Annotated in this window: 55 protein-coding genes and 2 tRNA genes (2 of these 57 running past the window's edge); 32 read left to right on the top strand and 25 right to left on the bottom strand. The window is 47.5% G+C overall.

The annotated features are described in order from the left end of the window. From QZ209_RS04830 to QZ209_RS04810, 5 genes are all read left to right on the top strand, one after another. A protein-coding gene (locus QZ209_RS04830) for a YicC/YloC family endoribonuclease (RefSeq protein ID WP_294345158.1) crosses the window boundary here: on the top strand, positions 1 to 387 show its 3' portion. It extends 501 nt beyond the left edge of the window; the window shows 387 of its 888 coding nt (coding positions 502–888); its start codon lies off the left edge, out of view; the stop codon is at positions 385 to 387. A gap of 129 nt (positions 388 to 516) precedes the next feature. Further along, on the top strand, positions 517 to 1,092 hold the full coding sequence (gmk, locus tag QZ209_RS04825; protein WP_294345156.1) for a guanylate kinase: 576 nt from the start codon (positions 517 to 519) through the stop codon (positions 1,090 to 1,092). Between the two features lie 15 nt (positions 1,093 to 1,107). Beyond that, the gene (locus QZ209_RS04820) at positions 1,108 to 1,461 is read left to right on the top strand and encodes a DNA-directed RNA polymerase subunit omega (protein ID WP_294345154.1); all 354 of its coding nucleotides are present in this window, start codon (positions 1,108 to 1,110) and stop codon (positions 1,459 to 1,461) included. After that, positions 1,442 to 1,936: a VOC family protein gene (locus QZ209_RS04815; protein ID WP_294345211.1), complete on the top strand. Its 495-nt coding sequence runs from the start codon at positions 1,442 to 1,444 to the stop codon at positions 1,934 to 1,936. The genes QZ209_RS04820 and QZ209_RS04815 overlap by 20 nt, the downstream gene beginning before the upstream one ends. Positions 1,937 to 1,950: 14 nt before the next feature. Continuing rightward, positions 1,951 to 2,280, top strand: coding sequence for a hypothetical protein (locus tag QZ209_RS04810; RefSeq protein WP_294345152.1), 330 nt, complete (start codon positions 1,951 to 1,953; stop codon positions 2,278 to 2,280). An 11-nt stretch (positions 2,281 to 2,291) separates the two neighbouring features. Here the strand turns inward: QZ209_RS04810 and QZ209_RS04805 are convergent, their stop codons facing one another. From QZ209_RS04805 to fni, 7 genes are all read right to left on the bottom strand, one after another. Further along, positions 2,292 to 3,029: a sugar phosphate nucleotidyltransferase gene (locus tag QZ209_RS04805; RefSeq protein WP_294345150.1), complete on the bottom strand. Its 738-nt coding sequence runs from the start codon at positions 3,027 to 3,029 to the stop codon at positions 2,292 to 2,294. Between the two features lie 44 nt (positions 3,030 to 3,073). Beyond that, positions 3,074 to 3,457, bottom strand: a complete 384-nt coding sequence (gene panD / locus QZ209_RS04800) for an aspartate 1-decarboxylase (protein ID WP_294345148.1) — start codon at positions 3,455 to 3,457, stop codon at positions 3,074 to 3,076. A 12-nt stretch (positions 3,458 to 3,469) separates the two neighbouring features. Then, a complete protein-coding gene (gene lptC / locus QZ209_RS04795) occupies positions 3,470 to 4,018 on the bottom strand; it encodes an LPS export ABC transporter periplasmic protein LptC (RefSeq protein ID WP_294345147.1) in 549 nt (182 codons plus the stop codon). 51 nt (positions 4,019 to 4,069) lie between these two features. Continuing rightward, the gene (locus tag QZ209_RS04790) at positions 4,070 to 4,621 is read right to left on the bottom strand and encodes an OmpH family outer membrane protein (protein ID WP_294345145.1); all 552 of its coding nucleotides are present in this window, start codon (positions 4,619 to 4,621) and stop codon (positions 4,070 to 4,072) included. 283 nt (positions 4,622 to 4,904) lie between these two features. Next, positions 4,905 to 6,026, bottom strand: a complete 1,122-nt coding sequence (dprA, locus tag QZ209_RS04785; protein ID WP_366515746.1) for a DNA-processing protein DprA — start codon at positions 6,024 to 6,026, stop codon at positions 4,905 to 4,907. Beyond that, the gene (locus QZ209_RS04780) at positions 6,016 to 7,014 is read right to left on the bottom strand and encodes a polyprenyl synthetase family protein (protein ID WP_294345143.1); all 999 of its coding nucleotides are present in this window, start codon (positions 7,012 to 7,014) and stop codon (positions 6,016 to 6,018) included. The genes dprA and QZ209_RS04780 overlap by 11 nt, the downstream gene beginning before the upstream one ends. A 7-nt stretch (positions 7,015 to 7,021) precedes the next feature. Next, a complete protein-coding gene (fni, locus tag QZ209_RS04775) occupies positions 7,022 to 8,095 on the bottom strand; it encodes a type 2 isopentenyl-diphosphate Delta-isomerase (RefSeq protein WP_294345141.1) in 1,074 nt (357 codons plus the stop codon). 192 nt (positions 8,096 to 8,287) lie between these two features. Here fni and QZ209_RS04770 point away from each other — a divergent pair, with 192 nt between their 5' ends. Further along, positions 8,288 to 9,556 (top strand): FtsX-like permease family protein, encoded by a 1,269-nt coding sequence (locus QZ209_RS04770; protein WP_294345140.1) that lies wholly within the window; start codon positions 8,288 to 8,290, stop codon positions 9,554 to 9,556. A 130-nt stretch (positions 9,557 to 9,686) separates the two neighbouring features. Here the strand turns inward: QZ209_RS04770 and QZ209_RS04765 are convergent, their stop codons facing one another. Next, positions 9,687 to 11,513: an ABC transporter ATP-binding protein gene (locus QZ209_RS04765; RefSeq protein WP_294345209.1), complete on the bottom strand. Its 1,827-nt coding sequence runs from the start codon at positions 11,511 to 11,513 to the stop codon at positions 9,687 to 9,689. A 22-nt stretch (positions 11,514 to 11,535) separates the two neighbouring features. Continuing rightward, positions 11,536 to 12,957, bottom strand: coding sequence for a phosphoglucosamine mutase (gene glmM / locus QZ209_RS04760; RefSeq protein ID WP_294345138.1), 1,422 nt, complete (start codon positions 12,955 to 12,957; stop codon positions 11,536 to 11,538). A gap of 438 nt (positions 12,958 to 13,395) precedes the next feature. On the opposite strand from glmM, the gene rpsT reads away from it, so the two are divergent. The 8 genes from rpsT (at position 13,396) to QZ209_RS04720 (ending at position 19,721) form a co-directional block, all read left to right on the top strand. Next, positions 13,396 to 13,671 carry a 30S ribosomal protein S20 gene (rpsT, locus tag QZ209_RS04755; RefSeq protein WP_294345136.1) on the top strand — a complete coding sequence of 92 codons (276 nt, stop codon included), beginning with the start codon at positions 13,396 to 13,398 and terminating at the stop codon, positions 13,669 to 13,671. Positions 13,672 to 13,779: 108 nt separating this feature from the next. Beyond that, positions 13,780 to 14,382: a Holliday junction branch migration protein RuvA gene (gene ruvA / locus QZ209_RS04750; RefSeq protein ID WP_294345134.1), complete on the top strand. Its 603-nt coding sequence runs from the start codon at positions 13,780 to 13,782 to the stop codon at positions 14,380 to 14,382. A 35-nt stretch (positions 14,383 to 14,417) separates the two neighbouring features. After that, the gene (locus QZ209_RS04745; protein WP_294345133.1) at positions 14,418 to 15,689 is read left to right on the top strand and encodes a folylpolyglutamate synthase/dihydrofolate synthase family protein; all 1,272 of its coding nucleotides are present in this window, start codon (positions 14,418 to 14,420) and stop codon (positions 15,687 to 15,689) included. Positions 15,690 to 16,070: 381 nt separating this feature from the next. Further along, a complete protein-coding gene (gene rho / locus QZ209_RS04740) occupies positions 16,071 to 17,360 on the top strand; it encodes a transcription termination factor Rho (protein ID WP_366515745.1) in 1,290 nt (429 codons plus the stop codon). Positions 17,361 to 17,603: 243 nt separating this feature from the next. Continuing rightward, positions 17,604 to 17,676 (top strand) — tRNA-Lys (locus QZ209_RS04735). 42 nt (positions 17,677 to 17,718) lie between these two features. Further along, a tRNA-Leu gene (locus QZ209_RS04730) sits at positions 17,719 to 17,800 on the top strand. Between the two features lie 67 nt (positions 17,801 to 17,867). Next, entirely contained in the window at positions 17,868 to 18,395 is a 528-nt protein-coding gene (locus QZ209_RS04725; RefSeq protein WP_294345131.1) for a TRAP transporter small permease subunit, read from the top strand. Positions 18,396 to 18,401: 6 nt separating this feature from the next. After that, positions 18,402 to 19,721, top strand: a complete 1,320-nt coding sequence (locus QZ209_RS04720; RefSeq protein WP_294345206.1) for a TRAP transporter large permease subunit — start codon at positions 18,402 to 18,404, stop codon at positions 19,719 to 19,721. A 112-nt stretch (positions 19,722 to 19,833) separates the two neighbouring features. Here the strand turns inward: QZ209_RS04720 and QZ209_RS04715 are convergent, their stop codons facing one another. Continuing rightward, positions 19,834 to 20,967 (bottom strand): TRAP transporter substrate-binding protein, encoded by a 1,134-nt coding sequence (locus tag QZ209_RS04715; protein WP_294345130.1) that lies wholly within the window; start codon positions 20,965 to 20,967, stop codon positions 19,834 to 19,836. A gap of 100 nt (positions 20,968 to 21,067) precedes the next feature. Here QZ209_RS04715 and QZ209_RS04710 point away from each other — a divergent pair, with 100 nt between their 5' ends. The 3 genes from QZ209_RS04710 (at position 21,068) to QZ209_RS04700 (ending at position 23,481) form a co-directional block, all read left to right on the top strand. After that, positions 21,068 to 21,820 carry an electron transfer flavoprotein subunit beta/FixA family protein gene (locus QZ209_RS04710; protein WP_294345129.1) on the top strand — a complete coding sequence of 251 codons (753 nt, stop codon included), beginning with the start codon at positions 21,068 to 21,070 and terminating at the stop codon, positions 21,818 to 21,820. Between the two features lie 2 nt (positions 21,821 to 21,822). Further along, positions 21,823 to 22,797 carry an electron transfer flavoprotein subunit alpha/FixB family protein gene (locus QZ209_RS04705; protein ID WP_294345128.1) on the top strand — a complete coding sequence of 325 codons (975 nt, stop codon included), beginning with the start codon at positions 21,823 to 21,825 and terminating at the stop codon, positions 22,795 to 22,797. A gap of 90 nt (positions 22,798 to 22,887) precedes the next feature. Next, a complete protein-coding gene (locus QZ209_RS04700) occupies positions 22,888 to 23,481 on the top strand; it encodes a bifunctional nuclease domain-containing protein (protein WP_294345127.1) in 594 nt (197 codons plus the stop codon). 83 nt (positions 23,482 to 23,564) lie between these two features. On the opposite strand, the gene QZ209_RS04695 is transcribed toward QZ209_RS04700, so the two are convergent. The 5 genes from QZ209_RS04695 to QZ209_RS04675 all read right to left on the bottom strand — a co-directional run bounded on the left by QZ209_RS04695 (position 23,565) and on the right by QZ209_RS04675 (position 29,667). Then, positions 23,565 to 24,218, bottom strand: a complete 654-nt coding sequence (locus QZ209_RS04695; protein WP_294345125.1) for an outer membrane beta-barrel protein — start codon at positions 24,216 to 24,218, stop codon at positions 23,565 to 23,567. Between the two features lie 411 nt (positions 24,219 to 24,629). Beyond that, positions 24,630 to 25,352 carry an outer membrane beta-barrel protein gene (locus tag QZ209_RS04690; protein ID WP_294345123.1) on the bottom strand — a complete coding sequence of 241 codons (723 nt, stop codon included), beginning with the start codon at positions 25,350 to 25,352 and terminating at the stop codon, positions 24,630 to 24,632. 198 nt (positions 25,353 to 25,550) lie between these two features. Next, a complete protein-coding gene (locus QZ209_RS04685; RefSeq protein WP_294345121.1) occupies positions 25,551 to 26,201 on the bottom strand; it encodes an outer membrane beta-barrel protein in 651 nt (216 codons plus the stop codon). Positions 26,202 to 26,344: 143 nt separating this feature from the next. Beyond that, positions 26,345 to 28,801, bottom strand: coding sequence for an outer membrane protein assembly factor BamA (bamA, locus tag QZ209_RS04680; protein WP_294345120.1), 2,457 nt, complete (start codon positions 28,799 to 28,801; stop codon positions 26,345 to 26,347). Positions 28,802 to 28,818: 17 nt separating this feature from the next. Further along, positions 28,819 to 29,667: an isoprenyl transferase gene (locus QZ209_RS04675; RefSeq protein WP_294345119.1), complete on the bottom strand. Its 849-nt coding sequence runs from the start codon at positions 29,665 to 29,667 to the stop codon at positions 28,819 to 28,821. Between the two features lie 202 nt (positions 29,668 to 29,869). Here QZ209_RS04675 and gatA point away from each other — a divergent pair, with 202 nt between their 5' ends. The 4 genes from gatA (at position 29,870) to QZ209_RS04655 (ending at position 34,378) form a co-directional block, all read left to right on the top strand. Further along, positions 29,870 to 31,303, top strand: coding sequence for an Asp-tRNA(Asn)/Glu-tRNA(Gln) amidotransferase subunit GatA (gatA, locus tag QZ209_RS04670; RefSeq protein WP_294345117.1), 1,434 nt, complete (start codon positions 29,870 to 29,872; stop codon positions 31,301 to 31,303). 182 nt (positions 31,304 to 31,485) lie between these two features. Continuing rightward, positions 31,486 to 32,388 carry a succinate--CoA ligase subunit alpha gene (sucD, locus tag QZ209_RS04665; protein WP_294345115.1) on the top strand — a complete coding sequence of 301 codons (903 nt, stop codon included), beginning with the start codon at positions 31,486 to 31,488 and terminating at the stop codon, positions 32,386 to 32,388. Positions 32,389 to 33,041: 653 nt separating this feature from the next. Further along, entirely contained in the window at positions 33,042 to 33,470 is a 429-nt protein-coding gene (locus QZ209_RS04660; RefSeq protein ID WP_294345113.1) for a peptidylprolyl isomerase, read from the top strand. A 38-nt stretch (positions 33,471 to 33,508) separates the two neighbouring features. After that, complete coding sequence (locus tag QZ209_RS04655) at positions 33,509 to 34,378, top strand: DUF4349 domain-containing protein (RefSeq protein ID WP_294345112.1); 870 nt, start codon at positions 33,509 to 33,511, stop codon at positions 34,376 to 34,378. Between the two features lie 120 nt (positions 34,379 to 34,498). On the opposite strand, the gene QZ209_RS04650 is transcribed toward QZ209_RS04655, so the two are convergent. The 5 genes from QZ209_RS04650 to QZ209_RS04630 form a co-directional block, all read right to left on the bottom strand. After that, positions 34,499 to 35,776, bottom strand: coding sequence for a Ni/Fe hydrogenase subunit alpha (locus QZ209_RS04650; RefSeq protein WP_294345111.1), 1,278 nt, complete (start codon positions 35,774 to 35,776; stop codon positions 34,499 to 34,501). Next, a complete protein-coding gene (locus QZ209_RS04645) occupies positions 35,763 to 36,527 on the bottom strand; it encodes an NADH:ubiquinone oxidoreductase (RefSeq protein WP_294345110.1) in 765 nt (254 codons plus the stop codon). Before QZ209_RS04645 ends, QZ209_RS04650 begins: the two co-directional genes overlap by 14 nt. A 10-nt stretch (positions 36,528 to 36,537) precedes the next feature. Next, positions 36,538 to 37,362, bottom strand: coding sequence for an FAD/NAD(P)-binding protein (locus QZ209_RS04640; RefSeq protein ID WP_294345205.1), 825 nt, complete (start codon positions 37,360 to 37,362; stop codon positions 36,538 to 36,540). Positions 37,363 to 37,415: 53 nt separating this feature from the next. Beyond that, on the bottom strand, positions 37,416 to 38,495 hold the full coding sequence (locus tag QZ209_RS04635) for a 4Fe-4S dicluster domain-containing protein (protein WP_294345109.1): 1,080 nt from the start codon (positions 38,493 to 38,495) through the stop codon (positions 37,416 to 37,418). A gap of 188 nt (positions 38,496 to 38,683) precedes the next feature. Further along, entirely contained in the window at positions 38,684 to 39,931 is a 1,248-nt protein-coding gene (locus QZ209_RS04630; RefSeq protein ID WP_294345108.1) for a peptidase U32 family protein, read from the bottom strand. Between the two features lie 127 nt (positions 39,932 to 40,058). On the opposite strand from QZ209_RS04630, the gene QZ209_RS04625 reads away from it, so the two are divergent. The 4 genes from QZ209_RS04625 (at position 40,059) to QZ209_RS04610 (ending at position 42,766) form a co-directional block, all read left to right on the top strand. After that, positions 40,059 to 40,859 carry a hypothetical protein gene (locus QZ209_RS04625; protein WP_294345107.1) on the top strand — a complete coding sequence of 267 codons (801 nt, stop codon included), beginning with the start codon at positions 40,059 to 40,061 and terminating at the stop codon, positions 40,857 to 40,859. Next, positions 40,856 to 41,659 carry an RNA methyltransferase gene (locus QZ209_RS04620; protein WP_294345106.1) on the top strand — a complete coding sequence of 268 codons (804 nt, stop codon included), beginning with the start codon at positions 40,856 to 40,858 and terminating at the stop codon, positions 41,657 to 41,659. Before QZ209_RS04625 ends, QZ209_RS04620 begins: the two co-directional genes overlap by 4 nt. A 61-nt stretch (positions 41,660 to 41,720) precedes the next feature. Further along, positions 41,721 to 42,059, top strand: a complete 339-nt coding sequence (locus QZ209_RS04615; protein WP_294345105.1) for a hypothetical protein — start codon at positions 41,721 to 41,723, stop codon at positions 42,057 to 42,059. Between the two features lie 83 nt (positions 42,060 to 42,142). Next, positions 42,143 to 42,766 (top strand): MarC family protein, encoded by a 624-nt coding sequence (locus QZ209_RS04610; RefSeq protein ID WP_366515748.1) that lies wholly within the window; start codon positions 42,143 to 42,145, stop codon positions 42,764 to 42,766. 6 nt (positions 42,767 to 42,772) lie between these two features. On the opposite strand, the gene QZ209_RS04605 is transcribed toward QZ209_RS04610, so the two are convergent. The 3 genes from QZ209_RS04605 to QZ209_RS04595 form a co-directional block, all read right to left on the bottom strand. Then, positions 42,773 to 43,627: a universal stress protein gene (locus tag QZ209_RS04605; protein WP_294345103.1), complete on the bottom strand. Its 855-nt coding sequence runs from the start codon at positions 43,625 to 43,627 to the stop codon at positions 42,773 to 42,775. Beyond that, a complete protein-coding gene (locus QZ209_RS04600) occupies positions 43,624 to 46,053 on the bottom strand; it encodes an ATP-binding protein (protein ID WP_294345102.1) in 2,430 nt (809 codons plus the stop codon). Before QZ209_RS04600 ends, QZ209_RS04605 begins: the two co-directional genes overlap by 4 nt. 100 nt (positions 46,054 to 46,153) lie before the next feature. Next, positions 46,154 to 46,909, bottom strand: a complete 756-nt coding sequence (locus QZ209_RS04595) for a TerC family protein (RefSeq protein WP_294345101.1) — start codon at positions 46,907 to 46,909, stop codon at positions 46,154 to 46,156. Between the two features lie 173 nt (positions 46,910 to 47,082). Here QZ209_RS04595 and QZ209_RS04590 point away from each other — a divergent pair, with 173 nt between their 5' ends. The 5 genes from QZ209_RS04590 to QZ209_RS04570 all read left to right on the top strand — a co-directional run bounded on the left by QZ209_RS04590 (position 47,083) and on the right by QZ209_RS04570 (position 52,208). Further along, positions 47,083 to 48,492: an aldehyde dehydrogenase family protein gene (locus tag QZ209_RS04590; protein WP_294345100.1), complete on the top strand. Its 1,410-nt coding sequence runs from the start codon at positions 47,083 to 47,085 to the stop codon at positions 48,490 to 48,492. Positions 48,493 to 48,543: 51 nt separating this feature from the next. After that, positions 48,544 to 49,341: a patatin-like phospholipase family protein gene (locus tag QZ209_RS04585; RefSeq protein WP_294345204.1), complete on the top strand. Its 798-nt coding sequence runs from the start codon at positions 48,544 to 48,546 to the stop codon at positions 49,339 to 49,341. Positions 49,342 to 49,430: 89 nt separating this feature from the next. Beyond that, positions 49,431 to 50,027, top strand: coding sequence for an acyloxyacyl hydrolase (locus tag QZ209_RS04580; RefSeq protein ID WP_294345099.1), 597 nt, complete (start codon positions 49,431 to 49,433; stop codon positions 50,025 to 50,027). A 402-nt stretch (positions 50,028 to 50,429) separates the two neighbouring features. Next, positions 50,430 to 50,891, top strand: coding sequence for an aminoacyl-tRNA deacylase (locus tag QZ209_RS04575; RefSeq protein WP_294345098.1), 462 nt, complete (start codon positions 50,430 to 50,432; stop codon positions 50,889 to 50,891). Between the two features lie 180 nt (positions 50,892 to 51,071). Then, positions 51,072 to 52,208 carry a glycosyltransferase family 1 protein gene (locus QZ209_RS04570; RefSeq protein ID WP_294345097.1) on the top strand — a complete coding sequence of 379 codons (1,137 nt, stop codon included), beginning with the start codon at positions 51,072 to 51,074 and terminating at the stop codon, positions 52,206 to 52,208. A 196-nt stretch (positions 52,209 to 52,404) separates the two neighbouring features. On the opposite strand, the gene QZ209_RS04565 is transcribed toward QZ209_RS04570, so the two are convergent. Continuing rightward, positions 52,405 to 53,460, bottom strand: coding sequence for a M14 family metallopeptidase (locus QZ209_RS04565; protein ID WP_294345096.1), 1,056 nt, complete (start codon positions 53,458 to 53,460; stop codon positions 52,405 to 52,407). After that, the gene (locus QZ209_RS04560) at positions 53,448 to 54,887 is read right to left on the bottom strand and encodes a hypothetical protein (RefSeq protein WP_294345094.1); all 1,440 of its coding nucleotides are present in this window, start codon (positions 54,885 to 54,887) and stop codon (positions 53,448 to 53,450) included. The genes QZ209_RS04565 and QZ209_RS04560 overlap by 13 nt, the downstream gene beginning before the upstream one ends. A 299-nt stretch (positions 54,888 to 55,186) precedes the next feature. Here QZ209_RS04560 and QZ209_RS04555 point away from each other — a divergent pair, with 299 nt between their 5' ends. Next, complete coding sequence (locus QZ209_RS04555) at positions 55,187 to 55,906, top strand: SIMPL domain-containing protein (RefSeq protein ID WP_294345092.1); 720 nt, start codon at positions 55,187 to 55,189, stop codon at positions 55,904 to 55,906. Positions 55,907 to 55,977: 71 nt separating this feature from the next. After that, a protein-coding gene (locus QZ209_RS04550) for a transporter substrate-binding domain-containing protein (RefSeq protein WP_294345090.1) crosses the window boundary here: on the top strand, positions 55,978 to 56,810 show its 5' portion. The gene runs 313 nt beyond the window's last position; only the first 833 of its 1,146 coding nucleotides appear in the window; it begins with the start codon at positions 55,978 to 55,980; its stop codon lies beyond the right edge, outside the window.

The raw sequence follows: 56,810 nt of genomic DNA, 5'->3' as shown, positions 1-56,810 counted from the left end.
AACGATACGTTGGAAGACATTCAGGTTTTATCTCGAAATAACGTGTCTGCAGTACGGCAGAGGCTATCGGAAAAAATAGCTGTCATAGCGGGTGATCAAATTGCATACAGCAGAGAACGTCTTGAGATGGAACTTGTGCTGATGTCCGATAAACTGGACATTACCGAAGAGTGTACACGTTTTGCCAGTCATAACAAGTTTTTCATCGATGAGATGATGAACAGTGAGAGTGGTTCCGGAAGAAAGCTGAACTTCCTGTTACAGGAACAGTTAAGGGAAGCGAACACTATAGCATCAAAATCGCAGAATGCCGATATTTCTCAGAAAGTGGTACATATCAAGGAAGAACTGGAAAAAATTCGTGAACAGCTGCAGAATATCGAGTGATGAACTCGGTTTCAAAAGCTGAGTGTTCTGGTTTTTATGGTAATGGGGGTTTGTCGCTCGATAATCCTGGAAACTGTCAGTTTAAGATCGGCATGATTCCAATAAATACATAAAGATCTCAAAGATTTGATGAGTGTCAAACCGGGGAAATTGGTCGTGTTTTCAGCACCTTCAGGAACTGGAAAGTCGACGGTTGCAAAACTGGTAATGGAACGCATAAAGGGTCTCGACTTTTCGGTATCTGCCACGACTCGTAAAAGACGGAAAGGAGAAGTTGACGGTAGGAATTACCATTTCCTGACAAAGGAGGCGTTCGAAGAGAAAATAAAAAGCGATGGTTTCATCGAGTATGAACATTTTTTTGGCAACTTTTATGGAACATTGCTGGACAAAACAGGTGAAGCTGTCGATGCAGGCAGGAATTTACTGTTCGATCTGGATGTCAAAGGCGCTTTGAACCTGAAAAAACGCTTTCCGGACAGTTCTCTCTTGATTTTTCTCAAACCACCCTCTTTTGATGAATTGGAAAAGCGGCTTCTGAAAAGGGACAGTGAAAATGATAAAACTCTTCAAGAGCGCCTCGATAGAGCGGAATTTGAGCTATCGTTGGCACATTTGTTTGACCGGGAAGTTACAAACGATGACCTCGAACGTACCGTTGACGAAATAACAACGGTTATTACTGAATTTCTTTCAAAACAATAAACGCATGCAAAACGTATGTCCGTGAAACCAGTGGATTTGAACAGTTTGAGAGCCAGACACGAAAATCTTTATGAAACGGTAGTGGCAATTTCGAAAAGAGCTAAAGAAATTCATGAAGAGGAGCGTGCAGAGCTTGAAGAGAAATTGCTTCCTTATAAAGAAATGATTCGTAACCCGGCGAGTGAATCCGAATCTGACAAGGTTTTTCCTGAGCAGGTTGCGATCAGTCTTGAATTTGAAGCTCGCCAAAAAACAGCTCAACGGGCGATCAATCAGTTTCTCCAGAACAAGTTCGATTATACTCTCGAAGAGAAAGCCGATAAGGCAAAGGGGCAGCATGGAGAAGAAAATGAAGTTGACAGGGATTAACCAGATTACCCTCAGAGTCAATGACGTAAGGGTTGCTGAAGAGTTCTATGTTGGGGTGCTCGGGATGAAAGTCGAGTATCGTGCAGGAGCTAACATTTCGTACCTGAGGGTCAAGTCGGATATGATTGTTCTTGTCAAAGCAGAGACTCCGGGTGTCCCTGAGGCCCGGGATATTCGGGTTGATCATTTCGGCTTCAGGCTTCCCAGCGATGCTGAAGTCGATGAAGCCGCGGATTATCTCGAAGAACAAAGCGTGCATCTCGTCACCCGGCCTGCTCAGCGCAGAGAGGGAAGAGCTTTTTTCGTGATGGATCCGGATGGTAATCTCATTGAATTTTACTCAATGAAATCCAGAGAGCTCGATGCCTCTGAGGAGATGATCGACAACAGCCTGCCAGATGAGCTTGCTGCGCAATCCAGAAGAAAAATGGCTGAAAAAGGGGCTGGGAAAAAAACCAGAAGAAGCAGAAAATAAAAGCCTGTGGCATTATGGCTGTGAAGACTATAACCGATGTTGAGCAGGAAATAGACAGTCTCCGCAAAGGGATAGATGCGTGCATGAACCGCGCAATGACTTACGCCGATCAATGCGACCCGGCTGAAAAAGCGGCGTTTTTCGTGACAATGAAAAAAGAGCTTGATGAATACCGCTCACAACTCGAAATCGTTACCGTGACGCTGGACTCTTTACAAAAGAAAATCCTCGATGCAGAGGTTTTGTGTTCTGAAGCCGGAGCTTTTCTGGAAAAAAATCTTCCACAGGGTCTCTCCGCAGAGGACGAGGATTTTTCTGCATCATCCATCAGTCCACTTGCCTGATGCAGGCCGAGTCAAGATTCCTGTAATAAAAGTTTTTCAGCCTCTCTTAGTTGTTCCACTGTGTTGATGCCTTTGATTTCATCGGCATTTTCTGTTTGGAATGCGCAAACCTTCTCTCCTTTTCCAAAGCACACAGAAAAAACATCAGTGAGATAGTATTCCTGCTGAGCATTATCATTAGTGATTTGATGCAAGGAACGGAATAGAATATCCGCTTTGAAAACATAAACGCCTGAATTTATTTCCTGTACGAGCAATTCTTCAGGTGTCGCATCTTTATGCTCTACAATCCTTGATACTGTATTGCTGTCCTTGTAACGGATTATTCTTCCGTATCCGGATGGATTCTGCAACTTTGCTGTCAGTACTGTCGCTGCAGCATTCTCGATACGATGATTGTCAATGAGGTCTTTGAGGGTGGAAATGTTCACAAGGGGAGCATCTCCTGAGAGAATGAGAATATCTCCCGGAAATGAACGTAGGTACACTTCTGCCTGCATAACGGCATGGCCTGTTCCAAGCTGGGGTTCCTGAAGGGCCCACTCAACGGGAAAATTTGCTGTGGCTTTTTTTACCGCATCCGCCTGGTGCCCGACAATTAAAATGATTGTATCGGGTGCAAGCGCTGCCGATTTTTCGAGTACATATTCTATAACCGGTCTTCCGTTGACCTTGTGCAGCACTTTTGCCAGATCTGACTTCATTCGGGTGCCTTTTCCGGCAGCCATGATAATGATTGCTAGTGGCATAGTTATAGGGGAAGGGTTAAAAAATCAACACATTGACACTCTTTTTACAATGGATTGTCTTCTTCACCGACAAGGTGACGACGTTTAGGATTGTTATGTTTGTCGACGATGAGAATCATAGGCTTGAAGGATTTTGCTTCTTCTGCTTCTATCTCTGCAAACGCCATAATGATTATCTCATCACCAGGCAAAGCACATCGTGCTGCAGCACCATTCAACTGAATCTCCTTTGACCCCGCTTTTCCTTCTATGATATATGTTTCGAAGCGTGCCCCGTTATTATTGTTGACGCAGAGAACCTTTTCATTGGGGAGCATATTTGCAAGTTCAAGGAGTTCACTGTCTATGGTGATACTTCCTTCGTATTCAAGGTCTCCGCTGGTTACGACTGCATTGTGAATTTTAGATTTTAAAAGATGTAATCTCATCGAATGAAAAAATTAAAAATTGGACTCACCGCTTGCTTTGAAAACCGTATAATTTTTCAGGGATTCATCACTTTCAAACCCATACCCCCTGATGGTTTCATTCTGTTTCTGAATGACTACATACTTGTCAGACCATAGTTTTTTTTTGTCTGCAAATCTCTTGATGTAATCGGTTCGTATTATCGCCTCTTCTGAAGTTATGACAACATTGTCAAAAGCTTCCATGTCATTGTTGTCATACACGGTCCCTTTATCCGCAGTGAGGGTTGAGGACGATGTCCCGTTGCTATCGAAAAAAGTGACCTCGAGACCTTTGTCGAGGTGACGGGTGATTATATCGTTTTTTTTATACTCTGCAAAATGGCCAGCGGTTATAACTGCATGTATCTTGTCTTCTTTGAATATCTTCATGCTGACGTTCCAGCTTTCCTGAAGCGGTTGTTCTTCGCCGAGAAAGCTGGTATCAGCTGCACGCTTTTCTGGTTGAGGTTCTGTGCAGCTGATGCAGCATATCATGAGTGTAGACCAAAAAATCCCCAGGATATAACGTAAAAAAAACATTCCGTTACCATCCTTATATGAGCCTGTCAACGTCAAGTACTCGGTTGAGGATTATTTGAGCTGATCGATGACCTTGAACGTAATGTCTGCGGATTTATCTCCATAAACCACTGCCTGTTTGTCGATAATTACCGAATAACCTTCTTTTTTAGCGACAGTTTGTACAGCAGTGAGAAATTTCTGACGGATAGGGGCAAAAAGCTCGTTTTGCTTTTTTTCCAGGGCCCCGCCCGGACCGAACTTTTCCAACTGGTACTTCTGTATGCTCTGGTATTTAAGGTTGAGGTCTTTTTCTTTTTGTTCTAGGGCTGTTTTTGAAAGGGATTTTTTTTGTTTTTCATAGTTTGTCGCAGCTGTCTGAAAATCATTTTTAAGCTTGTCCAGGCCTTTTTGCCATTGTGTTCCCGTTGCTTTGAGTATATTTTCAGCTTTCTTTTTTTCGGGCATCTGGTCCAAAACTTTTTGGGTATCGACAAGACCTGTTTTCTCGGTGCCTGTCGCGGCAAGTGCTGATGGTGCAACGGCAAGTACACTCACAATCATAATCATGATCATAGTACGGGGTAGAGACGTAAACCTTGAATTTCTGGATATTATTTTCATTGTTGAATTTCTTGTTTTGGTTGAATATTTCCGTGCAGTATCCCCTTGTCACGGTTTTCCAAAGGTAATAATTCCCCTATAAAAAACTATGCGGACAATGAAACCATGACAGGTGGTAAAACCGGTTGAGCAGCTCGTTTGCTTTGCCGCTTACGGTTATGACGTCAAATCAACCAGGAACATGTGCCGGAATCGAAGCGTAAGGTTTTATTGTCGAATACCGCTTTTCGTAATAGTTCGGCCTGCTTTCCCTCTCGAGTGACTCCAAGCATGGTTTCCGGTTTCAGATGCTTTTTCTGAACATCTGTCCGGGTTGCTGTTCGGCCAGTTGTTTCAGTTCGAGCTCGAAAAGGAGTACAAGAAGTGTCGAGGGATCCATGGCCATTGTTTCCGCAAGTACATCTATGTGTACGGGTTTGTCATCCAGCTGATCGAAAACTTCTTTTTCTTCCGGTGTTATAAGCAGTTCCTTTGCTTCAACAACTTTTCGGTCAGGGTTTCCATGAAAGCCGGGACAGAGTTCCGCAATAATGTCCTCGGCAGTAGTGACAAGTTTTGCTTGGCCATTTTCAATCAGGGCATTTGTTCCAGCCGAAGTTTTAGAAAATATGCTGCCAGGAACCGCAAAAACATCCCTGTTCTGGTCCAGGGCATATGATGCTGTGATCAATGAGCCGCCTTTTTTATCCGATTCAACGATCAATGTTCCTTTTGAGAGCCCTGCTATAAGGCGGTTTCTTTTTGGGAATTTGGAGGGTGTAATGGTGCTTTCAAGCCACTCTTCCGAAACTATGGCACCTTGCTCGATGATGTGTGGCCAGATTTTTCCTGACGGGTCCGTGTGAGGGTTGTCCACACCTCCTGCCAGAACGGCAATTGTTTTACCACGATGTTCCAGGGTGGCTTTATGGGCTGTAGTGTCGATCCCGTATGCGAATCCGCTAACAATGGTGAACCCTTCGGCTACAAGACCGCTGCAGAGATGTTCTACCACTTTTTTGCCGTATTGGGTTGCCTTTCGTGTTCCAACGATCGAAATGCAGGGGGAATGCGCGGCTTCTATATCTCCACGTACGAAAAGGTAAGGCGGCGGGTCGTAGATTTCCTTGAGAAACGGTGGATACGATGGATCTTCGAGAGTTACGAGGTTGGCTTCATAGCGGTCGAGCAGCGAAAGTTGTCGTTGCGCTGACTGTTGTGCCTGATCAAAAGCATGAGAATTATGGAAGAAACCGACGATGGATTTTGCGAGTTTTATGCCAATGCCCGGAATATGGGCTAATTCTTCCATCGTTGTATCGAAGATGGAAGAACCGCCAATATATTTATGGAGTGTATTTATTCTTGCCGGGCCAAGTCCGGGGATTTGCGATAGGACAAGAAGAACGATTGCGTCAGAAATCACGCTTCATGAGTTTGAGGGCAAAACCTTTGAGATATTCCCTACCTTCGTCATAAGGTAGGGTTTCAACGGCGGATAGCGCTGCTTCAGTGTCGGAATTGATCAGCTCTCTTGCTTCGTCAAGTACTCCGCAGCGTTCATAAATTCCCCTGATTTCAGAGACTCTTTCGGGCAGAATGCCGTTGTTGTCGATAACGGACTGCAACAGATCCTTTTCCGAACCGGTTGTCAGATCGAGGGAGCGGAGAAGCAGATATGTTTTTTTGCCGTTGATCACATCACCACCGGGCACTTTTCCTGATTTTCCATCCTCGGCCATAATATCGAGGTAGTCATCCTGAACCTGAAATGCACGCCCGATTTTGTTTCCGAATATCATCAGCTTTTCAAGCTGTTCAGAAGTACCATCACCGACAATTCCACCTGCCTCGAGTGATGCGGATATAAGCCGTCCGGTTTTTTTCGATATCATATCGAGGTAATCGGAGATAGTGGCATCTTTTCGTTGTTCCAGTTCCATATCGATCGCCTGGCCTTCGCAAATGGTGATATTCGCTTCGTTGAGAATATGAACAAGCTCGTTATGCCGTAACGTCTTTGTCTGTAAAGCACATTCGTAGGCAAATGCGATCATCATGTCGCCAGATAAGATCGCTGCGGTGGAATCCCATTTGGTATGAACTGTCGGTCTGCCGTGACGGAGGTCGGCTTGGTCCATGATGTCGTCATGGACAAGTGTGAAATTGTGGAGAATCTCGATTGCAAGCGCAGTGTGTATTGCATGTGTGCTCGACCCGCATACCGCTTCAGAAGCGAGAAGCGTAAGAAACGGGCGGATTCTTTTTCCTTTGCCCGCCAGAATATACCGGGCGGGCGCGTAAAGGCTTTCAGGAGTGTTGTTGGTGAAGCAGTTGTCCAGTGCATCGTTGATACGTTTATGATACTGCTGGTATTTTTGTTCAACCTGTTCCAAGGTTACACTGATATTCATTACGGCACTATCCTTTTTTTAAAGAAATGCAGGTTTTTTGCAGTTGTGTTATGTTTTTTGCTCCTGTGAGAAACATCACGGCCTTGAGGTCGTTCATCCATGTCAGAATGGTTTCTTCAAGCCTGGAATCGTGAAGTGCTTTGAGCAGCATGCCTGCAGACGCGCAGATCTCAGCACCAAGAGCAATTGCTTTCGCGATATCGAGACCATTGGAAATTCCGCCCGATGCAATAACCTTGATATGCCGGTACTGCTTTTCAGCCTTTTTAAGCGCAGCTATGCCGGTAAGGCACTCTACGGTTGGTATGCCCCAGTTGAGCAGTTCCCGAAGTGCCGAGGGACTGAAACGGTTTTCACGTTGAAACTGCTCCAGATAACGCTCTTCTTCCACCTTCTGCCAACTGATTCCCCCTGCCCCGGCGACGTCGATAGTTTGCACTCCGGCATCGGCAAGTGCGGCTGCCGTTACAGATGAGATGCCGCAGCCGACTTCTTTTGCAATAACGGGGGTATCGATCGTTTTTGTCAGTTGTCGTAGTTCCTTCAGGAAGTTTTTGCAATTGGTATTTCCTTCCGGCTGGAAAAGTTCCTGTGCCGGGTTGAGATGGACAATCAGTCCGTCTGCATCGACAATATCGATGAGAAGGTCGAGTTCTCGACTCGAAAGGCCTTTTGCAACCTCGGGCGCACCGATATTTGCCAGTATGGGAATGGATGGTGCAAACTGACGAACAACGCTGAAGCTCTCCCTGTATGACTCGTTTTCGAGTGCTTGGCGCATACTGCCTACCGCGAGTGGGATATTCAGTTTTTCCGCTGTTTGCGCAAATGAACGGTTCAAGTGTATGGCTTTATCGTATCCGCCTGTCATGGAGGAGATCATGAAGGGGTATGATATCCGATGACCGAACATGTTTGTCGACAGGTCAATTTCGTTGTGATTTATTTCAGGGGCAGCATTGTGCGTGAACTCATAGTGCTCGAAACCGGTTGTTTTGCTGTCGAAACGAACCATTTTATCGAGGCAGGTTTCGACATGGCTTTGCTTGCGATCTACCGTTGTGGTTTTAGAGTCGTTCATCTTCTTTTCCGGTAATGAAAACGGTTTGTTTGTGTCCGCACCGTGCAAAATGTATAACTTACAATGTAATAATATATCCCTAAATCAAGCGTTTCAACCAATGCTTAAATAACGATATTTTTAAAAAAATAAGCCACTTGCGGTCAGTGTTTGCCACGAGTTTTTTTGCCAGTATTTATTTTATCGCGAACCATGGTCAGGACTCTTTTTTCCATAGCGCTACGCCACCTTTTCGGACGGAAAAGACAGTCCATGACAACAATAGCTGGTGTTGCAGTCAGTACCATGGTTCTGATTACGACAATTTCATTGACGAGAGGACTTCTGGATTCTTTTGTTGCAACGATTGTCGATATTGCTCCGCATATAACGATCGAAGGTCGTCCCATCGAGTCTCTACCGGTCGATCTTCTGAGCGATAGAGAGACGCTTCGTCTTGCTTTTGTCGATGAAAATATACAAAAAGAAGAACGTGACGAAGTGCGCAATTATCGGCAGGTGCTCGAGGTTCTCGATTCAAAGCAGTATGCCGGAGAGGTTGTTGCCGTATCACCTTATGTCGAGTCCAGGGTGATTGTGATAAAAGGCAATAAGAATCAGCCGATATCCACGAAAGGCGTTGTGATAGAGCGGGAAAATGCGATCAGTGGTATCGAGGACAAACTGACGGCTGGAGATCTTGTGTTTTTTGAAACAACCCCCAATGCTTTACTCGTTGGAAGAACGGTGGCGATGGATATGGGGCTGGAGCTGCATGATGAAGTGTCTCTTGTGCCGGCATCCGGCCCTGCGCGGCAGTGTAAGGTGGCTGGTATTTTTTTCTCAGGTGTGAACGCTATCGACAATACGGTTTTTGTGTCGCTCAAGTTTGGCCAAATCCTTGAAAATCTTCCTGCTGACAAGGTTTCAGGGATAGGGGTCAAGGTAGTGGATCCTCTTGCCAATGAGTTGCTTGCAGGGGTTCTTGAGCGGGTTACTGGTTATAACTGTGTCACATGGCAGGAAGATAATGCCAGTGTTCTCTCTCTCTTCAATCGTATAGGTTTCATTGTTTTTTCTCTTGTCGCTTTTGTCGGAGTGGTTTCCGGTTTCAGCGTGGCGAATATTCTGGTGACGACGGTTTTTGAAAAAAGCCGTGACATAGCGATTATGAAGTCATACGGATTTTCAGCAGGATCGCTTGTGGGAATGTTCATTCTCGAAGGTTTTTTGGTCGGTTTTGCCGGAACTCTTGCCGGCGGTGTGATGGCAACGGGTTCGATCAATCTGCTTGCTCATATTCCGGTTGAAACATCTCAGGGGCCGCTTACCAAAACCGGTTTCAGCATGTCGTGGAATCCCCTGTACTTTTTGTTCGTGATGTTGTCGACGGTTTTTATCAGTACCATCGCCGCGACTATTCCTTCCACACGAGCGGCAAAACTCGAGCCGGTTGAGGTGCTGCGCGACAGCAGCCTCTAGAACGCCTCTATACATCTGTTGCGCAACCTGATTACTTCATTAGGCGGTACTCGAAATCCTCGTGTGCTTTGTATACACTATACACGCAATCACCTCTCAACAGCTCAAAAAAACAACACTCCACAGAATATTACCCTGTCTGCAGGTGTATCTTTTCAGGGTGCTGCAGGAGGTAGAGCTTGTAATAGAGCCCTTTTTTTGCAAGCAGTTGCTGATGGGAACCACTCTCCTTGATGGTGCCTTTGTGCATGACGATAATCCTGTCGGCATGCTGTACTGTCGAAAGGCGGTGTGCAATGATGATCGATGTGCGGTTTTTCATCAGGTTAGCGGTCGCAGCTTCTATAAGCTGTTCAGTGTCGGTATCAACCGAGCTGGTCGCCTCATCGAGGACAAGTATCTCCGGATTGTACAGTAAGGCTCGAACAAACGCGATGAGCTGTTTCTGGCCAGCCGAAAGTCCCGATCCGTTTTCGTTGACCCGATACTCGTAACCACCCGGAAGTTTTTCAATGAAACGATCGGCACCGACGGTTTTTGCTGCGTTGCGGATTTCTTCATCGGAAGCTCGAGGGTTGCCGAACGAGAGATTTTCCCTGATGGTCCCTGAAAAAAGAAACACGTCTTGCATGACGACGCCGACTATCTTTCGAAGTGATTGTTCCGGTATTCGTGACAGTTCGATGCCGTCAATGGTAATCGAGCCTTTTCGTTGATCATACAGTTTCGAAAGAACATTGATGATGGTGGTTTTTCCACTTCCTGTCGAGCCCACAATGGCTATTTTTTCTCCACGTTTTACCTTGAAAGAGATGTTTTTGAGTATCCAGTTGTCGTTGTTGTAGGCAAACCAGACGTTCGTAAAGGCGATTTCATCCCGAAAAGACTCGATTGTTTTGGGATTTTCGGGTTCTTTAGCCGTGTCCTGTTCTTCGAGGAGCCTGAAAATGCGGTCTGAGCTTGCGAGTGCCGTCTGAAGAATATTGAACCGGTCGGAAAGATGTTGAAGAGGACGAAAAAAGAGCCAGATGTATTGCACAAAAGAGATGACGATTCCAAGAGTGATGTCTCCTTTCAGCATGCGTACCCCGCTATACCAGATCACAAGTCCAGCTGCTACGGAACTGAGCAGTTCGATAAGCGGGTAGTATACCGAGAAGTAATAAACGGTTTTGATGTTGGCGTTCCGGTATTCCTTGTTGATTGAAGCATGTTTCTTGTATTCGCTTTCTCCCCGGTCGAAAAGCTGGACGATATTGATGCCCGAAACATGTTCCTGAAAGAAAGAATTGAGTCTGGCGAGGTGTCCCCTCACGTCCTGAAATGCTTTTCGCACTTTGCTTTTGAAGGTGAGCGTAGCATAGATCATCAAGGGGAGAATGCTTAAAACGATCAGTGTCAACTCCCAATCGATGAAGAACATGAGAAGAACGATGAACAAAAGCTGCATAATGTCGCCGATGATCGTAACGACACCGCTCGAAAGCATTTCATTGAGTGCTTCGACGTCGTTGGTTGCCCTTGTGATAAGCCTGCCAGCCGGATTTCGGTCGTAGAATCTGATGGAAAGTTTCTGCAGGTGCCGAAAAATATCCATTCTCAGGTTGAGAACGGCTTTCTGACCGATAAGCTGCGTGAGAAAGGTCGCTACATATTGCTTCAGGCCATCCAGGAGTATAATTCCCAATAGCACGAGGCTTATTAATGCGAGCCCGTTGATGTTGCCTTGAGCGATGTAGTCGTCGATGGCCAACTTGGTGATATACGGTCTCAAGGGACCCAGAACCGAACCTGCAAGGGTTATGACGATTGCCCAGGAAAGCAGTCCCTTGTAGGGCTTGACGTATGAAAAGAGTCGTGAGATGATGTAACGGTCATTGGATTTCTTCCCGCCGCTCGAAAGCAGTTCGTCTGTTTGTTGCTGAAATCCTTTTTTCGTGCCTTTCTCGTCGTTCATCATAGAATCTGTTCTTGTGCTGTCACAATGTATCGATCTTCGATCCGATCTCCCGGATGAATGTTTCTGCCAGCTTTTCCGCCCGTTCCATGCTTTTGGCTTCAGTGTATATTCTTAGTATCGGTTCAGTGTTTGAGGGTCTTATGTGTACCCACTCTTCAGGAAAATCAAGTTTCATACCGTCCTCTGTATTGATTGATGCTTCAGGGAATGCTGATGCAATCGTCAATAACTGGTCCTGGAGGTTTTCCGGTTTGTCAGAGAGCCGGACCTTTTGTTTCGCCATAAAATAATCCGGGTATTGTTTTCTGAAACCGGAAATTGTGCGGTTTGCGGAATCTTTTTCTCGCCACTCGGCCAATGCCTGGAGTATGAGGGCTATGCCTACTAGCGCATCTCTCCCGTAATGCAGTTCGGGAAGAATGATTCCTCCATTGCCTTCTCCACCGATTACCGCTTTCCGTTTTTTCATCAACGTCACAACGTTCGCTTCTCCCACCTTGGAGCTGTAGCACGTTTGTCCGTGTTTTTTCGCTATATCCCGAAGTGCCCTGGTGCTTGAAAGGTTGTTCACTATATCGCCCTGTTTGTGCTGCAGATAAAAGTCAGCGCAGGCTACCAGCGAGTATTCTTCACCGAAAAGAGCCCCATCTTCACAAATCAGCGCTAACCGGTCGACGTCGGGATCGACAACTATGGCAAAATCGCACTGCTTTTTCTTCAAGCAATCGACGGTTTCGACAAGATTCTCTGCAAGAGGTTCGGGGTTTCTGGGAAAGATGCCGGTTCCGTTGCATGATATTGTTTCGATCTCTTCTACCCCCAGCTGCCGGCATAGTTCAGGGACGATCGATGACCCGGCTCCTTCAACCGCATCTATCAGAACTCTGAAACGTTGCGCCGCGATTGTATCCCTGTCGATACAGGGGAGTGACAGGATTCTCCTGATATGCTCTCCGTCATAATCGTGCTTTTGTTCCAGGGTGCCAACATGTTTCCAGTCGGCAAGTGTGAACTTTTTTTCTCCGAAAATATCGAGCAACTGTTGAACGGCACTTTCATCGAGGAATTCTCCCTTCCTGTCGAGCAGTTTCAAAGCGTTCCATTCAACCGGATTATGTGAAGCTGTAACGATAATGCCGCCATCAGCCTGTTCCGCAGCAGTGGCGATTTCAACGGTCGGCGTGGTTGCTATGCCAAGATCGATAACATTGCAACCACACAGAGTCATTGTACTGCCGACAAGTGTTGCTATAGCATCTCCGGTTGGACGGGTATCCCTGCCGATAACGACTTTCGGAATGAAATTTTCTCCTGTTTCGTTTTTTTGTCCCTGTCCATGCAGCAGCGTTGCAAACGCTTGTGAAAAAGCTACAAGGTTTTCTGGCGAAAGGCTTTCTCCGACGATGCCCCTGATACCCGATACGCTTATCATTAAGCTCATGAGGGTTGAATCTTTGTTTGGATTGGATATTTTTTCAATAGATGTTGATATGCTGAGTGCGCATGAAGTGTTTGACAGCGGAACTGAGGCAATATAGTGAAAAGTCTTTGAACGTAGAGGGCCTCCATGAATTTGATGTGTATGCCGGTCGGTTTGTCAGGCGGATTAAGGGAGAGGCGGGTCGCGGTAGAATGAATTATGTGGAGGTGCCGGTAAGGTGTGTGCGGGTTCCTGATTTGAAAATACCGAAATCGGAATTTCACGTTTTGGAATAAGAAAACGCTTTTATATATTTAAGGCCTTTTATCCAGGTTTTTGATGCAAGGGCTTCTGGGAACTGATAAAACTGTCTTGCAGCAAATGAATTTGCAGTCAGGCAACACTGTTCGATGCAGCCCGATATCGCAATATTAGCTATTACTATAAAAGTTACGTTTTATGCCATTACACAAGTCAGCTGAAAAAAGGCTCCGTCAGTCTGCACGGCGCAACGAAAGAAACAGGGCAAGAAAAAAAGAGCTGAAGGTGCTTGTAAAGAATGTCCAAAAGCTGATAGATACCAATGCCGACAAGAGCGAGGTTGAATCTGCATATCGTTCGGCTGTTCAGAAACTTGACAGGCTGGGTGTGAAGCGCTATATTCACCCTAACAAAGCATCGAGGAAAAAATCACAGCTTTCGAGGATGCTCAACAAATATATGACGGCAGAGTAGTTTTTTTGCCCCCTCTTTTTGTGCATTGTCATTCTTCTATTATGCTATCCGGTAACGTTCCGTGCCTTTGAATAAGTCGGAAGAATCACCGGATCCATAGATACTTTAATGTTTGCATATTTTCGTGGAGAGTTGGTTGAAGCTTTACCGGACGAGATGGTTGTCGATGTTGCCGGTGTAGGGTATCGTTTGCTTATTTCTTCAGCCACGTATCATCAGCTTCCTGAGCCGGGGGAGACTGTGCGGGTCTTGGCGCATCTACACGTCAAAGAAGACCTGATGCAGCTTTATGGTTTTTTTGATGAGGAAGAGCGTCAGCTTTTCAGGCTACTGCTCTCTATTTCTGGTGTTGGACCAAAGCTTGCGCTCGCTATTCTTTCCGGATTGCAGGTTCTGGAGATACAGGAAGCAATCGTTTCGAACATGCCGGAAAGACTTTTTGAGATTTCTGGAGTCGGGAAAAAAACTGCGGCGAGAATTGTTCTTGAACTGCGGGACAGAATACTCAAGCTCCGGCCGTCGGGGGGGGCGAAACCATCATCAGCTCTATCGAAAAATTCCGTGCGAGACGATGCTCTGAACGCTTTGTTGACGCTCGGTTTTTCAAAAACTGTCGCTTTGAAGGCGGTTATCGAGTCACAGGTGCATCTTGAAAATCCACAAGTCGAGGATCTGGTCAGAGAGTCATTACTTGCCATTCGAACTCCTTAATCGGCTTTTCATAGAATCATATGAGGGTAGAGTGAGTGAAGTACCAGGATGCAATTGATTTTCTTTTTCCTCTTCATCGGTTCGGCATGAAGCCCGGTCTGGAAAGGGTGCTTAAGCTGTTAGATGCGGTCGGTGAGCCGCAGAGGCGCCTTGGGCAGGTTGTTCATATAGCCGGTACTAACGGAAAAGGAGCGGTAGCCAGTTCATTGGCGGCAATATGCTGTGCGGGTGGATATAGAACCGGGCTGTATACCTCACCCCATCTTCTCTCGTATACCGAACGTATCCGCATCAATGGTGATATGATATCAGAATCGCGGGTCGCAGAATATTGCTCGGTACTCGAAAGCACCGTTACCGAGGGAAATGCGACGTTTTTCGAGGCTACCACAGCAATTGCATTCATGTATTTCTGTGAGATGCAGGCGGAAATCTCGGTTATTGAAACCGGGATGGGCGGCAGGCTGGATGCCACGAATGTGGTTGACCCCGATCATGTCATCATACCGAGCATAAGTGAGGATCATACCATCTGGCTTGGTGATACGATTGGTGAAATAGCGGCTGAAAAAGCCGCTATCATCAAAAAAGGAGCAAGCGTTTACACAGCTGTGGAGGACCCTGAGGCGCTTGAGATAATTCTTGATCGTGCCGATGCTGTCGGCGCAAGAGTGAGGGTGCTTCAGGAATCGGCAGAATGCATTGTACATGGTGCCGGTGTAGGAACGCTCGAATTTTCTCTCGAAGCTCCCGGGCTGAGTATGAAGAACCTTGTGGCTCCGGTGACTGGTGATTTTCATGCATCCAATCTTTCGCTTGCCGTTTTGGCGGCCAGCGAGATCGGAATGGATGAATCTGCAATCAGGCAGGGATTGTTGTCGATGCGGCGATTCGGTTACAGGGCAAGGCTTGAACGTATATCAAGACAACCCGACGTACTGCTCGATGTTTCGCATAATCCTGCAGGAGTCGAAAAAAGTGTTCATACCTTATGCGCAATGCGTGGGGCTTACCGTAATGTCGTTGTTTTGTTGGGACTGGTTCGTGACAAGGAGGCTGGACGGATTGTCCGGCACCTGAAAACGATGACATCGCATATTATAACCGTCGATCTTCTTACTGAAAGGGGAATGACGGCTGCCGAGCTAGGTGATTTGTGCAGAGAAGAAGGGGCTGAGGTGACCGTTGCCGCAACGGTTCGTGAGGCATTGGATATTATCGAATGTACGGTAGAAAAAGATGATCTTGTTCTGATTACCGGCTCATTTTATTTGGCGGGAGAGGTTTTGGGACTAATGGGCTGTTGAAGTGCCTGTAAGGTGTGGCTTGATATTCATGAGGTCGCTTTTTGTCACCTGAAAAGTCATGCGGGCTGCTTTTTTCAGGATTCAGGAAAAGTTGTATATTTAAAATAATAGTTTCATGCTCCATCTATCATGCTTCCGTTTTCAAGGTTGCGGCCATCACATGAGTCAGAAATACACCAAGGCCTATTTTCAACGTTACAACTTCCGTTTATAGCTTCTTTTCAGGCTGTTATAGCACATCGCAGCGCTTTTTATTCCATGAGTACCACTTTTTTTTTGCATGGTTTACATGGTTAATATCCGGCTTTTATTCCGGTACCTCTATCCGCTTCGGACAAATCTTGTGTTTTTGTAACCATAATAAGAGATGAATAAATAATAATGTCGAACAATTCAGTTACTAAAGGTCTGGACATCAACATGCTCCAGAAAAAGAAGGTTCATGAGTTGAATGCTTTAGCTAAAGAGATAGGTGTTGTTACAGCAGGATTACGAAAGGAAGAATTGATATATAAAATCATCGAGGCGCAGTCTCAGAAAGGAAGTAGTGCGGAAAACGGTCAGGTGATGGTCAATACCGGGGTGCTCCAGGTCATTCCGGAAGGGTATGGTTTTCTTCGTTCGGCCAATTACAACTATTTGTCATCTCCCGATGATATTTATGTTTCTCCTTCCCAGATCAAGCGTTTCAATATGAGGACCGGCGATACCGTGTCCGGTCAGGTTCGCGCTCCGAAAGAAGGCGAAAGGTTTTTTGCACTGTTGAAAATCAATACGATTGACGGCAAGGATCCCGAGATTACAAGAGAACGGCCGTTTTTCGATAATCTTACACCGCTGTTTCCGCGCGAACGTCTGAGGCTCGAGACTACGCAGAACGAATATTGCGGAAGAATTATGGATATTTTTACTCCTATCGGGAAAGGGCAGAGAGGATTGATCGTCGCACAGCCCAAGACTGGTAAGACTATGCTGTTACAGACGGTTGCGAATGCAATTATCAAAAACCATCCCGAGGTTTATCTTATCGTTCTGCTTATCGACGAGCGTCCTGAAGAGGTTACCGATATGGAAAGAAGTGTTCCGGCAGAAGTGGTGAGCTCCACCTTTGACGAAGACCCCGAGCGCCATGTGCAAGTTGCCGATATGGTGCTCGAAAAGGCAAAGCGTCTTGTAGAAGTCGGGACTGATGTTGTTATACTGCTTGACTCGATAACACGCCTTGCAAGGGCTCATAACACCATTATACCTCATTCGGGCAAAATCCTTTCGGGTGGGATCGATGCAAATGCGCTGACTAAGCCGAAAAGATTTTTCGGTGCGGCAAGGAATATCGAAGAAGGGGGGAGCCTCACCATCATCGCGACTGCTCTTGTCGATACCGGTTCGAGGATGGATGATGTCATTTTCGAGGAATTCAAGGGAACGGGTAACATGGAGCTGGTTCTTGACAGGCGTCTCTCGGAGCGTCGAATTTTCCCGGCTATAGATATATTACGTTCAGGTACCAGGAAAGAGGAGCTGCTTTTTTCTCAGGAAGAACTCTCGAGGACATGGCTGTTGCGAAAATACCTTGCTGACAAGAATCCGATCGAGTGCATGGAGTTCATGCGTGAAAAGATCGTTGAGACAAAGGACAACAAGGAGTTCTTCAAGTATATGAACGCTTGATCCCTGGTTTTTACGGCCTTTTTCAATAAGAGGTTTGCTTTTTATGAACGGAGGCCGTATATTAATGGCCTTTAAAACAAGAGTAAAGTCATTTAATATATGCCTTGCGGAAAGAAAAGAAAACGTCATAAAATGGCGGTGCACAAGCGCAAAAAGATGCGTCGTAAAAATCGTCATAAGAAGCGCTTGAGATACCAGAACAAGTAGTAAGCTGGTACGATTCTGTTTCAAGGATGTTCGGTTGAGAATATAGCTCAGTTGGTAGAGCAACTGCCTTTTAAGCAGTGGGTCGAAGGTTCGAGTCCTTCTATTCTCACAAAATCGGCGCTATGTGTTGATTATGGTGCCGTTTTTTAAAGCCCGAGTGGTGGAATTGGTAGACACACTATCTTGAGGGGGTAGCGCCGAAAGGTGTAGGAGTTCGAATCTCCTCTCGGGCACGTGGTATTCTTTTTGGCCGCTTTATGCGGCTTTTTTTATGATACCCTTTAAACCCAGCATCAATACGTGCGGTTTTTGAAAGCATATATCCGTGCAATCGATGTCCTGACAGAACGTACAGGTCGTGCAGTCAGTTTGTTGGCGCTGCTTCTGGTCTTGGTCGTTATCTACGATGTTTTTACCCGTTACGCGCTTTCATCGAGCAGTGTCGCCGTTCAGGAGCTTGAATGGCATATTTTTTCACTGTTGTTTCTTCTCTCGGCTGCTTACACGTTGAAGCATAACAAGCACGTCAGAGTCGATGTGCTCTATGTTCGGTTGACTGAAAAACAGCGTGCGATTGTCAACATTGTCGGCGGGATACTGTTTCTTCTCCCTTTTACATGCATTGTCGTGTTTGCCTCATGGTCGTTTGTCAGTAATTCTTTCTGTATTCTCGAATCGTCACCGGATCCCGGAGGGCTTCCTTACCGTTTTCTGCTGAAAGCAGCTATCCCTCTTGGTTTCATGCTTTTTATGATTCAGGGGGTTGCGGAAGTTTTTCGTTCCATTCTTGTAATAGCCGATAAGACGGATAAAACAGGTCTAGAGTAAGTAGTGATGGAGATTCTTCCATTCATCATGTTTGCTGCGGTATTTCTTCTACTGTTGCTCGGGTATCCGGTTGCCTTGACGCTCGGGGGCGTTTCCGTCATTTTCGGGGTGTTGACTTTCGGTGTTGATTTTTTTGCCCTGCTGCCGCTGAGGATATGGGGAACGATGACGAACTCTGTGCTTCTGGCGGTTCCTCTGTTTGTTTTTATGGGGGTCATGCTCGAGAAATCCGGAATTGCCGAAAAACTTCTCGAAACGATGGGAATGCTTTTCGGTCGTTTTCGGGGTGGGTTGGCGATCGCAGTCGTTATCGTCGGAACGCTCCTCGCTGCGTCAACAGGTATTGTTGGAGCAACCGTCGTGACCATGGGGCTGATGAGCCTGCCGGCAATGCTCAAAAGGGGGTACGATCCAGAACTTGCTACGGGGACGATTGCCGCGTCGGGTACACTTGGCCAGATCATTCCACCAAGTATCGTATTGGTTCTTCTTGGCAGCATACTCAATATTTCGGTAGGGGATATGTTTGTCGGTGCAATGGTGCCGGGCTTGCTGCTCGTTGTTTTGTACTTGCTTTACATTACTCTGCTTGGTGTTTTTCGGCCGGAGATGATGCCGGCGATTCCGGTTGATGAGATTCAGGCGTTCAAGGGGAGAACTCCCTGGAGAACCATTATCGAGGCTTTTGTAATCCCTTTTACGCTGGTTATCGCGGTGCTCGGCTCTATTTTCGCCGGGATCGCGTCGCCGACAGAAGCTGCCGCTATAGGGGCTTTCGGTGCTCTCTTGTTGACGCTGTTTCAGCGAAAATTATCTTTCGATGTTTTGAAATCCGTGATGCAGGAGACGACATGGTTGACTTCGATGGTGTTTATCATTCTTGCCGGAGCGAGTGCGTTCAGTCTCGTGTTCAGAGGTATGCACGGGGATCGTTACCTCTCCGAGATGATTGTCCAGGCAAATTTTCAGCCTGAGCTTTTTCTGGCAATCGTCATGATCGGAGTGTTTATTGCAGGCTTTTTCATTGATTTTATCGAGATCATTTTTATCGTTGTTCCCGTTGTTGCACCGATATTCACCGCTTTCGGCGTGGACCTTTTGTGGGTGGGTGTGCTGCTTGCCATGAATCTTCAAGCTTCTTTTCTGACCCCTCCTTTCGGGTTTTCCCTGTTCTACCTCAAAGGTGTCACTCCGAAAGAAGTGACTACCGGCCATATCTACCGTGGGATCATACCGTTCATAATCATTCAGCTGTTTATGCTGGTACTGATCATTTTGTTTCCCGAACTGGTTACCTGGCTGCCCGATCTCTTGACAGGAAGATAGCCCTGGAAAATCTGTTTCGGCCTAGTTACGGGTTTGCCCTGTGAAACAATGAGCACCTCTTTCACAGGGCGACATGACGTTCTTATTATGCTGGGCTGAGCGGCATTTTGTCTTACAAGTTTTGCGTGTAGTATATTTTTTCCGAAATGTCCGCCCATGGGGTAATCTGGTTCCGGAAAGAGGAATAGGCGTCGTAAACCTTTTTGCTTTGGGTATCGCTACCGACAATGTCGTCGATAACCTCTTTTGAAAAGACTCGTAACTGTTCGAGCACTTCGGAAGGGAGTGGTCTCAGATCCACTTTTTCCTCATTGACGAGTTTCTGGAGGTACAGATTGTTTTTCGATTCGAACTCGCAGAGTACCCAATGATGTACTCTGGCTGCCGCGTTGCGAACAATGTGCTGCAAATCGGATGGGAGTTTTGAAAACGCTCCTTTATTGACAAAAAACTCGAAGTTCGTTCCAGGTTCTTGCCATCCGGGGTAATAGTAGTAACGGGCTACTTTGTAGAAGCCCATGATATAATCGTGATATGGGCCTATCCACTCGGTAGCGTCGATGACTCCCCTTTCGAGATTGGTGTATATTTCTCCTCCGGCTGACAGGATTGCCGAGCCTCCGGCTTTGGATATTACCTTACCACCGAGGCCGGGGATCCTCATCTTCAGTCCCTTGAGGTCATCGACCGAGTTGATCTCCTTGTTGAACCATCCGCACATCTGTATTCCTGTATTGCCTCCTGGTAAGGGGTACAGATTGAACGGGGCATAGACTTCCTCCCACAGTTCGAGTCCATCGCCGCCTATGAGCCAGGCATTCATTTGCTGCGGGTTCATGCCGAATGGAACAGCCGCGAAAAACTGCGCTGCAGGGGCTTTGCCCGCCCAGTAATATGATGCGCCATGGCCTATTTCAGCGGTGCCCTGACTGACAGCATCGAAGGCTTCCAGTGCCGGGACCAGTTCGCCTCCGCCATATACCTGAATATCGAGACGTCCTTCCGACATTTCCCGTACCCACTGAGCGAACAGTTTCGAACCATCCTGAAGTACGGGAAATGTCGGCGACCATGTGGTCAGCATTTTCCATCGGAATTTCTTGTCAAAATGTACGGCAGGTGCACCAGCAGATTTGGATGCAGGTTTGCTGCATCCTGTATTGAAAAAAGGAGTGCTCAAGGCGAGCGACGCCGCTCCAGCTTGTAACGAGCGTTTCAAAAAATCTCGTCTGGAATTGTCTTTCATTGGCCACGATGGTTTAACGAGTTGTTTGGATTATCAGCAATAACGTTATACAATAATGTAAAATACTTTTTCTGTTCAAGGAAGATGGAGAATCCGAATCATGACGCTCAAGAATATTGCTGTTTGTATCAATCAGGTTCCCGATACGGCATCGGGGATCGAGGTCGTGCATGGAAATCCGGATATCGGATACCTCAACAAGGTGCTCAATCCTTATGACGAGTATGCCATAGAGGAAGCTGTCAGGTTGAAAGAGCGGCTTGGCGAGGTCATGGTGACGGCATTTTCAGTCGGGGATAAAAAGCATTATGATGTTTTGCGAAAGGCGCTTTCGATGGGTGCGGATCGAGCCTGCCTTGTAGATGGTGGACGCCGTGACGACTCTCGTTCCGTTGCGGCGAGTCTCGATAAGGCGATCCGTTTCCACTACGATGGGTTTCCCGATCTTGTTGTCTGTGGTAGAGAGTCTTCGGATTGTAACCGGGCTCAGGTACCGTTAATGCTTGCTGAAATGCTTGGTGTCGCTGCCGTCGCTGCCGTGACAGAACTGATGTATGAAGATGGAGTGTTGCGGGTGTGGCGAGAAATAGAGGGAGGTATGGAGGAGTATGTGCTGTATCCTCCAGCGCTCATAAGTGCTGAGAAAGGATTGAATATTCCAAGGAAAACAAATATCAAGGCGGTCATGAAGGCACGCAAAGAACCTATTTTGCATATTGACGGTAGTGTTGAGATAGCATCAGGAGTGGCCTATCGGGGCTTTTCTACGATACGTCGACAAAAAAACTGCCGAATTATGGAAACAGCAGAAGATCTTGTTCGTATACTGCATGAAGAAAGGAGGATACTGTAACGATGAGCTTCCTGGTAATACTTGAGCAGAGGCAAGGGACTGTCAAGAAGGCTTCGGTCGATGTATGGTGCACTGTACAGCATCTGGCGGAGGTTTTGGGAGAAACGGATGTTTGCGGCCTGGTTATGGGCGGTGCCGATAAAAACATCATCAGAGAGCGATGTGCCGGAAAGGGGACGATTTATATGGTCAATGATGCGGTTTTTCATGATTATTGTCCTGAATGCTATGCAGGGACAATCGTGGATATGGCCGGTCGTACTGCTGCTGAAAATATTTTTTTCGCAAATACGGCGATGGCCAAGGACCTTGCTCCTCGCATCGCCATGCGCCTCGATGCAGCTCTTGCATCGGATTGTGTCATCGGGGTGGATGGAAACGGTTCGCTGAAGGCGGTGACAACGATGTATGCAGGTACGGTTTCCGCTGTGATCGAGAATTTGAGAAAGAGCGCGGTGTACACCGTTGCTCCACGGCTGTGTTCTTTTGAAGCACGTCGTGAAAACACCGTTGAAATTCTTGAAATCAAAGCCGAGTGTCTTTCGGGGTGCAACCCTGCTCTGAAAGAGATTAGCTACCACAAGGGAAGGAAAGATATAGCCGAATCGGACATTCTCGTTGCGGGTGGCAGGGGGGTCGGCAGTCGTGAAAACTTCGCTCTGCTCGAATCGTTGGCAATGTCACTTGGTGGGGCCGTTGGCGCCAGTCGCTCGGCTGTCGATGAGGGGTGGCGACCCCATTCCGAGCAGATAGGCCAGACCGGAAGGAGTGTCGCCCCCAAGCTGTATATTGCCTGTGGTATTTCTGGCGCACCCCAGCACCTTGCAGGTATCGCCGGCGCTGAAACCGTTGTCGCTATAAATCGTGACAGGGATGCTCCCATATTCAAAGTCGCCGATTACGGGATTATCGGTGACATAACGGAGGTCGTGCCGCTACTGGAAAGGGCCGTTTGTGAATTTCAGCGTATGAAATGATTTGTGTGGTTTTATTGTTAGTTGATTGTATTCGCGAGAGCTACGGCCTTTTGGTATTGAGATAACATTTGCAGAAAAAAAGTCGTTGAGATGGATAAACTTCAGGTTGATATACTTGGGCTGTCAACCAGTCCGCATACAAACGGGGCGTATGCGCTTATTCTTTATGAGGTCGATGGCAAAAGAAAACTGCCGATCATCATCGGCGGTTTCGAGGCACAGGCTATAGCGTTGAAACTCGAAAACATAAAGCCTCCAAGGCCGTTTACTCACGACCTGTTCAAGACGATCGCCGATACGTTCAATCTCAATGTCAAGGAGGTGTTCATCGATGAACTGCACAATGAGACTTTCTATGCCAAGGTACTCTGTGAGATGCATGGTGAAACCCAGGAGATCGATGCGAGACCGAGCGACGCTATAGCTATTGCGGTTCGGTTCGGGGCTCCTATTTTTGTTTCCGAAGAAATTATGAATGAAGCTGGAATCAGGGAAGAGCAACAGGAAGAAGCTGAAGTAACCGAAACCGAGAGTGAGCAAGAGACGCCGAAAGAAATTGCAGGCAAAACGGAATCATCGCTCGGTGAGTTGCAGAAAATGCTCGAGGATGCCGTCAAGCGTGAAGATTATGAAGAAGCGGCTCGTCTGCGTGATGAAATCGACAGGATCAAGGGTAGTTCATGAAAGGTTTCTGTTTTGCTTTCGGAGTGTATAAACAAAAAAGGAGGCCGTGAAGCCTCCTTTTTTCGTTGACAGCAATTGCTGTTTTATATGCCTACGCGAAGGCCAAGCAGAGCGCTGTGGCTCGAGAGATCTCCATTGGCAGCGGGTTTATCCATGGAAAACCCTTCAGCGACGAAGTAGCGATACCGTGCATCGAGCTGAATGTTTTCGCTGACCGGAATGGCAATACCGACACCAACCTGGTATGCGAGCGAAAAAACATCCTTGTTTCTGAAAGAGCTGCCTTCAAAACAGAGAGGTGCATCCTCGAAAGTGATATGGGCGACACCTACACCAGCGTATGGGTACACTTCCACATCGTTACCCAGGTCGATATCGTAAGCGCCGTTGAGCATGAGAGAAAGCACCGAGACATCGCCATCTTCATCGAGGTCTTCTCTTTCATCGTTCGAAGAGACATCGGCCCATGATGCGATGTCGTTTTTCTGGTAGCCGAGTTCCGCTTCCAGGCGGTAGTCGCCGTAATCGCAACCATAGGCACCTAAAAGGGTTATTCCTGAATCGGTGCCGAGTTCGAAGCCTTCACCGGAATCATCGGAGTCATGATCTTCAAATTCGATATCGTCCATCCAGACGATGCCGATGCTGCCGCTGACGTATTTGTCAGCGCTGAAACCAGGTGCGGACCACATAACCGCCACCATAAATGCCATAGAGAGTAATAATGCTTTTTTCATGGCTGTGTTACTGCTGTTAAACATTGTAGAAATAATATGCTGACTTTTCAGTCGGTGGTAAAGGTATGAAATCCGGCGAAAAAAGCATAGGAAAGAATGAGTTGAAACGAAAGGTTGCTATCCCTATGAAAAATAGGGATGAGTCTGTCTCTTTAATTATGCAATTTATCTTTGTGTCGTCATCCTCGGGCTTGATCCGGGGATCCATCTTTTAATGAAAGTCTGTATGGATGCAGCATCAAGTGCGGCATGACTCTCTGCCAGAAATGTGTACATGGAGACCGATAGTCGTGAAGCAGGCCTTTTGAGGCAGTCTCAGAGCTGGAGTATGACGATCGTTAGTGCCGGCGTAAAACACAAGAGGCTGTCCCGAAAGGGCAGCCTCTTGTTTCAGGAAAAATTCGTAATGGATCAGAACATGACTCTAAAACCAAGCAGACCGCTATGACTATCGAGGTTGGTGTTCGCTGCAAGCATGGTGAAATCGGTCGTTGCAAAGTAGCGATAACGAGCATCGAGCATGATGTTGCCTGCAACCGGAATACCGAGGCCGATTCCTGCCTGGTAAGCAAATGTGACTTCATTGACATCGAGACTGCCGTCTTCGAGGTCACCTATGTCAGCAGGAGAGCTGTTGCCGTTTGGGCATGTCAGGGTCGCGCTATTAACCCTGACATCATCCATGGAAACCTGGGCGATGCCGACACCCACAGTCGGTGAAAGCTCAACGCCGCCGCCAAGATGGATGTCGTAGTAACCGTTCATGAGAAGAGACAGAATAGTGACATCGCCGTCGAGCTCGACATCGAGATCGGCTTCACCTTGTCTCTCGCAATAAACGTGTGCATTCAATTCATCGACATCATTCGACTGATAGCCGAGTTCACCTTCCACCCTGTAGTCACCGTAATCACAGCCGAGAGCACCAAGAAGGGTGAGGCCCGAGCCGAAACCGAGTTCAGCATCGTTAATTTCTTGAAACTCTTGAAAAGGGCCGTCGATATTTTTTATCTCGGTGTCGCTCATCCATGATATACCGATATTACCGCTGAAATATTTGTCAGCGCTAAAGCCAGAGGCTGACCACATGACAACAACCAGGAAAACAGCTAATAGTGAAATTGCTTTTTTCATAGTTTTTTGATCAGGTTAGGTTAGTAAATGCATAAAAAATTTCTACATACTATTTGCAAACAAAAGATACTCGGTATGTCACTTAACATAAGTTAATATGTTTTTCTCAGTTTTTACAACCGTTTTTTGAAAAGAGGTTCCTGTAGGGTAAAAAAAAAGGAGGCTCGATAGCCTCCTTAATGATCGAACCGCCAGGGCTTACAAGTTAACACGCAGACCGAGAAGAGCGCTGTGGCTTTCCATGTTCGTGTTAAACTGGTAATCTGCAAACTCAACGGTGAAATCAGTTGTACCAAAATAGCGATAACGAGCATCGAGCATAATGCCATCTGATACTGGAATACCCAGCCCGATACCAGCCTGGTAAGCAAAGGTTACTTCGCTGGCTGACCAACCATAGTCATCATCATAAAATTCAACATCATCAGCTTTGACTTGGGCTACGCCTACACCGACAGTTGGAGACAGTTCTACACCGCCGCCGAGATCGATGTCGTAGTAGCCGTTAACGAGTAGCGAGAGAATAGTGATGTCACCTGAAATATCATCAAACTCGCCGTCCTCACCTGAAAAATCAATTGAATCAATATCCCCATTCTGGTATCCGAGTTCACCTTCAAGCCTGTAATCGCCGTAATCGCAGCCAAATGCACCAAGAAGTGTTATGCCTGAGTCGAAGCCGGCTTCAAGGTCATAATCATCGTCATAATCAAACTCGTACTCCAGATCAGCATCGCTCATCCAGCTGATACCGATACTGCCACTGACATATTTGTCGGCGCTGAAACCAGGAGCAGACCACATGACTGCAACCAGGAATACCATTAAAAGTGATAGTGCTTTTTTCATTGTTTCCTCCATGTTTTGTTCGTAGGAACAGGTTAAGTACTGCTACCGAATAACAAGAAGCTTCATCTGAAGCTCACTCTTACCTTAAGAAGATAATGGTTTTCATTGATGAATCATAATAAAAAACCTTCAAAACCATCCGGTTATTGGGCGAACTGGCCAAAGCTGAAAATGAATTTCCACCCCTGGTTATCGGCTCCCGGGTTACTCGCGACAGGATCGAATCCGTAACCATAATCGAGCCCGACGAGGCCGATGATCGGCAAGTACAGTCTCAGACCCAGTCCGGCGGATCTTTTCAGGTCGCTGTAATCCATATCTTCCACCGAGCCCCACAGGTTGCCGGCTTCAACAAACGCGAGGGCGTACACGCTTGCTGTCGGTGAAAGTGTCAGCGGGTAGCGCAGTTCAGTGGTGAACTTCGAATATACCCTGCCTGTATAGAGTCCGGTATCATCGTTGAGTTCACCCAGTGCCCGGTCGTCGTAGCCGCGCAATGGAACGGTTGTGAGCGAGGAGAGGCCGCTGCCGCCCATGTAGAACGAGTCGGTATACGGGATGTAATCGCCTTCACTGAACGTATCGAGATAACCGTGCTGCGTCGAAAGGTTCAGGACAAAGTCACCTCCGAGCGGCACATACCAGCTTGAGCTGGCGATAAATTTGTAGAAATCCACGGTGCCCGGCAGCAGGCCGCCTGCTAGCTGCGTCGATAGTGAGTTATTGCTTCCTCTGCGCGGATAGATTGGATTGTCGATACTGTTTCTTGCAATGGTTTGTGTGATCGAGACTTCGTCGGCCGTATCGGGCTGATTTTGAGAATCGACAAAGCTCAGCAGTTCACCTTCACTGTGCAGATACTTCAGTTTCCAGTTTATCGAGAAGTAATCGTCAGGCCAGTTCAGGCGTCTGCCGATATTGAGCGACGCACCGGTCTGCTTGAGCAGGTTGTCGGTCTCTTCATTATCGTCGTCGTCGAAATTTCTTTGGGTTTTGAAGACCGAAAAGCCCAAGGCGGTCGGTGTACCGAAAGCCCAGGGTTCGGTGAACGACAGAGAGAGTGTGCGGTAATCTTCGTTGCCGAACTGCCACTGGAAAGAGAGCTTCTGGCCGTCCCCATGCGGCAGCGGGTCCCAAGCTTCTCCATTGAAAAGGTCCTGCAGCGAAAAGTTATTGAACGTCACGCCAAGAGCTCCGGTAAATCCGATATTACCGCTGTAACCGACCGAGGCATTGAAGGTGTCGGTCTGCTTCTCGGTGACATTATAGGTGATATCGACGGTCTTGCTCGCCTCGTCCGGCTGTATGTCGGGTCTCGTACTTTCAGGATCGAAGTAGTTCAGCATCGAGATTTCCCTGACGCTTCTGACAACTTTTTGTCTGCTGAACATGTCTCCGGGGACGGTCCGCAGCTCACGGCGGATAACATGATCCTTGGTTTTCGTATTGCCCTCGATAGTGATTTTTCCAAGCCTGAACTGATCACCTTCGAACAGTGAAATGTTCAGGTCAACCGAATCGGGCGGAGCGACCTGTTCCTGCAGAGATGAGCGGAATGCAAGATAGCCACGGTCCAGGTAGAGCGATGCGACGTCCCGGTTGTCTTTTGAAAAGTTCAGCTGTTCCTGAATTTTTTTCGCATTGTAGCGGTCACCTTTTTTTATGTCGAATACGGTATTGAGGATATCGGTTGTCGCAAAATCCTTGCTGTTGCCTTTCCAGGTGATATCCCTGATGTAATAGACCGGTCCCTCCTCGAGAAAAATATCGATGTCCAGTCCTTTCCGGTCTTTCGTATACGAGATGGAGTCCCGCACGATTGTCATGTCCCGGTAGCCGTTTTCGCGGTAAAAATCAACAAGCAGTTTTTTATCCTGGTTGTATTTTTCTGTATCGAGTTTGGGTTGCCCGAAAATTGTTTTCCACCATGCATTCTGGCTGGTTTCCTCGAATACGCCCCGGAGTTTTCCATCTTTGAATGCATTGTTTCCGTGAAACCGGATTTTTTCGATGATCACCTTGGACTTTTCATCGATCGAAAAAAGTGCCGTAACCCTACCACTTTCCAGCTGTTTCAGCGAGTATTCCACATCAGCCCGCAAATATCCTTTTTCTTTATAGGTGTCTTTGATCTTACTCGCTGCAGTCAGGAGACTCTGTTCATCGATATGTCTTCCCGGGTAGAGAGCGGCGATCTTCTCCAGCTCTTTGTCATTGAGTTTGTCGTTACCTTCGAATACTACGCCATCGAGCAAGGGAAGCTCGTTGACGACAAAACGGAGATCGATCAGATTTCCGGCTATATTCTGCTCGACCTGGATATCGCTGAATTTTTTCTGTGCCCAAAGATATTCTATGGTACCGGGTATTTCTGTGCCCGGTATGCTGACGGTATCTCCTTTTTTGAGCGGAAGACTGTTGAGGAGTTGATCCTCACTGATTGTTCGCAAGCCGCTGAACGATAGGTTTGAAACTGTGTAACGTGCAGCTTTTTGTTGTTGGTTAGTTTGCGCCGAAGCAGGGGGAGCATGAACTGTCGTTATGAAAAGAAATAATAAAACTATGGCAATGGAATGCCGGGATAACTGTAGTTGTTTCATGGAATTGTACATCGTTGTTATAACCTGCTTGGTAAAGCTTTTTTGCCTTTGAGTTGTTCGCTTGTCAGACCGAAACGGCGTTCACGCTTCTGAAAGTCCCTTATTGCATCGTACAGCTGACTTCGGCGGAAATCAGGCCAGTAGGTGTTGGTGAAATATATTTCCGAATAGGCACTTTGCCATAAAAGAAAATTGCTGATCCGGAATTCACCGCTTGTTCGTATCAGCAGCTCGGGTTCCGGTATACCCTTTGTCGAAAGGAACGATTCAAGAAGGCTTTCATCGATCTCGTCCGAAGAAAGACGTCCGTTCTCGATTTCGTGACAGATTGTTTTACAAGCCTGTAAGATATCCCATTTTCCACTGTAACTCAACGCTATACAAAGAGTAAGTCCCGTATTGTCTTTCGTGAGTTCTACCGTTTCCTCGAGCGTGTCACGGACTTTTTCAGGAAGCTGCTGTGTGTTGCCGATGACATGAAGTCTGACGTTGTTGCGGTACAATTCTCGTGCTTCTTTCTTCAGGACTTTAATTAAAAGCTGCATTAACGAAGAGATCTCTTTTTCAGGTCTTTTCCAGTTTTCGGTTGAAAAAGTGAAAAGCGTGAGATAGTGTATATCAAGCTGAGCAGCTGCCTCAACGACATCGCGTACAGCGTCGACACCGGCGGCATGTCCTTCTATACGGGTTTTCCCTTTTTGCCGGGCCCACCTGCCGTTTCCATCCATAATGATGGCGACATGTTCGGGGAATTCACAGGTTGTTTTCAGATCACGCCTGATTTGTTCGTCCTGGGGGTCGGTTGCAGACTTGAACCAGCGAGATGTAAATGCTGCCGAAAAATCCATAGTTGACATTCGAGGCATTGATCAATCGTCATTTCATCGCTGCTCTGTTTTTCAACCGAAAAACAGAGCAGTACGCTCAACGGAAATCAGAATATAGTAAATTGAATTATATGCAGTTATTTGTTATTATACAAGCCAAACATTGAGCTGGCGCTATGGATTGACTATGGCGTCGACACGGTGGGATATCGGATTACAACAATTTCATTGAACAAGAGCGGTGCATTTTTTCTCATATCGAAGTCTGCGCAAAAAACTTATCGATCGCGAAATCAACTGTGAAACAGTGGTGCGCGGGTATATCGAACGAATTCACAAGAACCGTGACAACAACGTCTATATAACGGTATTTGACGAGACAGCCATCGAGCGTGCAAGAGCGCTCGATAAAAAGCTGGAAGAAGGTCACGAGCCGGGAAAACTTTTTGGGCTCCCGATGGCTATCAAGGATAATCTTTCCGTCAAAGGTGCTCCTCTTACCTGTGCTTCAGGTATTCTTTCACAGTACAGTGCGGTATACGATGCAACCGTTGTTGAAAGACTGCTTGCCGAAGATGCGATTTTTCTGGGAAAAGCCAATATGGATGAGTTCGCAATGGGCAGCTCCAATGAGAACTCCTCGTTCGGACCGGTCCCGAATCCTTATGATCAGACCCGTGTTCCGGGTGGAAGTTCAGGAGGTTCCGCTGCAGCTGTTGCCGGGGACCTTGCAATGGTCGCTCTTGGTTCCGATACAGGCGGATCAGTCAGGCAGCCGGCTGGTTTCTGCAATGTTGTTGGTTTGAAACCTACCTATGGCCGAATTTCCCGCTACGGGCTGGTTGCGTTCGGTTCCTCGTTTGATCAGATAGGAGTACTGTCAAAAAATTGTGATGATGCCGCACTGGTTTTGGGCGTCATTGCCGGAAAAGACGAGGCGGATACAACGTCATCTCATCATCCCGTCTCCGATTATGCCGAAGAGATGGATGGTGTATCGGTCAAAGGATTGAAAATCGGTGTTCCCGAAGAATTTTTTCCAAACTCCCTTGATAACGGGGTTGCTTCGGTTGTCAATGCACGCCTTGAAGAACTTCGCGAGGCAGGGGCCGAACTTGTACAAATCACATTGCCCGAAAGTGACTATGCGATTGCCGCTTACTATATACTGACAACTGCGGAGGCTTCATCCAATCTTGCACGTTTTGACGGTGCAAGGTATGGCTACCGTTCAAAGGATGCGGAAGATCTTGCAGGAATGTATGTAAACTCGAGGACGGAAGGTTTCGGCAGCGAAGTGAAGCGAAGGATCATGCTCGGTACATACGTGCTTTCCGCCGGCTATTACGATACCTATTATAAAAAAGCTCAACAAGTCAGAAGGGTCTTTCTCGATAGGTACAAAGAAGCGTTGAGCGAGGTAGATGTCATAGCGGGTCCTACATCACCTTTTCCACCGTTTGGATTGGGGGATAAGATGGACGATCCGTTGGAAATGTATCTGGCCGATGTTTTCACGGTGCCCGCAAGTATAGCTGGAATGCCGGCACTCAGTGTTCCTGCCGGCTTTGATGGTTCAGGACTGCCCGTCGGTCTTCAGCTGATCGGTGATTTTTTCACAGAAGGCAAGCTTCTCGGGGTTGCGCGTGAGATTCAGAACGCACAGAAGCGGTGACGGATGTCCCTTTTGTGGATTTGCCGATGGTGTAATCTTCATTGCAAAGGCCTTGTTTGACGGCATGTAAGCGCTTTTTTTATCAGGAGCGTATCCCTTTTACGATGTTACGCCGAATCTCGAAAGGAGGAACATGGAACAGCTCCTCAGTATTTTCCATATCAACGTAGAAAAAACAAACTATGAGTGTTTTGGTCAATAAAAATACCCGGCTTCTCGTTCAGGGTATTACGGGTGGTGAAGGAACCTTCCATACATCACAGATTCTCGAGTATGGAACAAATGTCGTTGCCGGTGTCACTCCGGGGAAAGGAGGGCTACTGTATACGGGAAACGATCGTGATACTTTTCCCCGTGGGGTTCCGGTCTATAATACGGTGAAAGATGCCGTTGAGGCGACAGATTCGAATGCTTCGGTGATTTTCGTGCCTGCACCTTTTGCAGCTGATGCGATTATGGAGGCAGCCGACGCCGGTCTGAAAGTGATAATCTGCATCACCGAGGGTATTCCTGTCAATGACATGATGAAGGCATACAATTATGTACAGGAAAAAGGGGCTGTACTTGTCGGTCCGAATTGTCCCGGTGTGATCACGCCGGATGAAGCGAAAATAGGCATCATGCCGGGTTTCATCCATAAAAAAGGATCCATCGGCGTGGTATCGCGGAGCGGAACCCTTACCTATGAAGCTGTACACCAGTTGACTCGTGTCGGGCTTGGACAGTCGACATGTATCGGCATTGGTGGTGACCCTATTATCGGTACGCGCTTTATCGATGCAATCAAGCTTTTTGCAAAGGATGACGAGACTGAAGGGCTTGTGATGATCGGCGAGATTGGCGGAAGCGCTGAAGAAGAGGCTGCCGAGTATATCAAAAAGCATTTCAAAAAACCGGTTGTTGGTTTTATTGCTGGCAGAACTGCTCCTCCCGGAAGACGGATGGGACATGCAGGCGCTATTGTCTCTGGTGGTAAGGGGACTGCCGAAGATAAAATCAAAGCCATGGAAAAAGCAGGTATAAAGGTCGTTGAAAACCCTGGGGATATTGGTGAGGCAATGCTTGCGGCTCTTGGTGGCTCGTGAACTTCTATCGTTTTTTGAAAAGCGAAAAACTAAAAGGCCGTTTCTTGATTAATCTTATGAAACGGCCTTTTTCGTTTGCAAAAATGTATTTTCCTGGCTTAAAAATATGACGCGAAAGAACTGTATCCCGCTATACTATGGTCGATCATCGATTTCGGTGATTTCAGTGTCGCTGAACCTTGTAGGCTTGTGCTTCGTCGATGCATAATGGTTTTTCCGGCGTAAAAGGGATTGTAGCCAATGTTGAGGAAAGCTGCATCGAGCTGGAATAATGTCTTAATTTAGCTTAAAAAACATGTGACACTCGGAAAATACAGTGTTGCCGACTAAGAACAGCAGCCCCGAATCTACGAAAATTTATGCCTATGCAAAACAAGTAAATACGAGGCGTTTTCCGCCTGTTGACGACTGTGATATTACAATATTTTTATATAGCTTGACCCTCAGGATCGATTGTTATTTCCAGAACTCTGGTTACATGGGCAGATACTCTGGTAATGGTTGATTCAGAAGGATGTCTCTTTTCCATTTTACATCGTGGCAGCTTTTTGGGCAGCGGTTTTCGTTTTCGCTCGAAACGCGCATGAAAAATGAATTGGGGCGCTGATAATGGGTAAGGGTTTTACAATGACAAGAATATAAAGGAGGATTTCATGCCAGAGGCCAAACAAGGCGATACCGTAAAAGTACATTATACCGGAAAGCTGGATGATGGCAGTGTATTCGACACCTCTGCCGAGCGTGAACCGCTCGAGTTTACGGTGGGGGCGGGTGCAGTGATTCCCGGTTTCGAGCAGGCCGTGGTAGGATTGCAGCCAGGAGAGTCGACGGAAACGACTATCGATCCCGACAATGCGTATGGTTCGAGAAGTGATGAACTAGTAACCGAGGTGAAACGTGAGCAGCTTCCTCCTGACCTCGAGGTGGCTATCGGTCAGCAACTTCAAGTGAGCATGGCTAACGGTCAGACCGCTGTTGTGCTGGTTACCGATGTTAACGATGCAGCCATAACCATCGACGCCAATCATCCGCTCGCCGGTCAGGCGCTTACCTTTTCGATAGAACTTGTCGAGATCGTGTGAATGGGAAAAGCTATTTCAGGGTATAACTGTCATTAATTATGAAACGCATGTTCAGGTTGCTGTTTCCCTTGAGCCTCGTTTTTTTTATTTCGGCTTGTACCGGGGATGGAAATGATGCTTCAACGGGTGAAGGGCGAGGAGGGGCTCTGACGGAGTATTACGGGGTTGCCGACGAAATGCCGATGTCGAAAAGGGCGCTACAGGCTCCTGTGGTTGATGTCGAGCAGCGTGGGGAGGCGATCGACAACCTCGATGTGGTAGATCCGAAAATTATCCGTGAGGGTGGAGTTACTTTTCAAACCCCCGACCTGAAACAATCCAGGATATTTCTTGACAGCCTTATTCAGCGTTACAAAGCGTATGTGGTCAATGACGACCAGTACAAGTTCGATGACAGGATCGAACAGCGCCTCGTGATTCGTGTGCCGGCCAATGGCTTCGATGGCCTGGTAGGGGAGTTGGATCACAACGTCGAGCGTTTTGACAGCAGGACGATTTCGGCAAGAGATGTAACCGAGGAGTTCCTGGATGTTTCTTTGCGGATTCGGATTAAGAAAGAAACCGAGAAACGCTACCGTGATATCCTTGCCAGAGCGAAAACAGTGAAGGATATTCTCGAAGTGGAGCGTTACCTCGGCCGGATCCGAACTGAAATCGAGTCACTCGAAGGACGGCTCAAATATCTTGAAAACAGAATATCGTTCAGCACTCTTACCGTTACTTTTTACCAACTCAAGCCGGAAGCGGTCGGGTTTTCTTCCCAGTTCACCGTTGCCCTGAAAAACGGCTGGAATAACTTTATGCTTTTTGTGCTCTGGGTTGTTTCTCTTTGGCCCTTTATTCTCGCCGGACTGGTTCTGCTCATTATCCTCTTCGTTATTGGCGGAAGAAGGAAGAGGGCGGGGTGAGGCAGAAGGCAAAATGCAAAAGAGCTGAAAGCCTCCATATTCGTCAAGAGCGTTTCGCGCACAAGGTGCGCTACTCTTCTCATAACAACGTGTCACTTGTTTCCTGTCTCTCATCACTACTTAATGTACCGAGCATGAGATACAGGGATCGTAACTCCTCACGAGCATTTCACAAAGCTGCTGTATTTCTTTGTCGGTTTTTTCTTCTTGCAAAGCCTGACGGGCGAGGGCACTGAGGTCCAGATGTATGTTGGCGTTATTCTGGGTGGTCGGGATGATGCAATCGCCTTTAAGAACCCTGCCTCCGTCATCGACTTCCATATTATGGTAGAGAATTCCCCGTGGCGCCTCCACGGCACCGGTCGCTTTTCCGGCTTTCGGTGTCCATGCTGCTTTCAGTTCCTCGAGTGGGTCATCGATCAACGCATCGATCAACGCGATGGCATCGTGCACGATATGGTAACATTCGACCAGTTGGGCGATGTTGTTCATGAAAGGGTTGTGATTGACCGGTACAAGGCCGAAGGCGGATGCTGTTTCTTTGGCTTTCGGATGTAGGAATACATGGTTGTTGTTGAACCGTGCAAGTGCTCCGGCAGCAAAAGATTGGCGACTCAGTTTCGCGAATTTGCTTGTTGTGAACTCTTCCTTGTATTCGTTGGTCATGGCAAGGTAGTCGTTCTCATCTTTTCTGACTCCATCTGTGGAACAAAGGTCTCCTCCAATGAACGGGTACGTGCTGCCGTTGTGGAGGGAGACAAACTCGGTTTCCCTCTCGAAGTCGGGGATGGAGAGTGTGGCGCAAAAGTCGCGAGCGGCATCGAGATCCGGTAAAACTCTTTCGAGCCGCTGCCGGAGTTCAGCGAGTTCTCCTTTTTCCGGTGCTTTGCTGACCCCACCGAGAACAAGACTGACAGGGTGTGTGAATCTACCTGTTGTCAAGGCACTGATTGCATTGCCCGCTTCTTTGAGCCGCAATCCAGACTGGACGATATCAGGATGCGATTTGATGAGGGGTAACACGTTCGGGGTATTGACAAAGTCTGGGATAGCGAGAAAGAATAGGTGCAGCGCATGGCTTTGCAGGGTTTCACCGTGCATTGCGAGCAGGCGTATTTTTTCCGCTGAAGGAGGGACGGTAATTGCCATCGCTCGTTCCAGAGATCGTATACTCGCAAGAGAGTGACTGATCGAACAGATTCCACAGATTCTGGAGGTAAGGAACGGAACTCGTTCTGAGCTCATACCTTTGACCATCATTTCAAAAAAACGCGGGGTTTCGACAACCGCCCAGGTAGCGTCGACCAGTTTTCCTTCTTGTATCGTAATGTGGATATTACCGTGCCCTTCAACCCGTGTCAGGTGGCGGACATCGATATTGCAGTCAACTTTTGTCATGACGGAATTCCTCAAAACAGTTATAAAATCCAAGCTTTTCATCGAGCTCATCAAGGCTCAATTGACGGTCGGCGACGAGTTGCAGGAACGATTCGAAATTGATATCGTCAGCAGGGCCACGGCAGCCCAGACAGACAGTTTTTCCGGTAGTACAGACAGCGTTGCAGCCCGCTCTCGTTATAGGACCGAGACAAATTTCTCCCAGATCGAACAAACAGGTGTTGAGTTGCTGTTTGCACTCGACACATACAGGATATTTCGGCAGGTTGATCATCGAGCCTGTGGCGACGCTGATGATAATTCGTTCAACTTCCTCTTTTGAAACCGGGCAGCCGGGGATCGAATAGTCCACTTTGACAACATCACCGATCCTGCGAACCGGCAAGGTATCGACAGAATTGTTGCCGTATACCTCACGAACCGTTTCTTCAATCGGGAAATTGTTCTTCAGGCTGTTGACCCCGCCGAAACAAGCACAGGTGCCGTAGGCTATCAAGACTTTTGCGTTTTTTCGTATGGTTTTCAGGCGTTCAATCTCGTCTTCTCTGGTGATGCTGCCTTCAACAAGGGCGATGTCATAGTCATCATGTTTTTCTGACGAGATTTCCCGGAAATTACGAATGTCAAGCAGGTCAAGAAATGCCGGCAGGGTTGATTCATGGTTGGCAAGCTGCAGCTGACAGCCTTCACAGCAGGTGAAATCAAATGAACCTATTTTTATTTTTTTGTGAGAAAACCCAAGATGTTGCACAGCAGACTCCTTAAATCGCTTCTTTAAGATTCATAACCGACCAATAATCGAATACCGGCCCATCCACGCAGGTAAATGTCGAACCAACCATACAGCGGCAGCATTTACCCATTCCGCAGTGCATGCGCCGTTCAAGAGAAACAAACATGCGGTTCATGGGAATCCCCTGCTTGTCGAGGTAATTGCAGACAAACTTGAACATGACAGGCGGCCCGCAGACAATGGCATGGGTGTTTTCCGGGTCGATGTCGATTTCACTGAAAAGTTTCGTGATCATACCTGTTCTGCCATTCCAATCCGGTGTTCCCTGTTCAACGATGGTGTGCAGGTCGATATGGTTGATTTTTTCCCATTCCTCGAACTGGTAGGTGAAAAGCATCTGGGACGGCTCTTTGGTTCCATAGAGCATATGAACATCCTTGTAACGATCCCTGTGATCGTTGATCCAGAAAAGTGGTGCACGAAGCGGGGCGATACCGAGTCCGCCTGCAACAAGAATGACGTTACGGTCCATCATTTCTTCCATGGGGAACGATGATCCGAACGGTCCGCGAATGGCGACGTGAGCTCCTTTTTGCGCTTCAAAAAGAACGTTGGTGACATGCCCGGCTTTTCTGATGCATAACTCCACCTGTTCATTATTACTCGTAGAACTTGAAATCGAGATGGGAACTTCACCGTAACCGGGTACCTGTAACATGAGAAACTGCCCGGGCCGAAATCTGAAAAGGTTTCTTTCATCAGGATCGAGTATCCTGAGCTGAAAAAGTTTTTCCTGTTCTGTCAGAGGAACGATATTCGTTATGCGGCATTTATACCCCTTATCGGTCTGCATAAGCGAAGACTGATAGTGGAAATCCGGAACGTTATCGGCGAAAGGTTCCCTGTTTATGTCTTGTCCGGGGACTCTGAAATGCATATCATGCATGATTCTTTCTCCATTCTGAGATCATTGATAACATCTTTCGGGTTAATGTCGGCCAGACAGGCGCGTCCACATCTGTTGCAGCCTACACAAATCGGTTGATTTGCATTTTCAGCAAACCCGAGATAATGGTGATAGTAACGGTATTTCAATCTGTCGCCGTTTTTCGGCCTGAAATTGTGTCCACCTGCAACTTCCGCGAAATCAACAAGGTTACAGGAGTACAATTGCTTTTGCCGTGACGATCCCTGCAAATCGACATCAGGCCGGTCTTCCATGTTGTAGCAGTAACAGGTCGGACAGACCATCGCACAAGTGCCGCAGTTGAGGCACTTGTCGCCCCATTTAGTCCAGATGGGAGAGTCGAACTCGATGTCGAGAAAACTGGGCAGACCCGTTACTTCTACGTCGGTTTTAAAACTCTGTTTGATCAGTTTACGCCTTTCGATAAGCTTACAGTCGTCATCATATGTCGGGTCCTGCACCTCGAATTCCTTCAGGTAATTATATGCTTTGGACGAATTGATGGAGACATAGTAACTGTCACCGATATCCGAACAGAAAAGATTGAATCCGCTGGTTACCGTGTGATGGTTCAATGATTTACAAAAACAATCGGGAAGAGGAAGGTGGTCCATACCGATGATGAACGTATTTTTACGTCTTGCAAGATAGTACGGCGAGGGAAAATGCCCATTGAGCAGAACGCTGTCGAGAATGTTGATCGCACTTATATCGCAAGGTCTGAGGCCTATCAAAACAATCGGCTTGACTTCGTAGGTGATTTCCTGTTCCCAGTCACCATCGGTGTAGCTGAAGTGTGACAGGTTTTCACGGAAAGGCATCAGAAAGTGTTTTGCCGAGGAGTAGGTTGTGGTATAATCAAACGCAATGTCAGTCGCGGAACTAACCTCTTTGAACTGATAAATCGGTTGTCCCTTTGTATCGGTATCGACCTGTCTGGGTCCGAATGAAAGGTTTTCCTTTACAAGCGCGTCGATAAACTTCTCGAACTCCGGCTTGGCTATAACTTTGTAGATCATCGGTAATACTCCGGTTCAAGGATGTTGTCGGCTGTGAGCAATGTACGTCAAAAAAGTTCAGTACAAAAGCTAACAATACACTGTAACAGAAAGTTGACAGTCGGTGAACTTCCATTGGTGAAAGTGTTGGAGTATCCCGAATGCTTCATCAGTCCCGGAAGGCCGGGTTCGAAATCCTCATGAAACGGTCACGAAAGGTTTTCCAGCACGTAGACCTTGTCATTTTTCCGGACTTTATCTGCACAGGCAATGGTGACTGTTTCGCCTTTCAAAGCCGAGTCCGACGGCTGATCGTCCACCAGCAACGATTCGACAATCAGGGTGACGAGGCCTGTCTTCGAGCCTTGTATGGTGAGCTTGTTTTTTTTGGATATGCTTTTTGTATGAATCAGTATTTCGGCAACACCTGCCTTTTGGTAGTATTTCTGAACGGTGCCGACATAAACTTTTTTTTCAGTTGCGAGCGATCCATACTGTTTTGTCCAGGCATCGACAGGTCGCCCAAAATAAAAGCCTTTGGAAAAGCCTCGGTTATAGACCGTTTCGAGCTCTTTCACGAGCTCTTTTGTCAGGATGTCGAATGTTTGGTTGAAATCTTTTTCATGACCATGTTCGACGGTGTAATCAATAGCCTTGCGATAGCATGTGGTGGTGGTGTGAACATATTCGGGGCTTCTGTTTCTCCCTTCAATTTTAAACCCTGTCACACCAGCTGTGATGAGCTTGTCGATGAAAGTGATGGCGCAGAGGTCTTTCGGGCTCATCACGGTATCGGTTCCGAGTTCCAGTTCATGGCCGTCTTCGGCATCGACAATGGTATAACTGCGCCTGCAAGGCTGCATACAGGCACCGCGATTTGCAGAACGGCCGAAAATGTCCTGTGAAAGAAAACATCTTCCTGAGACAGCCATGCACATGGCTCCATGTATGAAGCATTCGATGGCGACATCGAGGCGGCCTTTATCGATACTTGTGGTGATGTTGTGTACCTGTTCGAGCGTGAGTTCACGAGCAGGAACGATCATCCTTGCTCCCAGAGAAGTATACAACCGTACCGCATTGTAATTGCTGACAGAAGCCTGTGTCGATACATGAAACGGAATGTCCGCTTTACGGCAGGCTTCGATGACTGAAAGATCCCAGCAGATTACGGCATCGAGACCTGCATTTTTTGCTGCATTTACCGTGTCTTCGACAGCCTGGGTTTCTTCGTCATACACTATGGTATTGAGTGCCAGATATGCTTTGGCGCGATATTTGTTGCACAAGCTGGCAATATCGGAAAAGTCATCTATCGAGAAATTTCGGCTGGCGGCTCGCATATTGTACCCCTCTGCACCGAAGTAGACGGCATCGGCACCAGCTTGAAGGGCTACTAGGAGTGATGTAGGGTCACCTGCCGGTGAAATGAGTTCGAGTCCGTGATGTAAAGTCATTGTCGGTATCGGTAGGTTATTCCATATGACAATAGTGTATAAAATTTATCAGGAATTATGTAGAATGTTATGATAAGGCCAAAAGTTGCTAAAGGTATTTGAACCATAATTGAGAGATAGCTGTCATATGAGTGAACGTCTTGTTGCGAGGATCATCATCGGTTTGTCGGTTATGCTAATTGTTTCCGAGGTCATGGTAATTGCTCTGTATGGTATTCGTTTTGAGGTTGTTTTTTTGCCTTTTGTCGTTTTTCTCGCGTTTCTTGGTGTCTTGTTCGGTATTGTTCTCCTGAACGGTAAGCGCCCTGAAATCGAATCGGTTTCTACCCGGCGTGCCCGTGCAATGAAAGATGAAAAGGTGAGGAAGCTGCTGGAAGGTTATGAAGTGGACGAGGAGTTTCTCCCCGGCGGGCGAAAGAAGAAAAATACACGGCAAGAAAAACAGCGGGTCGCAGCTCCTGAAACTTCCGAATCACATTCCGGACCCTCGGCTTCTGAAACATATCGAGATCCTTTCGAAGGAATGGACCCCAAGCTGCAAAGTCTCGCAGAAGGTTTCGGCGGATTTGAAGAGATGGTGCAAAAAGTGGAAGCTATGGATGCCGTTGCATTCAAGCGGTTGCAGTATGCCCTGGATATGCCGGGAGTCGATAAAAATCAGCTGCTTCAACCTGTCAAAAAAGCTCTTGGAGACGTTTCCAGAGGACCCTCGGGGTTGAGACAGTTGCTCGATCATGAAGAGATGGAGGAGTATATGGAGCAGACCCTGACCGGTAGAAAACCTGACGGAGGTAAGTCAGAGCAAACCTATTCTCTCGACATCGATTTGGATGATGTCGGAGGAAGAATGCCACCACCTCCTGATGAGTTTTCCCATAATCCAAGGGATGTTATCGATCGTTTCAAAAAGTCCCTCGACAAGAAATGACCAGCAGCTTCTATAAGCAGGCGAGTAAAAGCCAGATAAAGCGTTTCGCAAAACTTCAACTGAAAAAATTCCGTGACAAAGAGAAGCTTTTTCTTGCCGAGGGGCTTCGAACCGTCACAGAATTGCTGAACCATCTGCCCGATGAACAGTGTCTTACGGCTTTGTTTATCGAGCCGGCGCAACTTTGCAGCATTCCGAATAAAGACCGGTTTCACGAAAAAATATTCCTGATCGATCATGAAGAGGGGTATCGTCTGTCAGGAACGTCGACAGCGCAGGGGGTAGTCGGAATTTTCAGTCAACAACAGAGCCCCGTAACCGCTAAAGCCTCTTTCGGGAGAGTGGAACAATCGCTGGCTGTTGCTCTCGATGATGTTCAGGATCCTGGTAATGTTGGTACTATTGTAAGAACCGCAGCGTGGTTTGGGATTTCAGACTTGATTTGCGGGCCCGGAACGGCAGACCGGTACAACCCGAAAGCGATAAGGGCTGGTGCGGGTAGCATTTTCTGTATGCGTCACTACGGAGTCGATGATCTTCGGGAGGAGCTTGAGAGGATGAGGCGTGGAGGGTATGAAATCTGTTGTTCATCACTCCAGGGAACAGATTTTCGGGATTTCGATGCGTGGCCTGAAAAGATGGTGCTTGTGATCGGTAACGAGGCGAACGGTATCGGTCAAGAGATACTTACAATTGCCGACCGTCATGTGACCATTCCTCACGGCAGGGATGAACTGCAAGTCGAATCACTCAACGCGGCTGTTTCCGCATCGATATTGATGGCGATGCTAACATTGTAGCTTTTTCCTTACCTTGAAAGATAAGGTGGTGTCGTATGATGAAAAACATGAGGAGGTCCGAATGAGAAAATCGATAAGACTCCTGTTGTTCATTGCAAGTATTGTTGCGTTTTTTCCTCTTCAATCGTGTGTTGTGAACCGTCCGGCAAGGCCCGGGTCTGATTTTGTTTGGGTTACTTCTTATACGCTTCCAGGAGGTGTATTGATCCCCGGTCACTGGAAGTATGTCGGCCCGCCGAGGCATCGGACCGTGTGGATTCCCGGTCATTATAACCGTCGTGGGGATTGGGTGAACGGCCGGTGGAAAAAACTCAAGCCGCCCAGAAGAGGCGCTTACTGGATACCGGGGCACCGGGCTCCGACAGGCAGATGGGTTCCGGGCTACTGGCGCTACCGTTAAGCATCGTCCCATCGGATAAATCAATCGGGTGTCCCTGCAATGTCAGGGTGTTTCATCTTCGGCTCGATAATTACGCTGGTGTCATGTTGAAAACCGCTGCTGTTGCTTTTGCAACTTTTTTTGCGACAATAGGACCGGTTGATCTGGCTGCGATACTGCCGGCTCTCACTCCGGGTATAACCGCTGATCGGCGACGTTCGATTGCATTGAGGGCGGTATTCATTGCGGGGATAATTCTTCTCGGCTTTACACTGTTCGGTAACCGGTTGCTTGAATACCTTGGCATATCCCTCTCGGCAATGCGTATCGCAGGAGGAATTCTCTTGCTGCTTTTCGGGATCAACATGGTTTTCGGTCAACAGATAGGCAGCTCAAGATCAACCAACGAAGAGACCAGCGAAGCGATGCAAAAACCGGACATCGCAGTGTTTCCCCTTGCAACGCCTCTGATCGCCGGTCCAGCGTCGATGGGAGGTGCGGTATTGCTGACGGCGGAGACTGGCGGGGATGTTATGCTGCAGGTGGCTGTTATAGCCGGACTCATTGCCGTTCTTGCTCTTACGCTGCTTTTATTTCTCGCTTCCGCTCAGGTGCAGAAGCTTCTTGGGGTTACAGGTCAGCATGTCGTCAGCAGGACTGCCGGTGTCTTGCTGACGGCGCTTGCCGTGCAGTTTGTCCTTGACGGTGTCCTTTCTGTTTTTCCCTGACGGGATTTACCCAGGGCTTTTGACCAGTAGAACGGGATAATCGATTGTATCGATCAAGTTGTATACTGTTTCTGTACTGATAGTCTTGGGTGTATCGCTCAGGACCAGCAGACCCGGTTCTATCATATGTATGCATTGTGCTATCATGCGGCTGTCTGTCCAGGGAATGACATGGAACTCTTTTTTCGTAATTCTCGTGCCCAGTATCATTTCGACTTCATCTTTCAGAAAAGCATGTTTCCGGACGTTGTTTCCCAGAAGGAACACATGGAGTGATGCGTCTTCGCGTACAAAACCAATTGCTGTTTCAAGAGCGGCTTTCGCACCTGTCGATCCGTCATAGATGACTAGCAGCGGACTGTCAGCTTCTAGACCCGGCCTTGTGAGCAGAATATTGGTTTTTGCTTCACGGATGGCTTTTCTGGCAGTTGAACCGAGTCCTCTACAGCATACGGGAGCTCTTCCTGATCTCCCCATCGCCAGGAGATCGGTACCAAGAGCAGCCTCCAGTACTTCAGTTGGGACCATGCCACGAAGTTTTCTGAACCTGTAAGGAATGCCGAAGCGTTCGGCGGTTTGTATGAAAAGCTCATGCGCTTCTTTTGCCTGGAGTTTCAGCAAACGTTCGAGTTTCAACGAGTCGAGAGGTTCACTGCGCGCTGTATGAAGGTGTATTTCCTGTGAAAACGGCAATTCTGCCATTCGGATCAGGTTGATATCTTCGACAAAGACGCCAAGAAGCTCGGCCTGCAGCATTCCCGCTATCTCGGCAGCTGCAAATAACGATGCACGGCTATGTGGGGAACAATCGATTGCAACGGTGATTCTTTTTATGGTAATACTCTTCGCTACCCCGGTCATGATTCATTCGGGTTTTTGTTGTTAATGTCTTCGGTATATTTTTTCTGCTTTTCCGCCATGGATATAAGCCTTTCGACAGCTAGTCCGTTGATCGTCTCTTTGGGATAACTGCCATCTTCACGCTGTTTTCCCGCAGGGATGCCGGTCAGTATCTCTATGCCTTCATCGATATGGGTTACCGGATAAATGGCGAAATTTCGTTGTTTGACAGCGTCTACGACATCATCACGCAACATCAGATTTTTTACGTTTGAAGCCGGTATGAGAACACCCTGATTTCCCGAGAGCCCTCTTTCGAGGCAGAGGTCGAAAAAACCTTCGATTTTTTCGTTTACCCCTCCGATGGCTTGTATTTCTCCATACTGATTGACCGAACCGGTAACAGCGAAGCACTGCTTTACCGGTTTTCCTGAAATAGCGGAAAGCAGTGCGTACAACTCGGCTGAGGAGGCACTGTCGCCTTCGATGCCTCCATAGGATTGTTCGAATACAAGAGTAGCAGAGAGGGAGAGCGGCTGCTCCCCGCCAAACCTGCCACCGAGAAAACCGGAGAGAATCATCACTCCTTTCGAGTGGATAGGTCCGCCCATTTCCACCTCCCGCTCGATATCGACGACTTCACCCTTGCCCATTTTGATTCTGGTAGTGATACGACTGGGTTTTCCGAAACTTTGGTTACCGAGCATATAGACCGAAAGGCCGTTGATCTGGCCGACTTTTTCCGATTCAGTATCGATGAGGATGGTATTCTGGAGAATCGCATCCTGTATTTTTTCAGGAATACGTCCCGCCCGGTATCTTCTTGCTTCGATCGCCTGTTGGACATCATTGCGGGTAATGAGATCATGGTTGTTTTCAGTGGCGTAATAGTCCGATTCATTGACAAGATCGGTGATGCTCTGGATATGTGTGGAAAGTTTACCGGAGTCACCCGACATCCTCGAGCCATACTCGATCATGCGGGCAACGGCATATCTATCGAGATGTTTGAGTTTTTCACGATTGACAATCGAACTGATAAACCCGGCGTACGAGAGATGATTGTCCTGATTTCTTTCCATTTCGTCGTCAAAATCAGCTGCCACCTTGAACAGCTCGTTGAAATCAGGGTCTTTGGCGCTGAGGAGATAGTAAAGCCATCGCTCTCCGAGAAGTATTATCTTCGTTTGGAGTGGAATGGGCTGTGGATCGAGCGAAACCGTGCTCGCCATTCCATAGAGCTGGGCAAGAGACTCGATACGTATCTGGCGGGTCCGAATCGCTTTTTTCAGAGCTTCATATGCAAGTGGTTCGAGCAGAAGGCGTCTTGCATCCAACATCAGATAACCTCCGTTTGCCCGATGAAGGGCACCGGATTTGATAAGGGTGAAGTCGGTGACAAGGGTTCCCATCTGAGCCAGATGCTCTATATCTCCCACAAGATTCTGGATAGAGGGTTTATCTTCATAGATTACAGGAGCTCCTTTGGTCCTCATGTTGTTGACAACGACATTGACCCGGTATTGGTTGAAACTTCTGTTGCCGGTGTTTTTTCCCTGACCGGGCGGGATGAACATTTGGGGGACAGAAGGCTCTTTTTCAAGAAACTGACTGAAGTTTTCAATGACATCTTTTTCTACGGCATCGAAATATTTCTTGACCGCTTTGTGATCTTCATATTTTGCTTTCAGTTCCGTAAATAGAGGCTTGACGGCAATCGAGGTTATCTGCTGATTGAGATCCTTGATTTTTTCCTGAGTCTCCCGCTGCCATTTTGGAATCTGCATCATAATGGACTGCATGGATTCCTTGAGTAGACCGATTTCCTTTTCGATGATTTCTTTTTCTTCGGTTTTCAGGCGCATGAACTCTTCTGCATTCAGAACCTCTCCTTTTTTCACGGGTGCAAAGGCAAACCCGGAAGGTGTCCTTATCAGGGCGATGTTTTTGTCGGCAGCTTTTTTCTCGAGAGTTTCGATTTCGGATGCCTGGCGTTCATCGAGCTGTTCCTTGATGTTTTTTTCCTGTTCCTGGTACTCTTCGCTGCTGAATGCCCCGGGAATCACCGTCAGAAGCCCTTCGATGAGGTTTTCCATATCACGGCGGAAAGAGCAGGCTTTACCGGCAGGCATGCTGATGGCGAGCGGCTGACGCATATTATCGAAATCATAGACATAACACCAGTCATCCGGGGCCGCTTTTTGGGAAGCCGTTTCTTTGAGATACTGTTCAAGGGTGGTTTGTTTTCCGGTTCCTGTCGGGCCAAGTGCGAAAATGTTGAAGCCGTTATGCTTCATGCCGATACCGAAACGGATAGCATCCCGGGCCCGTTCCTGACCGGATATTTTAATTTTTCCATCGAGGTCTTGAGTACTTGTAAAAGAAAAGCTGCTCGGGTCACATTGGTTGTAGAGTTTCTCAGGACTGAGCGGTGAGGGTATTGGCATGATCGGCTCTCCTTTGTTCTCTTGTCAAAGCTTCTGCTTATGGAATAAAAAACATCCTGGCAGTATTGTCGGTTCCTCGGAGGATGTAAAGGATTTCTTTTTACTCTTCTGCAGACTCGAGGGTCCTGGACTTATGCAGGTGAACAGGTTCTGCCTGTTTCCTGCGTAAACGAAGATTGAGCATTTCTACGCTGACTGAGAATGCCATCGCAAAGTAGATATACCCTTTGGGGAATTCAAAACCGGCTCCTTCCGCAACCAGCGTTACTCCGACAAGAATCAGAAAACTCAGTGCCAGCATTTTGATGGTAGGGTGACGATCGACAAAATCATTGATGGATTTTGCTGCAAGCATCATAATGACAATTGAGATGATGATGGCGGTGATCATCACCGCAACCTCTTCCGCCAGGCCGACGGCTGTGATGACCGAGTCGAGAGAAAAGACAATATCGATGAGCGTGATTTGCACAAGCGCGGAGGTGAGACTGGTTGTGACGGGCTGCTGTTTTGTTTGGCCGCTGCCTTCGAGGCTGTGGTGGATTTCATGAGTGCTCTTTGCCAGCAGGAAAAGTCCTCCACCGAGGAGTATCAGGTCTCGCCCTGAGATTTCATGCTGCAGAACGGTAAACAAGCCCGTTGTCAGACTCATGACCCATGTGATGGAGAGCAACAGTGCTATACGGGCGAGCATTGCAAGTCCAAGGCCCAGAATTCTGCCTTTGTCTCTCTGTGATTCCGGCAGACGTCCGGCAATGATCGATATGAAGATGATATTGTCAATGCCGAGCACGATCTCCAGTGCAGTGAGTGTTGCCAGAGCTATCCATGCTTCCGGTTGCGTCAGCCATTCCATGGTGTAAAATTGTACGGTTTGTTGATACATTGAGAAAAGGAGCAATGTAATGAATGATCGCTGAGGAGCATAATGGTGTTGCAGCAGTGATCATCGTATTGCATGGCCGGTACTACCCGTTCGAGCGGTAGCCTTCGATACAGGCCAACATGAGAGGATCAAATCTGTCGTTTATGAAACACCAAAACGAAAAGAGTGCGGATCGTCTTGTTTCGGAGCTGATACATGAGCTTCGGGAGTATTTTGACAGCGGAACTACCCGTTCATATGAGTGGCGCACAAGTCAGCTTCTGGGCCTGAATCGCTTTCTGGACGAACGTGAAAAGGATATTTACGATGCGCTGCAGAGCGATTTCCGCAAGCCGCGGGCCGAAGTGTTTTTTACGGAGATTCATTACCTGATGACAGAGATACAGGTGGCGCTGAAGCACCTGAAGTCCTGGATGAGGCCTCGAAAAGTCGTTACGCCTTTACGGTATCAGCCGGGTCGGAGTTATTATTTCCGCGAGCCGTATGGCGTTGTGCTCGTTATGGGTGCCTGGAACTATCCTTTGCAGCTCTCAATCGCTCCGGCGATTAACGCAATAGCTGCCGGCAACTGTCTCGTGATCAAGCCTTCCGAACAAGCACCGGCAATTTCGGGGTTACTTGCAGAAGCTCTCGATCGGTATCTCGATGAGAGAGCGATAAAAGTGTTTCTCGCCAGTCTCGAAGAAAGCCGTGAACTGCTTGACGCTTCGTTTGACTATATTTTTTTCACCGGAGGGAGCAGTACAGGCAAACAGGTCATGGAAAAAGCCGCCAAGAATCTTACGCCGGTCACCCTGGAGCTTGGAGGGAAAAATCCCTGTGTCGTCGATCGGCGTACCAATGTCCCTGTAACGGCGAGAAGAATTGTCTGGGCGAAGTTTCTCAACGCCGGGCAAACCTGTATCGCGCCGGATTATGTCCTGGTACACAGGGACGCGGAAGATGAACTGCTCAGTTGCATGAAAAGCGCAATCGATACTTTTTACGGAACAATACCGGAACGCAGTAAGGATTATCCAGCTATTATAACACCTGAGCGTCTTGAAAGGCTCGCCGGATATCTTTTCGACGGTGTTGTGGTGACGGGCGGCTCTATCGATCCTGAGCGCCTTTATTGTGCTCCTACGGTCCTGCGTTCTGTTTCTCCACGTTCACGGGTTATGAAAGAGGAAGTTTTTGGCCCTATATTGCCGGTGCTGAGCTACTCGACACCGGACGAAGCGCTAGCTGTTATACGTTCGGTGCGCCACCCGCTTGCAGTGTATATTTTTTCCAGGGACCGTTCTTTTCAGCAGTATATGCTCGAAAACACCCGCTCAGGCGGGGTATGTATCAATGACCTCATGTTTCAGGCCGCAATTCCTGCGCTTCCTTTTGGAGGGGCTGGAGAAAGCGGGATGGGGGTATACCATGGTAAAGCGGGTTTTGAAACCTTTTCCCGTTCGAGAAGCGTTCATGTAAAAAGAACGTTTCCTGAAAACACTTTACGGTATCCTCCTTTCAGTGAAGCGAAATTTACATGGTTGCGAAAACTGTTTCGTTTGTTCAGATGAACTTTTTGAATGTCGGGCATCGGCTCGGCAACCAGAAAAAAGAGCGGGGTGATGAGTCGAAGGCGGCGACCCGGTCCGGATAAAGCAATGTCAATCGGTCTTGCCCTTGGAGGGGGAGCGGTGCTCGGTGCGGCACATGTCGGAGTGTTGCGGGCACTCGATGAGCTCGCTATCGAAGTGCATGCGTTGTCCGGTACGAGCATCGGGTCGTTCATTGCCTCTCTTCATGCTTTCGGCATGGGTTGGCGTGAGATCGAACGTGTCGCTCTCGATCTCGACTGGTTCGATCTCACCGGGCTTACACTTTCACAGTTCGGTTTGCTGTCCAATAAAAAATTCGGCCGTGTTGTCAGGCAGCTGTTGGGAAAAAGAAAGATCGAAGAAGCTTCCGTCCCGCTGGCAATTGTTGCGACCGACATCGGTAACGGTGAGAAAGTTGTTTTGAAGCAGGGTGATGTTGCCGAAGCGGTGATGGCCAGTTCCTGTATTCCGGCTGTTTTCAAACCGGTCGAGATCGACGGACGTCTGCTGGTCGACGGTGTGTTGATGGAAAATGTACCGCTTTCCCCTCTGCTTGAACATGGAAGGCATCCTTTTGTTTGCGTAGACCTCATGAGCAGCCATATTTTCAGAAAACCGGACAATATTGTCGACCTGCTGCTTAACGCGTTCTACAGCACACTGAAAGCATCGACCACCTTGCAAACAGAGGAAGCGGACCTGAAAATCGAGCTGGATTTGGGGACGTTCAGCCTTGTCGATACCCGCCAGGTGCCCGAGCTTGTCGAAGCGGGTTATCGTGATTCTTTACCTTTGTTTAAACAGTTGAAAGGTTACGGAAAATCTTGATTTTCGGAGCTTTTTTGAGTAACATCGCTGTAAGGAACATTCATTTTCTTTTGTTCCGGTCGTAACTGCTAATCAAACGGAGAAATACCATGAAAAAGTTTATGAGCCTCTGTGTCGCTCTGCTGGTTTTTTTTGCATCGGCACCGCTTGCACAGGCGGCAACCCCCTACGTGAGCGCTTCGGCAGGTCTCGCTTTGCTGAGTGAGTCCGATGTTGAAGGATCGTGGGTGACAGACATAGATTATAAAAGCGGGTTCGTCATTAACGGTGCATTGGGTCTCGATGGAGGAATGTACCGTATTGAAGGTGCAGTAGGATACCAGGTCAGTGATTGGGATGAGATCAATGGAATCGAGCTTGCCGATAACGTTGATGCAGAAGTCTCCATACTTTCTTTCATGGCCAATGGTTATCTGGATATCGAAATGCCTGTATCCATGGTCACCCCCTATTTGACTGCAGGTGTAGGGATTGCAAATGTTGATTTTGAAGATTTTGAGGACAGCGATGATGATACGGTGTTTGCCTATCAGTTCGGAGCAGGAGTCGGCATCGATGCGATACCGAACGTCATGCTCGATCTTGGCTACCGCTACTTTGCGACAGGGGACGTCAGTCCTGCGGAGGATGTGGACGTCAGCATTGCGAGTCACAACATCGTAGCAGGTGTCAGGGTGAATTTTTAATGCATCAAACGCTTCGTCGTGATTTATTACAGGCTGACATCAGTCCAGTAGTTTTGTTGTTCCACAGTTATCCCCGGGCCGAGCCCGGGGATCCATTTTTCCATGAAAGCCGGTATGGATGCCGCATCGAGTGCAGCATGACTTTAGAGAGATTTGATCCCGTATCACGTGTGGTATGATCTTTGGAAGTAGGCTGTTTCTCTCTGCGTACCCTTTGACGTCCGGCTTTTGTGACGACTCCATATTATTTCTTTTTTACCCGGTTCCTTTAGGTTTTGTCCCCTGAGTACATGTAAATTGTTGTCATTGCACGTTTTCTTCAGTGCGCTCGGTGCTGTTAACCCGTTTCACGCAGATAAGCTTGGTGGAAGACATTCATCAAACGTCAGAGGAGGAAAAATTATGCCGATACGCAAGATCAGGGATTTTCTCGACAGTCACCACATCAGGTACTTCATTATCAGTCATTCCCCTGCCTACACGGCTCAGGAAATTGCGGCTGCCGCACATGTTCCTGGAAAGGAACTGGCAAAAACCGTTATGGTGACCATTGACGGAAAGCTGGCTATGGCGGTGCTTCCGGCCTCGAACAAGCTGGATTTCGATAAACTCAAGGATGCTGCCGGTACAGGAAATGTGGTACTTGCCTCGGAAGAGGATTTCGCTGATATGTTTCCCGGCTGTGAGGTTGGAGCCATGCCGCCTTTTGGAAATCTTTACGGCATGAAAACCTACGTTGCCGAAGAGCTTGCCGAGGATGAGGAGATTGTTTTCAGTGCAGGTAACCACAAAGAGCTTCTCAGGCTTTCTTATGCGGATTTCGAGCGTCTTGTCCAACCGGTCGTTATCACAATGTCTGTCTGATCTCGACAGACTTGTCGCTGCATACAATCCACAACCCTCTCCTTACCGGTATGTCGCGGGTTTTTTCCCTGGAAATGTTACATTTTCCGGCAAAGGTTCGCGACGGTGGTTTTTTACAGGTTAGTCATCTTCTATGCCCTGTCGCTGATTCAGGAATTGTAACGACGTTGTGCAAAGGGTATGAAAATAGCTCTCTATGCCGGGACATACGTAAAAGATAAAGATGGCGCAGTTAGATCCATGTACCAGCTTGTCGCCTCCTTTCTCGAGGCGGGGCACGAAGTGATGGTATGGTCACCGGATATTTCGTCGAGTGAAGAGCGCCATGAAAAGGTTATCGCCATGCCTTCTGTTCCCATTCCTCTCTATCCTGATTACAAGCTCGGTTTTTTTTCCGCCTCGACAGAAACACAGCTGGACGATTTCGGCCCTGATATTGTGCAGATTTCAACACCGGATATCATAGGAAACAGGTTTCTGAAATATGCGAGAAACCGTGGTTTGCCTGTTGTCAGCATGTACCACACGGATTTTCCTTCCTACCTTGATTACTATCGGCTCGGTTTTGCCAAAAATTATGTCTGGAAGTATTTACGGAAATTCTACAATGCCTGTGATGTTTTATTCGCCCCTACCCGAGAGATGAAGACCAGACTCGAGTCCAAAGGGATCGATAACGTTGACGTATGGGGAAGAGGTATCGACAGGACGCTTTTCAATCCTGAGCGCAGGTCCGATACATTGCGTAATTCCTGGGGAGCGGGAGAAAAGACCGTGATTGCGTATGCCGGAAGATTTGTATGGTACAAGGATATCCGGATAGTCATGGAGGTGTATGACAGCTTCAACAGAAGCAGTCTTGCAAACGACGTGTTGTTTGTCATGATCGGCTCCGGCCCTGAAGAGGACGAACTTCGAGAGAAAATGCCGGATGCAGTGTTCCCCGGATACCTTGTCGGTACCGATTTGCCTGAAGCATACGCAAGCAGCGACCTTTTTCTATTTCCTTCCACAACCGAAGCGTTTGGAAACGTTGTTCTGGAAGGGTTTTCATCAGGGCTTCCCGCTGTGGTTTCCAATGTCGGAGGGTGCCAGGAACTTGTCCGGCAATCAGATGGGGGGTTTATCGCTGAAGCGGGAGATCATGAGCAATTTTTTGATTTCTGTACACAGTTGATCCATGACAAAGGTCTTTACAGAAAGAAGCGGCACAATGGTCTGGTGTTGGCGGAGAGAATGTCCTGGCCTGTTATCAACGGGGCTCTGATCGAAAAGTACGAGGACATTATCAGGAGAAAAGTAAAGGAGGGGACTTAATAGAAAAAACGTACAACCCCGATTCGCTTTCGTGAATTTCTGACTGCAGTGCTCCTGGTTTTTCGCTTACATGGAAGACGGCAGCACGAAAAGAAGATTCCCCATGTTCGCTCTGCCAGTACTTTCCTGCTTTTCGATGCTTATCGAGCGTTCGTAAAGTCTACGCGGTATCATTCGTCACTTTCAGGAATGCCGGTTATCGTGTTCGCTCATCTATCGGATATGGTTCCATGATGTAACCGAAACAATCCTGATGGATAATCGTCTCGTTTTTCGTGAACATCGAGGGAATCAGTTCTTTTCTGGTTACAATAGCATGATTATCAATACGAAAATACTGGTCTGTAACATTTCTGCCGTTGTTATCCATGACTGTCAAGCTGCAGCCATTTCTTCCTGAAACGCCGAGTTTCGTCCCTTTTGGAACGGAAGTGAAATTCAATTCTTCCAGGTCTTCTCTGAAGCATATATCGACGTTCCGTTCACAGTTTCCGAATCCAAGATGTGAATTTTCAGGGACGGTTATTTTTGCAATGGTATGATAGATGTCGTTGTGCTTGTTCGACGGTGGACCGAAAAGCTCTTCAGCAGGCATCGTGAGGCATTGAACGAGGTAGTTGTAGACGTGATTGAAGCCTTCGGTGTTCCCCGAGAACCCGCATTCAAGAGTGACGGAAGGGCAATGACGGGAAAGGGCCATTGAGATGACCTCGTGAGGCTCTGTAAAATAAACGATTGTTTTACTGAATCTACGGGCCAGATGTATGAACGATGTGTCTGTTTTGTTGATACAGGCGTAGTGAGGATTTTTGCCCGTATTGTTATGTATGTCGATGGCAGCATACAATGGTTGTTGGGAGAGCATAGCTAGAACAGACTTGGCCAGCCGGTGTTCCGGAAGGTTGTCGCCATTCCAGATGCGGTTGTAATCGGGTTCATTGTCAAGCCTGCGTAGACCTTTTTTGGCCGCTCTGATGTTTCCGACAAAAAGAATAATGTCTCTCGGTGCGGGATTGGCGGTGAGGTTCAGTTCTCTGATGAGATGTTGGATGGCAAGAAAACCCGTTGTTTCATTGCCGTGCAGCAGTACAGAAATGAACATCGGTGGGGAGACGTTGCCTTTGATATGGATGAGTGATGGACCTGGCAGGATCGAATCTATCTCTTCGACCCGGATATCGGCAAGGTTTTCCGGTATTGTATGGTAAAGGTTAAGTCGAGGTTCTGCTTGTACTTGGTTTAGATTTTCCATGAGTGGACAGGTAGCTGGTTATTTTGGTTCTCATGATACGCATGGGTCATCTCCTGAAACTGCGGGCCGTGATGATGAATATACTCTTTTTGCCAGGTTGAGCCGGTTTTTCCGGTTATGACGCGGGGTTTGAGTATTTCGTCAATAGTATAGCGGATCTGTTCGGGATCGATACCCTTCTTCCGTAAAGAGCAGCTTGCTCCCATAAGAAGATCTTCCAGCAGAATTTCCCTGACAGTCAATCGTTTTCCCGCTTTCCATACGATTCGGGCATCGAGTCCCTCTTTTGCGGCCAGATAAAAGTTTTTTCTTGCATCTTCAAAGGGAATTTCCTGCTCAGGAGGCCTGTCCTCCTCGAGTAGAGAGCACATCGCTCCATAGAAAAAGAGGATATTCGCTATGACATCAGGAATAGACGGGCCTGCAGATGGGATGCGATGCTCGATTCTCAGGTGAGGCATCCCATTGTCGTTCAGGCCTATCAATGGGCGGTTCCACCTCCAGATAGTGCCATTATGAAGCCTGAGATGATTCAACCAGTTGAAATCTTCATCGAATATTTCAGGGAGAAGTATGGGAAAGCCATCGAGGTTTTCGAGAAATATTTCTTTGAGAGAATTTCGGACATAACCACTTCCGAATGTCACTCGTGAAATGATCCTGCCGGTTTTGTCACAAAAGGAGGGCAGTTTGACAGCCTGTTCGAAAAGCGGTATTCTTGTTTCATTCCAAAGCTCCTTGCCGAAAAGAAAGGGTGCATTGGCTGTGAGTGCGACCATCGGTGCGGAGAGTACTTGTGCGATGTTGTATTGACGGGCGGCAGTTGAGGGAGAGACCTGCAGGTGTATCTGCAACGACGTCGTTGCCGCTTCGGCCATAACATCATGATGTGTGGCATCGAGTGTTTCGAGGTCACCCTCGATATGGATTTTCAGAGGCCTGCGCTCTCTTGAACGCAGTATCTCTCGGTTCAGGGCTGCATATCGCTGTAGATGAGAAATGTGTTGCAACGTAAGCATTCGGTCCTCGATAGTTGGAAGAATACCTATCATGAGCACTTTGCAATCCATGGTTTCCGCACTGGAAGCACAAGATCGCCAGGTTTTTGAGAGCTCTTGCTGCAAAAAGACTGGAAAATTTTTGTCTAGTGGTTGAGGAGTGGTATTTATTTCAAAATTATACTGCGACAGCTCCGGTACGACGAGGTGGCTTTTGACTCTTTCAAGAAGCTCCTCGTTTCGAGGGGCAGGTAGGTAGTTTTCGTTTACCAGCCAGCCTTCGAGCTCAAAACCGCACATTTCTCCTTTTTCTTCGAAAACACCCGAAGAGAACCAGTCCATCAGGATTTTTGTTTCTTTTCTCAGGTTTTCCCGGAACTGGCGAAAATCAGCATCATTGAAAAAATCGTGACCGATATTACTTCCCATAATCTATTACAGTTGAAGACCTGTGAATAGAACATCGTCGATGTGTCTCTTTATAAAAATCTCAACAATCGTTTAATGAGATGCAAATTTATTACGATAAACGACCTTTGTTGAATGATTCATGTATGTTTTCAAAGGAATTATGATCGTTTCCGGCTGAGCGGTAACGGTAACCTTGCGGATTCAATAAAAGTGAAGAATGTAAGCACAAAGGATCATTACGGTGAGTGATAGAAAAATGCAGCAATTTCATAACTTGTTACAGTGGTACGCAAGCCGGCAATGCAGATACAGGTCTCATGAAAGAAAAACGAATAGCAGAATCGTTTATACTGGGAGCTTTACTTTGTGTCGGGCTCATTGTATCGGCATATATCATTGCCGAAGGATTCACCCGTTTCAAGGCATATGAAAGAACGGTGGTTGTAAAAGGTTTGGCTGAGCGGGAGGTCCAAGCCGATATTGCCATATGGCCTATTACTTATTCGGTTGCAGCTGATGATCTTTCGCTTCTCGTCGAGACATTGACTGAGCAGAATGGTATTGTCAGAGACTTTTTGCGGCAAAAAGGTTTTTCGAAAAAAGAAATTTCAGTCTCTCCGCCTTCTTTTACCGATCGTCAAGCGCAAGGCTATGGTGATGCAAGCCGTTACAGGTTCCGCTATACAGGACGGTCAACGGTGAGTGTTTACAGCGGAGATATCGAACGGATAAAACAGGCAAGGGCAAATCTCAGTGACCTTGGAAGTAAAGGAATCGCAATTGCCGGGGAAAATTATGAGGCTCGTACGGAGTATCTGTATACAAAGCTCAACGAAGTGAAGCCGGCCATGATAGAATCGGCAACCAACAACGCCAGAGCTGTTGCCGAGAAGTTTGCTGCTGATTCAGGCAGCCGTCTTGGAAAAATCAAACGTGCAAGCCAGGGACAGTTTTCGATTACCGATCGCGACAGCAATACTCCGTACATAAAAAAAGTTAGAGTTGTTTCAACCCTGGAATATTATCTGGTTGATTGATAATGCCTTTTCGAAAGCTGCTCTACAGGGGCATTTCGGCAACTTTTCACCTCTCTGAATAATGACTTTTCATGTGTGTAATGTTTGAAGGGGATTTCAGTGCTGAAAAATCATATCCTGTATTTTTTTGGAAAACAAAATGCTGGGCAGCTGTCGTGCGTTGTCTGCTGGTGGCTCTTGCATTGTTCTTTCCGTGCACTTTATCCGCAGCTGAAGGTGAGACTGAGCTGATTGTCGGTATCAAACAAGCGCCTCCTTTTTCCATGAAAAACAAAGAGGGAGAATGGGAAGGGATCAGTGTGGAGCTGTGGAAAAAAATTGCGCAGGACAATGGTTTTTCCTATAAGTTCAGAGAATCGGAACTGGAAAATTTGCTTGATAATGTTTCCACGGGAGAACATGATGCCTCTGTTGCTGCGATAACGGTGACCGGCGAGAGGGAGAACCTTGTTGATTTTTCTCAACCCTTTTTTTTATCGGGGCTTGCGATTGCGGTAAGAGAAAATAGCTCGAATTGGGGACGTGTGATAAAGGTTTTTTTTTCTTCAGGATTTTTACGGATAGTTTTACTCCTCTCGCTGATTCTTCTTGTTTCGGGATTTCTCGTATGGTTTTTCGAAAGAGTCAAGAATCCCGAGCAATTCGGAGGATCGCCTGCAAAAGGAATTGGGCATGGGTTTTGGTGGGCGGCAGTTACCATGACGACTGTTGGGTACGGCGACAAAGCTCCCAAAACTCCAGGGGGAAGGATGGTGGCCCTCGTGTGGATGTTTGCAAGCCTCATCATTATTTCAGGTTTCACTGCGGCAATTACAACGGCACTTACTGTCGGTTCTCTCGATGTTCCTATCAAGGGAGTGCATGATCTTCACACGATAAAGACAGGGACCGTGAGTGGTTCCAC

It is taken from the genome of Prosthecochloris sp. (assembly GCA_015482705.2).
Lineage (GTDB): Bacteria > Bacteroidota > Chlorobiia > Chlorobiales > Chlorobiaceae > Prosthecochloris.
Note: the sequence above shows the minus strand (reverse complement) of the source record. Positions and strands in the feature narration are given on the sequence as shown.

Bases quoted from the DNA above. Each gene is read 5' to 3' on its own strand.
- gmk (WP_294345156.1), top strand. From the start codon at position 517: ATGAGTGTCAAACCGGGGAAATTGGTCGTGTTTTCAGCACCTTCAGGA.
- QZ209_RS04820 (WP_294345154.1), top strand. From the start codon at position 1,108: ATGTCCGTGAAACCAGTGGATTTGAACAGTTTGAGAGCCAGACACGAA.
- QZ209_RS04815 (WP_294345211.1), top strand. From the start codon at position 1,442: ATGAAGTTGACAGGGATTAACCAGATTACCCTCAGAGTCAATGACGTA.
- QZ209_RS04810 (WP_294345152.1), top strand. From the start codon at position 1,951: ATGGCTGTGAAGACTATAACCGATGTTGAGCAGGAAATAGACAGTCTC.
- QZ209_RS04805 (WP_294345150.1), bottom strand. From the start codon at position 3,029: ATGCCACTAGCAATCATTATCATGGCTGCCGGAAAAGGCACCCGAATG.
- panD (WP_294345148.1), bottom strand. From the start codon at position 3,457: ATGAGATTACATCTTTTAAAATCTAAAATTCACAATGCAGTCGTAACC.
- lptC (WP_294345147.1), bottom strand. From the start codon at position 4,018: ATGTTTTTTTTACGTTATATCCTGGGGATTTTTTGGTCTACACTCATG.
- QZ209_RS04790 (WP_294345145.1), bottom strand. From the start codon at position 4,621: ATGAAAATAATATCCAGAAATTCAAGGTTTACGTCTCTACCCCGTACT.
- QZ209_RS04780 (WP_294345143.1), bottom strand. From the start codon at position 7,014: ATGAATATCAGTGTAACCTTGGAACAGGTTGAACAAAAATACCAGCAG.
- fni (WP_294345141.1), bottom strand. From the start codon at position 8,095: ATGAACGACTCTAAAACCACAACGGTAGATCGCAAGCAAAGCCATGTC.
- QZ209_RS04770 (WP_294345140.1), top strand. From the start codon at position 8,288: ATGGTCAGGACTCTTTTTTCCATAGCGCTACGCCACCTTTTCGGACGG.
- QZ209_RS04765 (WP_294345209.1), bottom strand. From the start codon at position 11,513: ATGAACGACGAGAAAGGCACGAAAAAAGGATTTCAGCAACAAACAGAC.
- glmM (WP_294345138.1), bottom strand. From the start codon at position 12,957: ATGAGCTTAATGATAAGCGTATCGGGTATCAGGGGCATCGTCGGAGAA.
- rpsT (WP_294345136.1), top strand. From the start codon at position 13,396: ATGCCATTACACAAGTCAGCTGAAAAAAGGCTCCGTCAGTCTGCACGG.
- ruvA (WP_294345134.1), top strand. From the start codon at position 13,780: ATGTTTGCATATTTTCGTGGAGAGTTGGTTGAAGCTTTACCGGACGAG.
- rho (WP_366515745.1), top strand. From the start codon at position 16,071: ATGTCGAACAATTCAGTTACTAAAGGTCTGGACATCAACATGCTCCAG.
- QZ209_RS04720 (WP_294345206.1), top strand. From the start codon at position 18,402: ATGGAGATTCTTCCATTCATCATGTTTGCTGCGGTATTTCTTCTACTG.
- QZ209_RS04715 (WP_294345130.1), bottom strand. From the start codon at position 20,967: ATGAAAGACAATTCCAGACGAGATTTTTTGAAACGCTCGTTACAAGCT.
- QZ209_RS04710 (WP_294345129.1), top strand. From the start codon at position 21,068: ATGACGCTCAAGAATATTGCTGTTTGTATCAATCAGGTTCCCGATACG.
- QZ209_RS04705 (WP_294345128.1), top strand. From the start codon at position 21,823: ATGAGCTTCCTGGTAATACTTGAGCAGAGGCAAGGGACTGTCAAGAAG.
- QZ209_RS04700 (WP_294345127.1), top strand. From the start codon at position 22,888: ATGGATAAACTTCAGGTTGATATACTTGGGCTGTCAACCAGTCCGCAT.
- QZ209_RS04695 (WP_294345125.1), bottom strand. From the start codon at position 24,218: ATGAAAAAAGCATTATTACTCTCTATGGCATTTATGGTGGCGGTTATG.
- QZ209_RS04690 (WP_294345123.1), bottom strand. From the start codon at position 25,352: ATGAAAAAAGCAATTTCACTATTAGCTGTTTTCCTGGTTGTTGTCATG.
- QZ209_RS04685 (WP_294345121.1), bottom strand. From the start codon at position 26,201: ATGAAAAAAGCACTATCACTTTTAATGGTATTCCTGGTTGCAGTCATG.
- bamA (WP_294345120.1), bottom strand. From the start codon at position 28,801: ATGAAACAACTACAGTTATCCCGGCATTCCATTGCCATAGTTTTATTA.
- QZ209_RS04675 (WP_294345119.1), bottom strand. From the start codon at position 29,667: ATGCCTCGAATGTCAACTATGGATTTTTCGGCAGCATTTACATCTCGC.
- sucD (WP_294345115.1), top strand. From the start codon at position 31,486: ATGAGTGTTTTGGTCAATAAAAATACCCGGCTTCTCGTTCAGGGTATT.
- QZ209_RS04660 (WP_294345113.1), top strand. From the start codon at position 33,042: ATGCCAGAGGCCAAACAAGGCGATACCGTAAAAGTACATTATACCGGA.
- QZ209_RS04655 (WP_294345112.1), top strand. From the start codon at position 33,509: ATGAAACGCATGTTCAGGTTGCTGTTTCCCTTGAGCCTCGTTTTTTTT.
- QZ209_RS04650 (WP_294345111.1), bottom strand. From the start codon at position 35,776: ATGACAAAAGTTGACTGCAATATCGATGTCCGCCACCTGACACGGGTT.
- QZ209_RS04640 (WP_294345205.1), bottom strand. From the start codon at position 37,362: ATGCAGACCGATAAGGGGTATAAATGCCGCATAACGAATATCGTTCCT.
- QZ209_RS04635 (WP_294345109.1), bottom strand. From the start codon at position 38,495: ATGATCTACAAAGTTATAGCCAAGCCGGAGTTCGAGAAGTTTATCGAC.
- QZ209_RS04630 (WP_294345108.1), bottom strand. From the start codon at position 39,931: ATGACTTTACATCACGGACTCGAACTCATTTCACCGGCAGGTGACCCT.
- QZ209_RS04625 (WP_294345107.1), top strand. From the start codon at position 40,059: ATGAGTGAACGTCTTGTTGCGAGGATCATCATCGGTTTGTCGGTTATG.
- QZ209_RS04620 (WP_294345106.1), top strand. From the start codon at position 40,856: ATGACCAGCAGCTTCTATAAGCAGGCGAGTAAAAGCCAGATAAAGCGT.
- QZ209_RS04615 (WP_294345105.1), top strand. From the start codon at position 41,721: ATGAGAAAATCGATAAGACTCCTGTTGTTCATTGCAAGTATTGTTGCG.
- QZ209_RS04610 (WP_366515748.1), top strand. From the start codon at position 42,143: ATGTTGAAAACCGCTGCTGTTGCTTTTGCAACTTTTTTTGCGACAATA.
- QZ209_RS04605 (WP_294345103.1), bottom strand. From the start codon at position 43,627: ATGACCGGGGTAGCGAAGAGTATTACCATAAAAAGAATCACCGTTGCA.
- QZ209_RS04600 (WP_294345102.1), bottom strand. From the start codon at position 46,053: ATGCCAATACCCTCACCGCTCAGTCCTGAGAAACTCTACAACCAATGT.
- QZ209_RS04595 (WP_294345101.1), bottom strand. From the start codon at position 46,909: ATGGAATGGCTGACGCAACCGGAAGCATGGATAGCTCTGGCAACACTC.
- QZ209_RS04590 (WP_294345100.1), top strand. From the start codon at position 47,083: ATGAAACACCAAAACGAAAAGAGTGCGGATCGTCTTGTTTCGGAGCTG.
- QZ209_RS04585 (WP_294345204.1), top strand. From the start codon at position 48,544: ATGAGTCGAAGGCGGCGACCCGGTCCGGATAAAGCAATGTCAATCGGT.
- QZ209_RS04580 (WP_294345099.1), top strand. From the start codon at position 49,431: ATGAAAAAGTTTATGAGCCTCTGTGTCGCTCTGCTGGTTTTTTTTGCA.
- QZ209_RS04575 (WP_294345098.1), top strand. From the start codon at position 50,430: ATGCCGATACGCAAGATCAGGGATTTTCTCGACAGTCACCACATCAGG.
- QZ209_RS04570 (WP_294345097.1), top strand. From the start codon at position 51,072: ATGAAAATAGCTCTCTATGCCGGGACATACGTAAAAGATAAAGATGGC.
- QZ209_RS04565 (WP_294345096.1), bottom strand. From the start codon at position 53,460: ATGGAAAATCTAAACCAAGTACAAGCAGAACCTCGACTTAACCTTTAC.
- QZ209_RS04560 (WP_294345094.1), bottom strand. From the start codon at position 54,887: ATGGGAAGTAATATCGGTCACGATTTTTTCAATGATGCTGATTTTCGC.
- QZ209_RS04555 (WP_294345092.1), top strand. From the start codon at position 55,187: ATGAAAGAAAAACGAATAGCAGAATCGTTTATACTGGGAGCTTTACTT.